Genomic DNA, 57,671 nt, shown 5'->3' on the forward strand with positions numbered 1-57,671 from the left:
GACATAAATGCATGCCGCCCATGACAAAGTTTCGATTGTGACGGTTCTTTGGCTGATGCCTAATCACTCAACCGGCACTCGACCGGAATGTACGGCCGCGCGATCCGCGGCCGCCAATCCGCCGCCGGATGGAGATAGGGAGAAGCCTTATGCAGAGCGCTACGCAAGCCCGCTCGAAATTGCCTGACGTTGGCACGACAATCTTCACAGTGATCGGTCAACTGGCCGCACAACACGATGCGCTGAACCTGTCGCAAGGCGCGCCGAACTTCGCGCCGGACGCGAAGCTGGTCGACGGCGTCGCGCAGGCTATGCGCGCCGGCCATAACCAGTACGCGCCGATGGCCGGCATCGCGGCGCTGCGCGAAGCGCTCGCCGACAAAGTGCAAACCCTCTACGGCGTGCGCTACGACCCGGCGAGCGAAGTAACGGTGATCGCGAGCGCGAGCGAAGGCCTTTATTCGACGATCAGTGCGCTGGTGCACCCAGGCGACGAAGTGATTTACTTCGAGCCTTCGTTCGACAGCTATGGGCCGATCGTTCGGCTGCAAGGCGCGACGCCCGTGCCGATCAAGTTGTCGCTGAGCGATTTTCGTGTGAACTGGGACGAGGTCGCCGCCGCGATCACGCCGAACACTCGCATGATCATCATCAACACGCCGCACAATCCGACTGCGACCGTATTCAGCGAGGCCGACGTCGCGCGATTGAAAGCGATTACGCGCAACACGGACATTGTGATTCTCGCCGACGAGGTCTACGAACACGTGGTGTTCGACGGCGCGAAACATCAGAGCATGGCGTGCCATAGCGAACTGGCGGAACGCAGCGTCATCGTGTCGTCGTTTGGCAAGTCGTATCACGTCACCGGCTGGCGCGTCGGCTATTGCCTCGCCCCCGCTGAGCTGATGAACGAGATCCGCAAAGTGCATCAGTTCATGGTGTTTTCCGCCGATACACCGATGCAGTACGCGTTCGTCGACGCATTGTCCAATCGCGAAAGTTACCTCGGCCTGTCCGCGTTCTATCAGCAAAAGCGCGATCTGCTCGCGCATGCGCTTTCCGAATCGCGCTTCGAACTGTTGCCGAGCGAGGGCAGCTTCTTTATGCTTGCGCGTTTTCGTGGATTTTCCGACGAGAGCGATAGCGATTTCGTGTTACGCCTGATTCGCGATGCGCGCGTCGCGACGATTCCGCTGTCCGCGTTTTACAGCGACGGCACCGATTCGGGCCTGATTCGCCTGAGTTTTTCGAAGGACGACGCAACGCTGATTGAAGGCGCGCGCCGTTTATGCGAGATCTGATAATTGACTGCACGTCGGCGCGACGGCGGTGTATTTTGAACGCAGTATGATCGTCGCGCGGTTTCACATCCACACTATGCGTGCTCGCACTACAACGAAACCGAAGAGAAGGGACCTGCTATGAAATTGCTCAAGCCTCTATTGGCGCTGGCCTGCGCATTCGCATCGGTGGCGGCCTCGTCTGCTGCCGTTGCCGCCGATACATCGACGCTGCGTTTCGGGCTCGAAGCGCAGTATCCGCCGTTCGAATCCAAGGGTCCTAACGGCGAATTGCAAGGTCTCGACATCGACGTCGGCAATGCTGTGTGCGTCGCCGCGCATATGACGTGCAAGTGGGTCGAGACGTCGTTCGACGGTTTGATACCTGCGCTGCAAGGCCGCAAATTCGACGCGATCAATTCGGCCATGAACGCAACGGAACAGCGCCGCCAGACGATCGACTTCACCACGGTTGTCTATCGCGTGCCGACGCAACTGATCGCAAAGCGCGACAGCGGACTGCTGCCGACGCCCGAATTGTTGAAAGGCAAACGGGTGGGGGTATTGCAGGCGTCGATTCAGGAGACGTTCGCGAAGACGCATTGGGAACCGGCTGGCGTCACCGTCGTGCCGTATCAGGATCAGAACCAGGTGTACACGGACCTCGTCGCGGGGCGTCTCGACGCAACGCTCGTGCTGGCGCCGGCGGGACAAACCGGTTTTCTTTCGAAGCCCAATGGCAAGGACTACGCGTTCGTCGGACAGCCTGTGCGTGACGACAAGATTCTGGGCAGCGGTATCGCATACGGCATCCGCAAAGGCGACACGGCGCTGCGCGAGCGGCTGAACGCAGCGATTGCAAAGGTGCAGGCCGACGGCACCGTGAAAACGCTCGCGGCGAAGTACCTGGGCAATATCGACATTTCGGCGAAGTAACGCTTTCGGCTCACGGGAAACGTTCTCAATCGGCGCGGTCACAGGTGGACGCAGTTTTACGTGAATCCCCACGCGCGCAAATGGACCGGCGCGCGTGCAGTTGTCCTGATGAATCCGGACGATGTTCACGCGTGAAACGCGAGCCCGGCCCATTTGACGATGCTGATGAGATTGGGGGAAATGCACTAGCAGTTCATGCAGACCCAGGCCGATCAGCAGAAGCAACAATGTGCAGCCGACGGTCGTGCCGCTGACGTGACACAGGCTCGCGGCGAAGCCGTGCTGTGCGCCGGCGATCTTTCTGCCGTCTACATCCCGGCGTTTTCGACAACGCGGCCTTCCGCGCGCCAACGCAGCATGCCGCCCGCGAGATTCGCAACGTCGTTGAATCCCGCTTGCCGCAGTATCACCGTGGCTTGCGCCGAACGGCCGCCCGCGCGGCACACCGCGACGATCGGGCGCTCTTTCCCGAGCTCAGTCGCACGTGCGGCCAGATCGCCGAGTGAAATAAGCCGGGCCGCGGGAATGCGGCCAAGTGGTCCATTGAATTCATCCGGCTCGCGCACGTCGACGATTTGCACAGCGCGCAGATTGTCCTCGAGCCATTGCGGGCTGATTTCCCAGATGCCTGCAAAGGTGTACGCGAGCGGCGCCCAATCCGGTTCGGCAGCCTGCGTCGGGTCGCTCGCGGCGACGCCGCACTTGAGGTTCGCCGGCACCGCGATGTCGATCTGCTTCGGATGCGGCAGACGCAGGTTCGTCACGTATCCGACAAAATCGTCTTCGCATAGCTCACCGCCCAGGCGCGGATTGAAACGCCGCTCTTCGCCGACACTCGTGACAGTTAAGCCGCGATAGTCGTGGGCCGGGTAAAGCAGGCATGTTTCCGGCTGACTGAATATCTGGTTCTGGACTGCGCGGAACATCGCGCGCGCGTCGCCGTGCTGGAAATCGGTGCGGCCCGTGCCTCTTATCAGCAGGCAATCGCCGGTGAACATCATGCTGCCGTCGTCGAGGGCGAGGCTGATGCAGCCGTCTGTGTGGCCGGGCGTCGCGCGAACTTCGAGGTGGCGTGAGCCGAACGCGCAGTGCTCTCCGTGGCTCAGATAGCGGTCGGCGCCTTGGGCGCCGCTCGCAGCCGATATCGCAATCTGGCTACCTGTGCGGCGTTTGAGCATCCACGCACCGGTTACATGATCGGCGTGCACGTGCGTGTCGATCGTATATAGCAGGCGCAGCCCGAGTTCCTCGATGAGCGCGGTATCGCGGCGCACCTGCTCGAAAACCGGATCGATGAGAATCGCCTCCTGCGTTGCGCTATCGGCGAGAAGATAGGTGTACGTCGACGATTGCTGGTCGAATAGCTGCCGGAAGATCAACACGATTTTGCTCCGTGGCCCGCATCGTCGAAAAAACCGGGCGCATGCAATGCGCCCGGTTCACTGCACCGCAAAATTACTGCGGCTGTGTGACGAACCGCAGATAAGGCTTCACGGTCTTGAATCCTTCGGGGTATTTCTTCATCGCGTCATCGTTCGAAACGGATGTCGGAATGATGACATCGTCACCGGGCTTCCAGTTCACGGGCGTCGCCACCGTATGCTTTGCGTTTAGCTGCAGCGAATCGAGCAGACGCAGTACTTCGTCGAAGTTGCGCCCTGCGCTCATTGGATACACCAGCATCGCCTTGACCTTCTTGTCCGGCCCGATGATGAACACCGAGCGTACCGTTGCGTTGTCGGCCGCGGTGCGCGTGCCGCCGCTCGCGTTCGGATGGATCATGTCGTAGAGCTTCGCCACATTCAGGTCCGCATCGCCGATGAGCGGGTAGTTGACCGCGTGGCCCTGCGTCTCTTCGATATCCTTCACCCAGTTCTGGTGATCGCTGACGGGGTCGACGCTCAGGCCGATGATCTTCGTATTGCGCTTGTCGAATTCCGGCTTGAGCCCGGCCATATAGCCAAGCTCAGTGGTGCATACAGGCGTGAAATCTTTCGGATGCGAAAATAGAATCACCCAATGGTCGCCGATCCATTCGTGGAAATGAATCGCGCCTTCGGTGGTTTCGGCAGTGAAATCGGGGGCTTCTTCTCCAAGTCGAATAGACATCGTCATCCTCCATGAGAGTGCGCCGGGCACTGACGCCGCTTGTCGAAGAGGCGGTCCCCGGGCTGCCTGACCGTTCGATCAGGCGATTGCTTGACTCACGATCAGCCTCCTGCCGGTTGGACTGTATTTGCGCGGGAGGACCATGCGAACGCAGCGAATGCAGAACTTTTCGCTGGATGCTGTGAAGCCGAAAATACCGATGCGCTACGCGTCGCGCTTAAAGCGTAGGACAAAAATGCGCATTGCTCTAGTCAGCTTGCAGGGCAAATCCGCCGTTCAGTACGGACCTACGTCTCGCTCCACATGCGCAGCAGGTTGTGATAGCAGCCGACGAGCGTGCGACGCGCGGCATCGTCCGCGTTCGACGCATTCAGACGCTGGATTGCGCCGTCCATGTCGAACAGCATCGCACGCTGTGTATCGTCGCGCACGAGGCTTTGCACCCAGAAGAAACTCGACACGCGCGCACCGCGCGTTACGGGTCGCACCTGGTGCAGACTGGTGCCGGGGTAAACGATTGCATGGCCGGCGGGCAGCTTCACTTCCTGTACGCCGAAGGTATCTTCTATCAGCAGTTCGCCGCCGTCGTATTCGTCGGGAGGCGTGAGGAAGAGTGTGACCGATACGTCCGTGCGCACGCGCGCGCCGCTGCCGGGCACGAGACGAATGGCGCCGTCCACATGGCTGCCGAAATGCATGCCGCCTTCATAGCGGTTGAACAGCGGCGGATAAACCTTGTTGGGCAGCACCGCGCTGATAAAGAGCGGATGCCGCTCGAGCGCCGCGATGATCCGGTCGCCCAATTCCAGCGCAATCGGCGAACCTTCCGCGATCTGCTGGTTACGCTTGACTGGCGCGCCCTGATAGCCGGCCGTCGCGCGGCCGTCCACCCACGCGTCCGTCGACGCTTCGAGATGCGCGCGCATTGCGGCGGCGTCGGCGGGGCTGAATACGTCGGGAATCGAGACAATCATGGTTGGACTTTCCTGCGAAACCGCGCGCTTTTCCGCTGCGTGACAGAGCGGGCATCAGCAAAGCGCGCGGCGTGCGTGACGTTGGTCGCCGGTTCCGGCGATCAGAAGAACCGGTAGTTTAACGTCGCGAGGAACGTGCGGCCGTTGCCTGGCACCGCGCGTCCGCCGTCCGACGGAATCAGCGCGTCGTAGTAGTTCTTGTCCGTCATGTTCAGCACGTTGAACTGGACGTCGTACTTTTTCGCGTGATACGCGGCCATTGCATCCCACCGCGTGTAGCCGCCGACCTTCACGAAATTGTTGTTCGCGGCATAACGCGACGATGTGTAGATCGGGCCGCCGCCAATTTCCCAATGCGGCGTGAACGCATACGTCGTCCACAGTGTCAGCATGTTGCGCGGCGTGTTCGCTGGCGTCTTGCCGGTCGTGCCGTCCAGCGCCTTCAGGATTGTCGCGTCCGTGTACGTGTAGCCGCCGAACACTTGCCACTTGTCGGTGATGTGGCCCGCGAGGCCAAGCTGATAGCCACGTACGCGGACGTCGCCGTTGAGCGTGTAACTGCCGTCCGCATTCAGCGTGCGCGCGTTCGTCTTCTCGATGTTGAAGAGCGATTGGGTGACGGACAGGCCGCCGCCCAGCAGATCCCACTTTGCGCCCACCTCATACGACTTGTTGTGCTCGGGCGGCAGGCTCTGCGTGTTGTTCGTGAGTGTGAGCGCTTCGAGCGACGGATTGAACGACGTACCGTACGACACGTAGTAAGACTGCCAGTCGGCTGGCTGCCAGATCACGCCGCCGCGAACGCTCGTGAAGTAGTTGGTTTGGGTGGCGTACGAAGGCAAATTGATCGAGTTATGAATCGACGCTTCGTAGCGGTCCCAGCGAAGGCCGCCCACGATCTTCCAATGTTCGCCGACCGAAACGGTGTCGTTCGCGTAGATGCCGACGCCGTTCGCACTCGACTCCGCAAGGTTCGTCGCGACGGTTTTCGCATTCGAAGGGCGCGTCGTATAAGTCGGATCGACGAGCGGCACGATGGCGATCGTGTTCGACGGCAGGCCCGGCGTCGTGGTGGCGAAACTCTGGTTACTGTACGTCTCGTGGCTCAGATCGACGCCCGCGACGACATCGTGCTTGATGAAGCCGGTGTTGAACTTTGCCTCGACGTCCGTCGAGTTGTAGACCGAGTGGTCGTTGATGTTGCGGTCCTTGCCCTGCAGCTTCACGAACAGTCGCGACGGATCGATAGTCGTGTAGTTGCCGTTGGTCAATGCCGTGGACGTCGGCAGCGGACCTGTGAGCACCGACGCCGCGTTCGTCGCGCGCGCCTCCGTGCTGTAGTGGCTGAACTGGGTCTGGTTGCGCAGCTTGAGGTTGTCGTTGAAGCGGTGTTCGATGCGGGCGTTCAGCGTCTGCACGTCCTGAATCGTGCGGTCGTCGGTGAAGCCGTAGAACGTGCCGCGATTCACCGGCGCGGGATGGCCGTTGAGCGCAGGAATGCCGTAGTCGGGCTGATCGCGGTTGTGCTGGATCAGCGCGGACAGCGTGATTTCCGTCGGCGTGCCGATGCCGAATTTCACTTCGGGTGCGACGCCGTAGTCCTTGCTCTTCATCACGTCGCGCGACGAGCCCAGGCTTTGGCCGAACGCGTTGATCCGGAATGCGGAGGTCGAGGTGATCGGCGTGTCCACGTCGAGCGTCGTGCGGTAGCGGTCGTGCGTGCCGGCCTGCACGGAGACATCGGCGCGGGGTTTGAGCGTCGGTTGCTTGCTGACCTGATTGATGACGCCGCCCGTGGAGCCTCGGCCGAAGTAGAGGGACGACGGGCCGTACAGCACGTCGATCGATTCGAGGTTGAACGTGTCGCGATAGTACTGGCCACGATCGCGGAAACTGTCGAGGTAGATGTCGGTGCGCGCCGAGAAGCCGCGCAGGTTGATGTTGTTGCCGATCTGCCCGCCTTCGGCGGCACCGATCGTGATGCCCGGCACGTTGCGCAGCGCGTCGGTGAAGGAACTCGCGGCCTGCGATTGCAGCACGGCCTTCGGCACCACCACTGCGGCTTGCGGAATGTCGCGCAGCGCGGTCGGCACTTTTGCGCCGACGCTCGACACGTCAGGCGCGAAATCCGCGGACGGGCTGTTTTGACCCGTCACCTTGACGGTGGGCAATGTGGCGCTTTCCGCGCTCGCGCTCGAAGCGGAGGCGGGTGACGTCGGCTGGGCGCCGGTCGCGGGCGTTGCGGTCGATTGAGCGTAGAGCGGCGTCGCGAACGCGACCAGAACGGCCGCCGCGAGAGGCGTGTTTCGGAACATCGATAACCCTGTCGTTGTCGCTATTTTTCTGATTCGACGGATGCCAACGCCCATTGCGGCACCGACAGGCGGACTGTCTGCCTCACGAGGTTACGGACCCATCGTCTTATTCTCAAATGAGAATCAGTATCATTACACGGATGATAATTGTTCGCAATAATCCGTTACGCATGCGAAATTTTTGTGCGAGCGAATCGGGGTTGCGGTTTCGGGGCGACGGTGGGCGGCGGGGGCGTGGGTTGGAGAGCTGGTGCTTTTCCGGAGCTCTAGAGAGAGTGAAGAGGCGCTACTGCCTGCCCCGGGCGCGCATCAGCAAACGAAAAAGGCCGGTTAGCTTTCGCTAACCGGCCTTTCAAATTCTTTGGTGGGGCGTGAGTGACTCGAACACTCGACCTACGGATTAAGAGTCCGCTGCTCTACCAACTGAGCTAACGCCCCAACAGAAGCGAAATTATGCAGCATGTTCGAACCATTGCCAAGCCCCCTTTAGCAGATTTCTTAAAAATACGGTGTCGTTCCGGTAGAGCCATCGCTCGCCAAAACGGGCGCCCGCGAGAACGCGCCGCCTTGACGTCCCGGTATCATGTCGCGGACACTCGCCGCTCATGCGTCGCGCGGCATTCAACTGGGAATTGCCATGGATGACAAAGAGATCACCGAATTGCTCGACCGCGTCCTCGCGCCCTGGGTCCGAGCGCTGACGCTGACCCCCGTGAAGGTCGACGCCGACAGCGCGACGCTTCGCCTGCCTTTTTCGGGCGAACTGCGCCATTCAGGTGGCGTCATCTGCGGACAGGTGTTCATGGCGGCGGCCGACACCGCGATGATCGTCGCCATTTCGGCCGCGCTCGGCGGCTTCAAGCCGATGACAACCGTGTCGCTCAACATCAGCTTCATGCGCGCTGTGCGCAACGGCGATGTGCTGATCACCGCCCGCGTGCTGCGGCTCGGCCGCAATCTCGTGTTCGGCGAAGTCGAGTTGCTGGACGAGACCGGCAACATGGCGGTTCACGCAACCACTACTTACGCGTTGCTCGCATAAAACCGCTCGCCAGACAGCATTAGAGGATATCGAGATGTTCGACCAGGTTGTGTTCGCGGGCGGCGGCAATCGCTGCTGGTGGCAGGCGGGTTTCTGGGACGTCGTGCAACCGGAGTTGCGCATCCGCCCGCGCGTGATCGCCGGCATTTCGGCCGGCGCCGCGACCGCGTGCATGCTTTACACGCGCGATTCACAATGGGTCATGCGCTATTACGAAGAGGCGCTACGTCACAATTCACGCAACGCCTATTGGGGCAATCTGCTCCGCGGCGAGTCGGTGTTTCCGCACTACCGCATCTATCGTCAGGCGCTGCTCGACATTTACGGTGAGAAGTTTTCGTCACTCGCCGAAGCGCCGGAAATTCGCATCGGCGTTTCGCATCTGCCGCGCTGGTTGGGCGCGCGCAGCGCGGTGGCGGCCGGCCTGATCGCGTACAACATCGAAAAATACGTGCGTAAGACGCTGCACCCTACGTTGGGTCAGACGCTCGGCTTTCATCCGGAATTCGTGCGTGCGCAAGATTGCGCGACCGTCGAAGATCTTGCGGACCTGATCCTCCAGTCGTCGAGCACGCCGCCTTTCACGCCGGTCTTGCGGCGCAACGGCCGCCCGGTGCTCGACGGCGGAATGGTCGACAACGTGCCCGTCGGTGCGCTCGACGCCGACGCGCCCGGTAACGTGCTCGTGATGGTCACGCGCCTCTATCCGCGGCCGCAGATGTTCGTCGTGCCGCGCGGCGTGCAGCAACGGCTTTACGTGCAGCCGTCGCGCAAAGTGCCGATTTCGAGCTGGGACTACACGAGTCCTTCGCAGATGGTGCATGCATACAACCTCGGCCGCGCTGACGGCGAGGCGTTTCTCGAACGCATGCCCGATCTGCTAGAAATCGCCGCTTAACGTCGGCGTCCGCCCTGCAATGCTTCGGGATTTGCCACGCTGGCGGTGTCGCCGGCGTCGAAAGCCAGGATGTTCCGGAACGCCGCGCTGAAGTAGAGCTCGTAGCTCTCGCGCTCGACATAGCCGATGTGCGGCGTGCAAATCACGTTCTCCATGCGCAGCAGGCTGTAGCCTTGCAGAATCGGCTCGCTTTCATATACGTCGATCGCGACCATGCCCGGACGGTTGTGCGAGAGCGCATTGACCAGCGCGTTTTCGTCGAGCAGTTCGGCGCGGCTCGTGTTCACGAGCAACGCGGTCGGCTTCATCCGCATCAGGGCTTCCTGCTTGACGATGCCGCGCGTGTCGTCATGCAAACGAAGATGCAGCGACAGCACGTCGCTCTGCTCGAACAGCGCTTCGCGGCTCTCGGCCACGCCGTAACCATCCTCGCGAGCGGCTTCGCGCGAATGCTCGCGGCCCCAGATCAGCACGTTCATGCCGAACGCCTTGCCATAGCCGGCAACGAGCCGCCCAATCTTGCCGTAGCCCCAGATGCCGAGCGTCTGACCGCGCAACACCTGGCCCAAACCAAAATTCGGCGGCAGTGCTGAGGTCTTCAGACCCGACTGCTGCCAGGCGCCCTGCTTAAGGTTTGCTACGTATTGCGGAATGCGCCGCTGCGCCGCCATGATGAGAGCCCACGTGAGTTCGGCGGGCGCGATCGGTGAGCCGCTACCTTCCAGCACGGCGATACCGCGCTCGGTACAAGCGGCCAGATCGATGTGATTGGACACCTTGCCCGTCTGGCTGATCATGCGCAAACGAGGCAGTTTATCGAGGAGTTGCGAGCTGATGCGAGTGCGTTCCCGAATCAGGACAAGCGCGTCGACCTCCGAGAGACGGCTTGCCAGTTGGCCGAGTCCGCGGACGGTGTTGTTGAAAACTTTGACTTCATGGTCGGCCAGCAATTGAAAGCAGTCGAGCTTGCGAACGGCGTCCTGATAATCGTCGAGGATGGCAATCTTCATGGTATGTGTCTTGCGCCGCACCATGGTGGTGCGGAACGGAATGTTATGCTGACTGTCCCATCATGTGACCCAGGTCACATGGCGGTCTGGCTGATTGACTTACCGTAGAAGCTGCCGCAGAGAACGACAGCCTGACGGCAACGCCGATTGACATCGTTTTTAACAGTTTGTTGCGTGTTGAGGCAAGCCGCTTTACAGACGGTTGCAACGCCTGTCCAGCGCGTATCGGCCCAACAGACTGTGTTGAAGCCCGTGATGACCTGCGCAATTGCGCGTCGGTTTGTAGAACTGGCGCAACCAATTAAATGCCTCTCGCATGCAGCATCGCCGGGCTTGTACCGTTTTCCTATTCCCCACAAACGGAGACAAGTCGATGAATCATCCATCATTCGAAGGACAACCCACAGTCAAAGCGTCAGTAGAAGCGCCCCCGTGGGTTAAACATCGAAAACTGATCGACTGGGTCCAGCGCGTTGCCGCTATGACCAAGCCGGACAACATCGTCTGGTGCGACGGCTCGCAGGAAGAGTATGACCGGCTGTGCGCGCAGATGGTCGAAGCCGGCACGCTCAGAAAGCTCAATCCCGCCAAACGTCCGAACTCGTATCTCGCATGGTCCGATCCGTCCGACGTCGCGCGTGTCGAGGATCGCACGTTCATTTGTGCGCAACGCCCGGAAGACGCCGGCCCGACCAACAACTGGGTCGCGCCGCAAGAAATGCGCGAAACGCTCGACGGACTGTTCGACGGCGCGATGCGTGGCCGCACCATGTACGTTGTCCCGTTCTCCATGGGCCCGCTCGGTTCGCCGATCGCGCATATCGGCGTCGAACTGAGCGACAGCCCGTATGTAGTCACCAACATGCGCATCATGACGCGCATGGGCCGCAAGGTGTACGACGTGCTCGGCGAAGACGGCGAGTTCGTGCCATGCGTGCATTCGGTGGGCGCGCCGCTCGAGGCAGGCGCGAAAGACGTGCCTTGGCCGTGCAACCCGACCAAGTACATCGTTCATTTTCCTGAGACGCGCGAAATCTGGAGCTATGGCTCCGGCTACGGCGGCAACGCGTTGCTCGGCAAGAAGTGCTTCGCGCTGCGCATTGCATCGACGATGGGTCGCGACGAAGGCTGGCTTGCCGAGCATATGCTGATTCTCGGCGTGACCTCACCCGAGGGACGCAAACATCATGTGGCGGCGGCGTTTCCGTCGGCGTGCGGCAAAACCAACTTCGCGATGCTGATTCCGCCAGAAGGGTTGAACGGCTGGAAAATTTCCACCATCGGCGACGATATTGCATGGATCAAACCGGGCACGGACGGTCGCCTGTACGCGATCAATCCGGAGGCGGGCTACTTCGGCGTGGCCCCCGGCACGAGTGAAAAGACCAACTTCAACGCAATGGCCACGTTGAAGGAAAACGTGATTTTCACCAACGTGGCGCTCACCGACGAAGGCGACGTCTGGTGGGAAGGCATGACCGACGAACCGCCCGCGCACCTGATCGACTGGCAGGGCAAAGACTGGACACCGGCGAGCGCGAAGGAGAGCGGGCGCAAGGCGGCGCATCCGAATGCGCGCTTCACGGCGCCGGCGTCGCAATGTCCGTCTATCGATGCGGACTGGGAAAACCCCGCGGGCGTGCCGATCGACGCGTTCATCTTCGGTGGCCGCCGTTCGACGACCGTGCCGCTCGTCACGGAGGCGCGCAACTGGGTCGAGGGCGTCTATATGGCGGCGACCATGGGCTCTGAGACGACCGCCGCGGCCGCCGGCCAGCAGGGCGTGGTGCGGCGCGATCCGTTCGCGATGCTGCCGTTCTGCGGCTACAACATGAGCGAGTACTTCGGCCATTGGCTGAAAACCGGGGAGCGCTTGCAGCAGTTAAGCGCGAAGCTGCCGAAAATTTTCTGCGTCAACTGGTTCCGCAAGGGCGCCGACGGCAAGTTCGTCTGGCCGGGCTTCGGCGAAAACATGCGTGTGCTCGGCTGGATGGTCGGCCGCATCGAAGGCACCGCGCAGGGCGAAGAGCATGCATTTGGCATGTCGCCGCGGTACGAGGACGTCGACTGGAGCGGTTTGGATTTTAGCCGCGAGCAATTCAAGCAAGTCATTTCCGTCGACGACGCAGCCTGGCGCGCTGAGCTCGCGCTACACGCGGAACTCTTTGACACGTTGCAGCAAGGCTTGCCGCCCGCGCTGACCCAAGCAAAGAGCCAGCTGGAAAGCAAACTGGCCGCTTAGCCATGTGAGTGTTCACTCCGGATGTGGAAGCCGCCTTCTGGCGGCTTTTTGCTCTTCAGCCGCGTTGGGCGCGAGGCGCTCGCCCCCAGACGGCCCCAAAGCGGCCCGAAGCCGACCCGGTGTCTATTCGGGCAACGGCCTGTCCCAAGCTGCACCGCAGCACATTGTTTCTATTCGCGGAACAATCGACCGTCGCGCCCCACACTAGGGCGCACAGTCGCACGAAAACTGACGAAATTTCCGTTTTTGCGGGCAACTTCTGCACGATTGCGCGAGTCGTAGGAGAATCCCTAGTTCGCTTCCACTGGTTATCACCAATTGTCAGGAAGCCGTAACACGGCAGGAGTTGTCATATGGACCATTTGCAGTCGATGCGAGTTTTCGTCAAGGTGGCGGATCTCGGCAGTTTTGCCCGCGCCGCGAGCGCGATGGATATTTCCAACGCAGTTGCCACCCGTCACGTTGCCGACCTAGAGGGGCGTCTAGGCACGCGGCTGCTCAACAGAACAACTCGCAGCTTGTCCCTGACCGAGTCCGGTCAGGTTTATCTCGAGCGAGCGCGTCAGATTCTCGACGAACTCGAAGACGTCGAGCAGATGGTGGTCGCGCGAAATCACGAGCCCGTCGGCACTTTACGAATCGTCGCGCCGGTCGTGTTCGGCCTGCACAACCTGGCTCCGGTGCTGCAGACGTACGCGGAGCGCTATCCGAAAGTCATTCCCGACGTGACGCTGGTCGACCGTCAGGTCGATCTGGTCGAAGAAGGCTTCGACGTAGGTGTCGTCATTGCTCGGCAAATGCGCAGCGCGAGCATCGTCACGCGGCGTTTGACCACGGGTTGCATGACCGTATGCGCAACGCCCGCATATCTGGAGAAGCACGGCACGCCCACGCGTCCCGAGCATCTGGTGCAACATCCGTGCCTGAGCCTGCCATCCGAATATTGGGGCGATGAGCGCGTCTTTACGGGCCCGGAAGGCGAAGTGCGTGTGCGTCCGTCGAACGTGATCGTGGCAAACAATACGGAGATGCTGCGTCAGTTTGCGCTGCTCGGCATGGGCATCGCGATTCTGCCGAGTTATCTGATCGGCCGCGACATGACGCGCGGCAGACTGGTGCGCTTGCTCGGCGATTACCGTTTGCCGCAAGTCGAGATCAATATCGCGTATCCAAGCCGCCGTCACTTGCCCGCGAAGGTGCGCACGTTCATCGATCATCTGGTCGAGCATTTCAGCCAGACGCCGAACAGCCTGCTCGGTGAACAGTGGATCAAAGACGGCGTCGGGCGGCCGGCGTCGCAGGCGTCGTTTGAAGCGGCGGATTCGTCGATGCCGCCAGAAGCTTTTGACGGCGCCGAGCCGCTATCGCGACTGCTGGACAGCGAGCTGTCGCCGGTGCCGAAGACGTTGGCGAAGACTTCGAACCGCACGCGGCTCTCGGCGTTGACGCCACTGTAAAAGGCGTTGTTCCAGAGTGCAGGTCGCGCAGTACAAGCGCGTTCCGCAAGGCATAAAAAAAGCGCGGTCACCTTGGGTGATCGCGCTTTTTTTCATCAACTTCAGATCGGGCAGGCAGCGGCGCAGAGGCCGTACACGCCTGCCTCGCCGCTCGATCACGAGCCCGTCTTACGAGCCGCCGTCTTTTTGGCTGGCGCCTTCTTTGCCGCAGCGGTTTTGGTCGCCGGCGCCTTCTTTGCCGCGGCCTTTTTCGCGGCCGGGGCGGCCTTCACCGCGACCGCCGCTTCGTCTTCGTCCGACTCGAACTCTGCTCCCGCCTTTGCAGCTGACTTTGCCGCGGCGGTCTTCGCCGCCGTCTTGGCCGAGGGCTCTTTCTTCTCGAATTCGAAGCCGATCTTGCCGTCGTTCTGCTTGACGAGGAATGCCTTGAAGTTACGGCCGGTGCGCGACGACTTGAAGTTTGTCAGCAGGTCGGTGCGGCCTTCTTCGAGCAGCTTTGCCATCTGCTCACGCGTGATTTCCTGCTGCAGGATCACCTTGCCGGAGCGGAAGTCGCAAGTCTTCGGGCTCGCGACCGAGTTCTCGCAGACGTAGCTCATGCCGTGTTCGAACACGCGGCCCTTGCACTTCGGACATGCGCCCACCGGTTCCTGGTCGGAGAAGTCAGGCGGTTCGCCGTCTTCACCGCCCGCGTCCTGACCGAAGTCGAACTCGAGCTTGTAGTTCTTGATTTCGTCGTCGAGCGAAAGCTTGAGGATCGCCGAGAACGGACGGCCCATCTTGCTGCGAAAACCCGACAGCGGACCGATCGTCTTGTTCTTCAGCAGTTCCTCGACTTCCTCGATCTCGAACTGGCGGCCGCCAGGAATCTTCGAAATCGAGAACTCGCACTTCGAACACGCGAAGCGGCGGTAATTCTCTTTCACCTGACTGCCGCAGTTCGGACACGGCGTTTGCAACGTTGTGTAATCGCCGGGGATCGTATCCGAATCGTATTCTTTCGCGCGCTTGACGATGGTCTGCGTCATGCGGGCAATTTCCTGCATGAACGCGTCGCGCGGCAGGTTGCCGCGTTCCATTTGCGACAGCTTGTATTCCCACTCGCCCGTGAGCTCCGGCGCGGTCAATTCCTTTACACCGAGCCCGCGCAGCAATGTCATCAACTGAAAAGCCTTCGCAGTCGGAATCAGATCGCGGCCTTCGCGAATCAGATACTTCTCACCGAGCAGACCTTCGATGATCGCGGCGCGCGTGGCCGGCGTACCCAGCCCCTTTGCGGCCATCGCCTCGCGCAACTCGTCGTCTTCCACAAGCTTGCCCGCGCCTTCCATTGCGGACAGCAACGTGGCTTCGTTGTAGCGCGCAGGCGGCTTCGTCACGAGTTGCTGGGCGGCGATCTTGTCGGTCTTGACCTTCTCGTCCTTCTGCACCGGCACGAGGTTGGCATCTTCGCCGCTGATTTCGCGACCGTACACCTGCAACCAGCCCGGCTCGACCAGCACCTTGCCTTCGGTCTTGAAGTGATGACCGACCACTTCGGTAATGCGGGTGGTCACTTTGAATTCCGCTGCCGGGAAGAACACCGACAGGAAGCGCTTCACCACCAGATCGTAAAGCTTCTGTTCCGGCTCTGACAGATTCTTCGGCGCCTGCAGCGTGGGGATGATTGCGAAGTGGTCGCTGATCTTCGAGTTATCGAAGATGCGCTTGTTCGGCTTCACCCAGCCCTTATCGAGCACCTGCTTGGCAAACGGCAGATAGTTGTTGCTCTCCTTGAGCATGCCGAGCGTTTGCTTGACCGTATCCATATAGTCTTCGGGCAGCGCGCGCGCGTCGGTCCGCGGATAGGTCAGCACCTTGTGCTTTTCGTACAGCGCCTGCGCGAGGCCCAACGTGTTCTTGGCCGAGAAGCCGAAGCGGCCATTCGCTTCGCGCTGCAAGCTGGTCAGGTCGAAGAGCGCCGGTGACAGTTGCGTGGACGGCTTCGATTCCTCGCTCACCGTACCGATCTGGCCGCGACATGCGGCGACGATCGTCTCGGCCGCGGGCAGCGCCCACAGACGCGAGTCGCGCTTCTCCGGATCGAATTCGTCGCGCTTGAACTTCGGGTCGAACCAGCGGCCCTCGTAGAAACCGGCGGCACACACGAACTCCGCTTTCACTTCCCAGTAGTCACGCGGCACGAAGCGGCGAATTTTCTCTTCGCGTTCGACGACGATAGACAGCGTTGGCGTTTGCACTCGCCCGACCGTGGTCAGGAAGAAGCCGCCGCCCTTGCTGTTGAACGCGGTCATCGCACGGGTGCCGTTGATGCCGACGAGCCAGTCCGCTTCCGAGCGGCAGCGTGCGGCGTCGGCGAGCGGCTGCATTTCCTCGTCGCTGCGCAGGCGCGCGAAGCCGTCGCGGATTGCGGCCGGCGTCATGGATTGCAGCCACAGACGCTGGACTGGCTGCTTCGCTTTGGCGTGCTGCGCGATGAGGCGGAAAATCAGTTCGCCCTCGCGCCCCGCGTCGCATGCGTTGATGAGGCGGTCGATATCCTTGCGCTTGAGCAGCTTGGTCAGCACCTTGAGGCGCGACTCGCTCTTGGCGATCGGATTCAGATCGAAATGCGGCGGAATGACGGGCAGGTTGGCGAAACTCCACTTGCCGCGTTTGACCTCGTACTCGTCGGGCGCGGCGATTTCCAGCAGGTGACCCACTGCCGAAGAGAGCACGTACTCGTCGCTCTCGTAGTATTCGTCATGCTTGGCAAAACCGCCCAAAGCGCGCGCGATGTCGTTCGCGACGGAAGGCTTTTCTGCGATGATCAGTGCTTTGGACATGACTCGATGTGAGGTTGGTATATCCGGGTTGGTGGCCTTGAGCGCGCCCATCTGGCGCGACCCTCGTTTGCGACCTTGCGACCCATTAACGACCGCTTTATAGCACACGGCGCGAACGCGGCGTGTCAAGCGCCATAAAAGCGCGCGATCCAGATTGCGCGCCTGGCAACTGACCAAGCCGCGCCAAACAAGCTATGCGCCGGCCGCAACGCCCCTGCCGTAACGGCCCGTGCAGGCGGCCGATCGCTCTCAGGCGGCCGTCAGCGCGGGCCGCAATTTCGGCGCGCCGCTCACGCCGGGCAAAGCGGTCAGATCTAACAACATCCGCTCCACGATCGCTGCCTGCGGCAAAACGGTGCCGAAGAATCGTGTCGTTACCGAGTCTTCGATCAGGATGGTGGGAAAATTCTCGACATCGAGATCGTCGAAGCGATCAGCATGGGTTTCGATGTCGATCCATGCGAAACAGATTTCCGGATGCCGCTCGGCCAGCTTGTCGAACGCCTCCTGATACTCGCGACAGGTCCCGCACCATTGCGCACACAGGCAGGCAACGAACAGCGTGTCGGGTTCGTTGACGCGCTCGGCGATCCGGTCTTGGTCGGTGTCGAGATTCAGCGCGGGCATGGTGGTTCCTCAGGTACTTTGTCGGATGCTTTGGCGCGAATGTAGCATGGCCGATCCCGGAGAGTGGTCAAGCTGGGTCAAAGCAGTTCGCGGCGGCCCGACCGTGGCTCGCACGGGTGTAGCGCCCACCGGGCAGCGCGCTGATCTCACCCGCGAGTTCCAGCTGGAGCAGCGTCGTTTGCAGAAGCGCATGATCCATCTCGGTGCGCGTGGCCAATATTTCAAGGGGCGTTGGGGCGTAGCCGAGGGCGGCGAGCAGTCGCTGGGCGTCCCGGTTCGAAGAGCCGGTCATGTTCGATGCCCGCACTTGCGCGACTGTCTGCGCCGACTCTTCACCCGGCGCGCGTGCCATTACCGCCCGGTCGGCTGCAGCGGAGCAAACCGCCTGCGTCGCCGACTTTTCCCGCCGGGCGCTTGCCGACACGGGCGCGGTTTTCGCGAAGCCCAGTTCCTCCAGCACCTCGTCGGGCGTCTCCACGAGCTTCGCGCCCTGCTTGATCATGCGATGGCATCCGCGCGACAGCGGCGCGTGGATCGAGCCGGGCAACGCGAAGATATCGCGGCCCATCTCGTTCGCGAGGCGCGCCGTGATGAGCGAGCCAGAACGCATGGCCGCCTCCACGATCAGCACACCGCTGACTAGCCCGGCAATCAGCCGGTTGCGCTGCGGAAAGTTAGCGGCGCGCGCGGGCGTGCCGAGCGGCCATTCCGAGAGAATCGCGCCTTGCATCGCGATTTGCCGCGCCAAAGCGTGGTGCGCAGCCGGATAGACGAGATCGGCGCCGGTGCCGATCGCGGCGACTGTGCTGCCGACGCCCTCGAGCCCGCCCCGATGAGCCGCGCCGTCAATGCCCTGCGCGAGCCCCGACACGACGGTGACGCCTGCCGCCGAGAACGTCCGCGCAAACCGTTCGGCGTCATCCATGCCTTGCGGCGTCGCGCTGCGGCTGCCCACCAGCGCGACGGCTCGTGTATGCAGCAGCTCCAGCCGGCCCTTTATATATAGCATTGGCGGCGGATCGGGCATGGTGAGGAGCGCCGGCGGATAGGCCGGGTCGTCGAGCGTCACCAGATGATTGCCCGGCAGTTCGCGCCATGCGATTACCGCGTCGAGCTGAGCATCGAATTCAGGACCGGTGGGAGTGAGGGCTGCGCGTGCCGCAGCCTCGCCGGCAATCGCGGCAAGCGTTTCATGGTCCTGCTGGAGGATCGCTTCGGGCAGCCCGAAAGCGGTCAGCAGCAGGCGCAGCGCCGCGGGTTTGAGCCCCGTGGCGAGAGAAAGCCGCAGCCACGCGGCGAGTTCGATATGGGTTGCAGGCAAGGTGTGCATTGCGGGGCGATCCTCGTGCAGGGCCAGCGGGCAGGCGGGCGCCATGCTAAAATTTTCATCATCCGAAATAACTGCAGCGCCGCGCCCACCCGCGCGGGCTCGTCGTTTGGCGCATCTGGCGCGTTGAATCGAACCGGTTCGACCCCATCTATCGTGTGCGTATTGCGACGGGCCGACAACCTGGCCAAATGGCCAACGTGAGCCCTCCCACGGTGAGCGGCGCCGAAAATCACACTCGAAATCATGGCTTTACTGAACATCCTGAATTACCCGGACAAACGGCTGCACAAGGTCGCAAAGCCGGTCGAACAGGTCAACGACCGCATCCGCCGTCTCGTCGCGGACATGGCCGAGACCATGTATGCCGCGCCGGGCGTTGGCCTTGCGGCCACCCAGGTGGACGTCCACGAGCGCGTGATCGTGATCGACGTGTCGGACGCGCACGATGAACTGCTCGCCTTCATCAATCCGGAAATCGTCTGGTCCAGCAACGAGAAAAAGCTGTCGGAAGAAGGCTGCCTGTCCGTGCCGGGCATTTATGACAACGTCGAGCGCGCCGAGAAAGTGCGCGTGCGGGCACTGAACGAAAAGGGCGAAACCTTCGAAATGGATTGCGAGGGTTTGCTCGCCGTGTGCATCCAGCACGAAATGGATCACCTGATGGGCCGCGTGTTCGTCGAGTATCTGTCGCCGCTGAAGCAGACGCGCATCAAGAGCAAGATGAAGAAGCTCGCCCACGCAATGTAATGCGCGTCCGTTCCGCTCCCTGCTTCCGCCCCTGCTCATGAGCCATTCGTTGCGCGTTGTCTTTGCCGGTACGCCGGAATTTGCGGCGGCCGCGCTGGCCGCGATCCACGATGCCGGTTTTCCGGTGCCGCTCGTGCTGACGCAGCCCGACCGCCCGGCCGGGCGCGGCATGAAACTCCAGGCGAGCCCGGTCAAGCGGTACGCCGAAGAGCATGGGCTTTCCGTCGCGCAGCCGCCTTCGCTGCGCCGGGCGGGGAAGTACCCGGTCGAGGCCGAGGCCGCCATAAACCTCCTGCGCGCTACGCAGCACGACGTGATGGTGGTTGCAGCCTACGGTCTGATCCTGCCGCAGGAAGTGCTCGATATCGCGCCGCTCGGCTGCATCAATATTCACGCGTCGCTGTTGCCGCGTTGGCGGGGCGCGGCGCCGATCCACCGCGCGATCGAAGCGGGCGACGCTCAAACCGGCATCACGCTGATGCAAATGGATGCCGGTCTAGACACCGGCGCGATGATCTCCGAGGTACGCACGCCGATTTCCGCGGACGACACCACGGCCACGCTGCATGACCGCCTCGCCAATGAAGGCGCGAAGCTGATAGTTGAGGCGCTCGTCGAACTCGAGCGCAACGGCAAGCTGGCCTCGACTCCGCAACCCGCCGCGGGCGTCACTTACGCCGAAAAGATCGGCAAGCACGAGGCCGCGCTCGACTGGCGCCGCCCGGCTGCGGTGCTCGCCCGCCAGGTGCGCGCGTTCGATCCCTTTCCGGGCAGTGTGGCTACGCTCGAAGACGGCACGTCGATCAAGATCTGGGCGGCGGCGCCCGAACCCGCGCAAGGCGGGGATGCGCCCGGCACGATCACCAGCATTTCGCCCGAAGGGGTCGTCGTGACCTGCGGCGAAGGCGCGCTGCGTCTTACGCAATTGCAGAAACCCGGCGGCAAACGTCTGCCGGTACGCGAATTCCTGGCCGGCTTTGCGCTGGCGACGGGTCAGCGTTTCCAGCTTCCTGAAGCAAAGTAGCACTAGTCGGCGGCGCCTGAACATCGTCCGTTTGGCCGATGCTCAACGGCCCCGCCTGACCGTCGCCGCGCGTTAAAATCCTCCATGCACACGCTCATGTTCCGAGGATTCTCATGTTCGGCATCACCCATTTCGAGTTTTTCGTCGTCGCAGTTTTTTTGCTGAACGTGACGCCCGGGCCGGATACGGCTTATATCGTCGGGCGTAGCGTCGCGCAGGGCCGCGGCGCGGGGCTTATGTCCGCACTCGGAATTTCGGCCGGGTGCTGCGTTCATTCGCTAGCTTGCGCATTCGGCTTGACCGCGCTGCTCGCCGCGTCGGCCACGGCGTTCACCGTCATCAAGTTTGTCGGCGCGATTTATCTGATCTATCTCGGGGTGCGCCTTCTCTTCGCGAAACCTGCCGAAGACCAGGCCCGCGGCGAAGCGCGCGGGGCGGGTGCTCCCAAGTCGCTGCGTCAGCTGTTCCTGCAAGGCTTCTGGACAAACGTACTGAACCCCAAGGTCGTGCTTTTCTTCGTCTCGTTCTTTCCGCAGTTCGTTACCGCCGGCACGGATCACAAGGCGCTCGCTTTTCTCACGCTCGGCGCGGTGTTCGTGGTGATGAGCATGCTGTGGAACAGCTTTGTCGCGTGGATCGCCGGCAGTGTGACGCGGCGTTTCTCCGGCAAGCCGTCAGTGAAGAAGTGGCTGGACCGCGGCGTCGGCAGCGCCTTTGTCGGGCTGGGAATCAAGCTCGCCACCGCGTCGAGATGATTGAATTTCCCGCGTGCGCCCATATCTAACATTTAGCTTACAATCAGGCACCGCGACGATGCGGCATGGAAATGAACCCCGAGTTAGGGCAAGGAGTTGCAGACATGTTCAATTGGGTCAAAACCGCGATGTTGATGGCCGCGATCACGGCCCTTTTCATCGTGATCGGCGGAGTGATAGGCGGCTCGCGCGGCATGACGATCGCGTTCGTCATTGCTCTCGGCATGAATTTCTTTTCGTACTGGTTCTCGGACAAGATGGTGCTGCGCATGTACAACGCGCAGGAGGTCGACGAAACCAGCGCGCCGCAGTTCTACCGCATGGTGCGCGAACTCTCCACGCGCGCCGGCTTGCCGATGCCGCGCGTGTATCTGATCAACGAAGACGCGCCGAACGCGTTCGCCACCGGCCGCAATCCGGAGCATGCAGCCGTTGCCGCGACCACGGGCATTCTGCGCGTGCTGTCCGAGCGCGAAATGCGCGGCGTGATGGCGCACGAACTGGCGCACGTGAAGCACCGCGACATTCTGATTTCGACGATCTCGGCCACCATGGCCGGCGCGATTTCCGCGCTCGCGAACTTCGCTATGTTCTTCGGCGGCCGCGACGAAAACGGGCGTCCCACGAACCCGATCGCCGGCATTGCGGTCGCGCTGCTAGCGCCTATCGCCGGTGCGCTGATCCAGATGGCGATTTCGCGTGCGCGCGAATTCGAAGCGGATCGTGGCGGCGCGCAGATTTCCGGCGACCCGCAAGCGCTCGCTACGGCGCTCGACAAGATTCATCGTTATGCGAGCGGCATTCCGTTTCCGGCAGCCGAGCAGCATCCGGCCACAGCGCAGATGATGATCATGAATCCGCTGGCGAGCGGCGGCATCGCGAATCTGTTTTCAACGCACCCGTCCACCGAAGAACGCATCGCGCGTTTGATGGAAATGGCCCGAACCGGACGCTTCGAATAACGGCGATGCGCAGTGCATGACCAAAGGCGAGTCTTCTGACTCGCCTTTTTTATTTGGTGACAGCGCGCACTCTCGCTGCCGTCTCCGGTGCGGGGCCCGTTAGCCGCGCCACGCTACAATGTGTGTTCATTGTGTCGCGCGTACCGCGCGGCCTGCCTTTGCCTTCCCATGATCCCAAAGCCTTCTTCGCGTTCTGCTTCTTCGTCGGCGCGTCCGCGCGAATCTCGCTTGTCCGTGTTGCATCTCGCGCCGGAATCGCTCGGCTTTGCGCTCGACTGTGCAGCGCAAGCGGTCGGCGCTGTCCGCCTTGGGGCGGCTTTGCCGGCCGCGCTGCAATCCGTTTTCGTGTCTGCGCCAGAGGGGAGTGCGGCTGCTGCGCGCGGCGCGGTACAGGACATCGCCTATCGCACGATGCGGCGTCTCGGGACTGTCGAATGGTTGATCGCAAGGCTCGTCAAAAAGGCGCCGCCGCCGCACGTCGGTCATGTGCTTGCGTGCTCGCTCGCGCTCCTGATCGACGACGAAGCCAGCGCCGCCTACACGCCGTTCACGGTAGTCGATCAGGCGGTCAGCGCGATCTCGGCGCGTCGCGAATTCTCGTTCGCGAAGGGGCTTGTCAACGCCGTGTTGCGCAGCTTTCTGCGCGAACGCGAGGCGTTGCTCGAAGCGGCGCAGGCCGATGAAGTCGCGCGCTGGAACTACCCGGCGTGGTGGATCGACGCGGTAAGACGCGCATGGCCCGACGCGTGGCAAAACGTGCTCGCGGCCGGCAACACGCAAGGTCCGTTGACGCTGCGTGTGAACGTCCGACATTCGACGGTCGATGCGTATCTGCAGCTTCTCGAGCAGCATCACATCGCCGCGAGCAAAGCTGGCGAGTTCGCGGTGAAGCTCGCTACGCCCATGCCTGTCGATCGCATTCCCGGCTTTAGCGAAGGCGTGGTCTCGGTGCAGGACGCAGGCGCTCAGCTGGCCGCGCAACTGCTCGGTGTGCGTGACGGCATGCGCGTGCTCGACGCGTGCGCGGCGCCCGGCGGCAAGACCGGGCATCTGCTGGAACTGGCGAACCTGCAACTGGTTGCGCTCGAAAGCGATGCGACGCGCGCGCGGCGCATCGGCGAAAACTTGCAGCGCCTGAAGCTCCAGGCGGAAGTGCGTATCGGCGACGCGGGCACGCCGTCCAAGTGGCACGACGACATCGATCAGCCGTTCGACCGCATTCTCGCCGACGTGCCGTGCTCGGCGTCGGGCATCGTGCGACGTCATCCGGATATTCGCTGGTTGCGCCGCGCGTCCGATATTCCCGCGCTCGTCGACGAACAGCGGCGCATTCTCGACGCGCTCTGGCCGCTCGTGAAGCCAGGCGGCGAATTGCTCTACGTTACGTGCTCGATCTTTCCCGAAGAAGGCGAGTTGCAGGCGCAGTGGTTTGGAAACAAGCACCAGGATGCGGTACGATTGGACGCGCCGGGGCAACTTTTACCTTCGGTCGCCCGCGCGCCCGCCGACACATCGGCCGGTTCCCATGCCGGAGAATTCGCTGACCTCAGCGCCGGCGCGAACTCAGACCACGACGGATTTTTCTACGCGCGCTTTCAGAAACGGTGACCATCAAACGCTTCTTCCCGCTTCGGCTCGCTGCCGTGCTTTGGGTCGCGCTGGCCGTCTGGCTCGTCGCGCCCGGCGCGGCGTACGCCGACTCGATCGCCGTGCAGCGCGCTTCGCTGCAAGCCGACAATACCGGTTGGAGCCTCGACGCGCGTTTCGACTTCGAGTTGAACAGCAATCTCGAAGACGCCGTGAATAAAGGCATTCCGCTGTACTTCACAACCGACTTCGAGTTGAGCCGGCCGCGCTGGTACTGGTTCGACGAGCAGCCGGTGAACGTGTCGCAAAGCCTTCGCCTGTCGTTTCAGCCGCTCACGCGCGAATATCGCGTGTCCAGCGTGTCGTCCGGCGGTTTGCAACTCGGCTTTTCGACGCTTAAAGATGCGCTCGCGGTCATCAAGCACGTGACGTCGTGGCATGTGATCGACCGCAACGAAGTGCATGCCGGCGAGACGTACAACGCGTCAGTGCGCATGCAACTCGACATAGCGTTGATGCCCAAGCCGTTCCAGATCGACGCGGTCAACAACCGCGACTGGAACCTCGCTTCCGAATGGAAGCGCTTTACTTTCACGGTGACCGAACGTGCTAAATAAAGTGCGCTCCGCCACCAGTGTCAGCAGCATCGTCGTGCGCGTGCTGGTTTCCACGGTCGCCGTGACCGCCGTGTTGCTGCTCGTGCTGCTCGCCGCGGCAAGCGCGAACACCGAATTCTTCGACCGCTATTACCAGTGGCTCTACGCCGCGAATCTCGTGGTCGCGATGATCTTTCTGCTGGTGGTGGCGACGCTCGTCATCATCATCATTGCGCGTTTGCGAAAGGGTAAGTTCGGCACGCGGCTTCTCGCAAAGCTCGCGTTCTTCATGGCGCTGGTCGGCGTGGTGCCGGGCGGCATCATTTACGTCGTCTCGTATCAGTTCGTGTCGCGCAGTATCGAGTCGTGGTTCGACGTGAATGTCGAAACCGCGCTCACGTCGGGTCTGAACCTCGGGCGCGGCATGCTCGACGCGTCGCTGTCCGATCTGCAGACCAAGGGCCGCCTGATGTCCGAGCAGCTCGCGAGCGCGGACGCCGCCGGCACGACGCTCACGCTGCTGCGTCTGCGTGACCAGTTCGGCGTGCAGGACGCGACGATCCTCGAGCCCACGCGCAGCATGTCCGGCGCAACACCCGACATGCACGTGGTTGCGCAGGCATCGAGCAATTACGCGTCGCTCGTGCCGAACGACCTGCCTACGCCGCTGATGCTCGACCAGGCGCGCGGGCGCGGCTACGCGGCAATAGAAGGCGAAGTCGACGGCGATCCTCGCGCGCACGGCAGCAAGGGCGCGCTGCGGCTGCGTGTCGTGCAGCGCATTCCCGACACGAACGCGGCGCTGTTGCAGCCCACTGAGCGCTTCCTGCAACTCACGCAGCCAGTGTCGCAATCGCTCGCCCGCAACGCCGACGCTGTGCAGCGCGCGTATCGTGAGTATCAGGAGAAAGCGCTCGGACGTACCGGCTTGCGCAAGATGTATATCGGCACGCTGACGCTCGCGCTCTTTCTCGCCACCTTCATCGCGATGATGCTCGCGCTCGCGCTCGGCAACCAGCTCGCGCGGCCGCTGTTCCTGCTCGCGCAGGGCACGAAGGAAATCACGGAGGGTGACTACACGCCGAAGCGCGAGATCAAATCGCGCGACGAACTCGGCTTTCTCACGCAGTCGTTCAATGCAATGACGCGGCAGTTATCCGAGGCACGCGCGGCCGTCGAGAACAATCGCATCGCACTCGAGCATTCGAAGGCGTATCTGGAAAGTATTCTTGCGAACCTCACGGCCGGCGTGTTCGTGTTCGACCGCCAGTTCCGGCTCACTACCGCGAATCGCGGCGCCGAGCGTATCTTCCGTCAGCAGTTTCAGGAGGTGCTGGGCTCGGCGCTCGAACAGATCGGCGTGCTGAGCGAATTCGGCGGCATGGTGCGCAAGGCGTTTGCCGATCGCGAAGCGGCAAGCGGCGACGGCCACGACGACGGCGGCCACTGGCAGCAGCAGTTCTCGGTTCAGGTGGCGGGCGAAAGCGAGCCGCTCACTTTACTCGTGCGCGGTGCGCGCCTCGTGTCGGCGACCGATCGCGACGCTCAGGACATGCAGACGTCGGGCTATGTCGTGGTGTTCGACGACATCTCGGACGTCATTTCCGCGCAGCGTTCGATCGCATGGGGCGAGGTCGCGCGGCGGCTCGCGCATGAGATCAAGAATCCGCTCACGCCGATCCAGCTCTCGGCCGAACGTCTGCAGATGAAGCTCTCCGACAAGCTGTCGCCGTCGGACGCCGATGTGCTCAAGCGCGGAGCGACCACAATCGTGAACCAGGTCGCCGCGATGAAGCAGATGGTCGACAATTTCCGCGACTACGCGCGCACGCCTCCCGCCGTGCTCGCGCACTTGCAATTGAACGATCTCGTGAGCGAAGTGCTGACGCTTTATGGCATCGAGGAAGGCAAGGGCGCGATTCATGTCGAACTCTCCGAGCTGCCCGCGATTCGTGGCGACGCAACGCAATTGCGCCAGGTGATTCACAACCTGCTGCAGAATGCGCAGGACGCGGTGGCCGAAGTCGAGCGCCCGCGTGTGGTGCTCGAGACGAGGACAGTAGAATACGGAGACCCCGACGCGGAAGGCAAGGCCCGCGTCGCGGTACGTCTGACAGTGTCGGATAACGGACCGGGTTTCCCAACGCGTATCCTCACCCGTGCATTCGAGCCGTACGTTACGACCAAGGCGAAAGGCACGGGCCTGGGTCTTGCGATGGTCAAGAAGATCGTCGACGAACATGGCGCGCGCATCGACATTCGAAACCGCATGAAAGCGGGCGATGTCGTCGAAGGCGCGCAAATTTCGATTCTCTTCCTTCAACTGGCAGACGACGCCGCGGCTCCCGAAGCGGGACCGCGTCCTGCGCACGGCGGTACGTCGCAGGGAAAGACAAAAGCAACAGTGCAGACAAAGGCAGCGTAAATGGCAACCATCCTGGTGGTAGATGATGAAATGGGCATCCGGGAATTGCTCTCGGAGATCCTGAGCGACGAGGGGCATGTCGTGGAGGCGGCGGAAAACGCGCAGCAGGCGCGCGAATTCCGTTTGCGTCAGGCGCCGGACCTGGTGCTGCTCGACATCTGGATGCCCGATACCGACGGCGTGACACTGCTCAAGGAATGGGCTGCGCAAGGGCAGCTCACGATGCCGGTGATCATGATGTCAGGTCACGCGACGATCGACACCGCAGTTGAAGCGACGAAGATCGGCGCGCTGAATTTTCTTGAAAAACCGATCGCGCTACAGAAGCTGCTAAAGGCTGTGGAGCAAGGCCTCGCGCGCGGCACTGCGGCGGTCGCGCCGGGCGGCGCGGCGGCGAAATCGGCGTCGCCAATGAATTCTTCAGCTGTGGCTTCGGCGGCGGCATTGCCCATGCTGTCCTCAGCCGACGGCTTGGGCAGCGGCGTGCTCGCTGCGCAAACGGCATCCATTTCGTTCGACATTCCGCTGCGCGATGCGCGCGATGCATTCGAGCGCGCGTACTTCGAGTATCACCTCGCGCGCGAGAACGGCAGCATGACGCGTGTCGCGGAAAAGACTGGCCTGGAGCGCACGCACTTGTATCGCAAGCTCAAACAGCTCGGCGTCGATCTCGGGAAGAACAAAGGCGAGTGAGCACCGCGTTCCTCGGGCGGATTTCACCGCCACAGATTTTTTCGGGAAGGGGCTTGCCCAGCGAATGACCCTTTGATATCATTTCGTTCTTCGTTGGCCCGGTAGCTCAGTTGGTAGAGCAGCGGATTGAAAATCCGCGTGTCGATGGTTCGATTCCGTCCCAGGCCACCAGGATTCAGCCCCAGGAAATCGCAAGATTCCTGGGGCTTTTCCTTTTGCAGTGGGCTTTCGTTGTTTGGTGCTCGCCAGTAGTACGTCGGGGCGCGCTGGGCGAGGTTTGGCATCGCGTGATAAAATCGCGCCAGTTCAAGCACTTGCATGCGAGTGCGTCGCCCGTCGAATTCGTTCAAGGGCTCGCGGCCGAGCCGCAATCCGCACCGAACCCCTCGCTCGACGATCAGCGGTATAAGCGCCCAGCGACCTGGCAGGCCGAAGACGCGGCCTATACTGCTTTGGGCCGGCAGCAGTGCCGGCTCGCGTCGCGCCGCGTTGCTTGCATGGCGCACCTCGCGCAGCGCGACGCGGCACTCATCATTCACGGAGTTTCACGGTGATCCGCAAAGACGCTAAACGTAGCGCTCTGGTGCTGTTTTCCGGCGGCCAGGATTCCGCCACGTGCCTCGCATGGGCACTTGAACGTTATGAAACGGTTGAGACGCTCGGCTTCGATTATGGTCAGCGGCACCGCGTCGAACTCGAATGCCGTGAAGGCTTTCGCAATGCAGTAGTGCGTACGTTCCCGGCGTGGGGCGAGCGCCTCGGCGACGATCACATGATCGATCTGTCCGTGCTCGGCGCGATCAGCGAAACGGCCATGACGCGCGAGATCGAAATCGAGGCCACAGCCAACGGATTGCCGAATACGTTCGTGCCGGGCCGCAATCTGATGTTCATGACGATCGCGGCGGCCATCGCTTATCGGCGTGGTTTGCAGGTGTTGGTCGGCGGAATGTGCGAGACGGATTTTTCGGGCTATCCCGATTGTCGCGACGACACCATGAAGGCTTTGCAGGTCGCGCTGAATCTCGGCATGGACTCGCGCTTCCTGCTCGAAACTCCGCTGATGTGGCTCGACAAGGCGGACACTTGGCGCCTCGCGCATGAGTTAGGCGGCGACGCACTAGTGGAACTGGTGCGCATAGAGACGCATACCTGCTATGTCGGTGAACGCGCGGAATTGCACGCATGGGGCTTCGGCTGTGGCGAATGCCCGGCCTGCCGCTTGCGCAAGCGAGGTTACGAAGCCTATCTCGCCGGTGAAAAGGTAACCGAGCCGGTTTAAGAGGGCCGCGCAACAGCGGGGCTCGGGCAGTCGTTTGTAGGTACACAAGCACAAATCTAGGCAGAAGGCAGCATGACGTACGCGGTCAAGGAAATCTTCTACACGTTGCAAGGCGAGGGCGCGAATGCCGGACGCCCGGCTGTGTTTTGCCGCTTCGCCGGCTGCAATCTGTGGTCGGGCCGCGAGGAAGACCGCGCCGAAGCCGTATGCCGGTTCTGCGACACGGACTTTGTAGGCATGGACGGCGAGAACGGCGGCAAATACCGCACAGCCGAAGACCTCGTGCAAATGATCGAGTCGCAATGGCCCGAAGGCGAGGGCCAACGCTTTGTCGTGTGCACGGGCGGCGAGCCGATGTTGCAAATCGACCAACCGCTGGTCGACGCGCTGCATGCGGCCGGCTTTGAAATTGCGATTGAAACCAACGGCTCGTTGCCGGTGCTCGAGACTATCGACTGGATTTGTGTGAGCCCGAAGGCCGACGCGCCTCTCGTCGTCACGAAGGGCAACGAACTGAAGGTCGTGATCCCGCAGGACAACCAGCGCCTGTCCGACTATGCGAAGCTCGACTTCGAGTATTTCCTCGTCCAGCCAATGGACGGCCCGTCGCGCGACATCAACACCAAGCTCGCAATCGACTGGTGCAAACACCATCCGCAATGGCGCCTGTCGATGCAGACCCACAAGTATCTGAATATTCCCTGATTTGCCGTGCTGACGATTACACGAAAACTCGAATTCGACGCGGGTCACCGCATTCCCGATCACCGCAGCCAGTGCCGGAATCTGCACGGCCATCGCTATGTGATCGAAATCACGCTGCAAGGCGATCTGGTCGACACGGAGGGCGCGCCCGACCGCGGCATGGTGATGGACTTCGCCGACGTCAAGTCGCTCGCCGTCGAACATCTCGTCGACAAGTGGGATCACGCGTTCCTCGTCTACGAAGGCGACACGCAAGTGCGCGGCTTCCTCGAGACAATGGCGGGCCACAAGACCGTGGTGCTCGACCGCATCCCGACCGTGGAAAACCTCGCGGCGGTAGCGTTCGACATTCTCGCGAACGTTTATGACGCGCACTATGGCGTGAATCTGCGCCTCCACAAGCTGCGTCTGTACGAGACGCCGAATTGTTGGGCCGACGTGGTTCGCGACTAATCCTCACACGCGTTACGCGGGCCAACCGCCGCGTTATTGTCACGGTATGATCGCTCCGATAACCACACGGAGCGAGACATGCCGGTCACCGCAATGCGTCGCAGCAGCCAAACGGGCCATCCGCGTTCGAGCCTGGCTCGTTGCCGGGCTCGCCTCACGAGCACGCGTCCAACCACGCTTCCCCTCGTGTCAGGCAATGAAGTCGGTCATCGTCAGGAAGTGTGGCGATGAGCACCTTCACCAATCCCCTGAAGCAACGTCTTAAAGAAGCCGATCCGCTGTTCGGCCTATGGTTGTCGCTCGGCAGCGATACCGCCGCCGAGGCGCTCGCTCACGCCGGCTTCGACTGGCTGCTGATCGACATGGAGCACGCGCCCAACGATAGCGGCGACGTGACCTCGCAATTGCGTGCGATTGCCGCCGCGCATCTGCCGAGCGAACCGGTGGTGCGCGTGCCGGCGAGCGAGGGCTGGCTCGTCAAGCGCGTGATGGACGCGGGCGCACGCACGTTGATGTTCCCCAATATCGAGTCCGCCGAAGAAGCTGCGCATGCGGTGCGCCTCACTCAATATCCGAGCGCCGAGGCGCTCGATGGCCTGCGCGGCGTCGCTGGCGTCGTGCGGGCCGCGGCCTACGGCATGCGGCGCGACTACGTGCAAACGGCCAACGCGCAAATCGCGACCATCGTGCAGATCGAGTCGGCGCGCGCCCTCGACGAAGTCGACAAGATCGCAGCGACGCCGGGCGTCGATTGCCTGTTCGTCGGACCCGCGGATCTCGCCGCGAGCCTCGGTCATCTCGGCGATTCGAAGCACGCCGACGTGCAAGCGGCCATGGCGCGCATCGTCAGCGCCGCGGACAAGGCGGGCATTGCCGCCGGCATTTTTTCGATGGACGTCGCGAGCGCAAGGCAGTATCGCGATGCCGGTTTTCGTTTTATCGCTCTGGCCGCCGACGTCATGTGGATGTTGCGCGCAACCCGCCAGGCGCTGCAGGAGGTGAGGTCATGAAGTGGATGGTGCAACGCGTTGTCGCGCGCATGATGGTTACGGCGGCGTTGACCACGGGCGTCGCAGCGCATGCGCAGGATCGTCTCGCGAAGCCGAACGATCCGGAGACGCAAACCGCGGTCGCCGACTACAACGCCGGCAATTTCGGTGCGGCGCTTGCAGAATTCCGCAAGGCCGCCGAGCGCGGCAGCCGGCTTGCGCAGTTCAATTACGCGATGATGGTGCTCAACGGTGAAGGCACCGCGGTGAACGTCGACGAAGGCAAGAAGTGGCTGCGCAAGGCCGCCGACGCGAACATGTCGCACGCGCAATATGTGTACGGCAAGATGTATGACGATGGCGAGTTCGTCGGCCGCGACCCGGCCGAAGCGCACCGCTGGTTTCTGAAAGCCGCGCAGCAAGGGCACGTGCAGGCCGAGCTTGCGCTCGCTAATCAGTTCCTCGATGGCCGAGGCACCGATCGGGACAACAAGCAGGCGTTCGTCTGGTACAAGAAGGCCGCGGAGGGCGGCGATATGACCGCACAGTACGTGACAGGCTCCTTCTATGAACGCGGCGGCGATGGCGTCGACAAGAACCTGAACGTGGCGCGGGCTTATTACGCGGCTGCGGCCGCGCAGGGCGATCCGGCGGCGCGCTTGAAGTATCAGCAACTGAGCGCACAGCTGAGGGATCATAAGGAAGTGAAACCGCAATAAACAGAAGGGGCGCATCTGGCGATGCGCCCCTTCTGTTTTACGGCTTGCGGTGCAGCGTGCTTGCAGCCAGCTTCACAGCCGATTCACAGCATGTCTCGCTGCCAACAAAGCTGCATTCTTCATCAGCCCACCTGCTTAGCTCTGCATCAACCGCTTCTGTCGCGCGACGCTCATGATCAGGCCGATTGCCACGCCAAGCGTGGTCAGCGCGGTGCCGCCATAACTCATGAATGGCAGCGGCACGCCGACCACCGGCAAGATGCCGCTCACCATACCGATATTGACGAACGCGTAGGTGAAGAACGCCATCGTCAGAGATCCGGCCAACAGGCGTCCGAATAGCGTCGCGCCGTTGGCGGCGACATACAACCCGCGCGCGATTAGCAACATGTAAAGCGTGAGCAGCACGACGCCGCCCGCGAGCCCGAATTCCTCCGAGAACACTGCGAAGATGAAGTCAGTGTGTTTCTCGGGGATGAACTCCAGATGCGCCTGTGTGCCCTTCAGCCAACCCTTGCCGAGCGGGCCGCCGGAGCCGATCGCGATCACCGCCTGAATGGTGTGGAAGCCCTTGCCGAGCGGATCGGAAGTCGGGTCGAGCAGCGTGCAGATGCGGTGCTTCTGATAGTCGTGCATGAGCGGCCACTGCACTTCCGGCTGGCAGATCTTGTCCTGAAACGCCGCAATCGAGCCAACCGCGATCACTCCGGCAATCAGCACCGGCACGATCAGTTTGAAGCTCAAACCCGCAAAGTAAATGACGAAGAAGCCAGCTGCGAAAACCAGCACGGCGGTGCCCAGGTCGGGCTGTTTGGCGATCAGTCCCACGGGCACGGCAAGAATCACCAGCCCGACCAGAAAGTCGTACCAGCGCATCACGCCTTCGCGCCGCTGATAGTACCAGGCGAGCATCAACGGCGTCGCGATCTTCATGATCTCCGACGGTTGAATCACCACGCCCACGTTGATCCAGCGCTTTGCGCCCTTGCGCGTCAGGCCGAAGAGCGCCACCGCAACGAGTAGCGCGATCCCGAATGTATAAAGCGGGACCGCGAAGCGCATCAGCGTGGTGGGCGGAACATTCGCGAGCGCCCACATCAGCACGAACGTCAGCATGATGTTGCGCAACTGGTCTTCCACGCGGCCGGGTACATCGAGACTCGCGCTGTACAAGGTGACGATGCCCACGCACAGCAGCAGAAACACCACCAGTGCGAGCGGGCGGTCGAAGCCTGCGAACATCCGCTTGATGCGGTCGATCCAGGCGCGCTTGTCGAATTGCATGCCTTTCTCCTTACTCGTCGATGCCGCCGGTAACCGGCTGGCGTGGCGAGGTGGCTTGAGTGCCGTTATCGCGCGATGGATCGCGCAGCGCGTTGGTTCCGGAGCGCGCGGCGGCTGGCGCCGGCTCGCTCGCCGGTCGCGGTTGGCGCGGGGTGCCTGATTTGCGCGGCGCCGGGTTCTTTGCTGCTGACGCGGGTGTGGCCGCAGTCGCCGCAGTGGCCGAGGCCGGCAGCTTTGACGTCGTCCCTGCGCCCCCCGCCGATGCGGACGACTTCGAACTCGCCACAGGGGCAGACGCCGCAGCCGCTCCAGACGCGGCACCTGCGCCCGACGCCCCGTTCGCCGCAGACGCCGCGGCAGCGGTCGACGCCGCAGCAGCAGCGGTCGCCGCTCCCGGCATCGGCAGTGCGGTGAAGCCCGCAGCGATCTTGACCGGCTGCCCGGTTTCCTGCGGCGCCGGCGCACCGCCGACTTCCGGCGCGGATGCGTCCTCGGTCGCCGACGCCGCTGCCGCAACTGCCGCTGCCTCCGCGCCCGGCTTGTTCTTGCCGACGAGGTAGTAGTCGAGCACCTTGCGCGCGATCGGGCCGGCCGATTCGGCGCCCCAGCCGCCGTTCTCCACGATCAGCGCGAGCGCGATCTTCGGTTGCTCCGCCGGTGCGAAAGCGATGAAAAGCGCGTGATCGCGCAAGTGCTCCGCGATCGCATGGCCCTTGTAGTTCGCGCCTTGCAGTGAGTACACCTGCGCCGTGCCCGTCTTGCCCGCGGCCACATACGGCGCGCCAATGAACAGCTTCGACGCCGTGCCGTTCGTTATGACGCCTTCCATCGCGCGCTTGATGATGTCGATGTCGGACTGTTTCACCGCGATCTTGTCGCTCGGATCGCGCACGACCGGACGCGTGTCTTTGGTGATCGGATTTTCGATGTCGCGCACGAGGTGCGGCTTCATCACCACGCCGTTGTTGGCGAGCGTGGCCGTGGCGTGCGCGAGTTGCAGGATCGTGAACGAGTTGTAGCCCTGGCCGATGCCGAGACTGATCGTTTCGCCTTCGTACCAGCGCTGCTGCTCGGGCTTGCGGTAGGCCTTGCGCTTCCATTCCGTGGAAGGCAGGATGCCGCGCGCTTCGCCGGAAATATCAATACCCGTGATCTGGCCGAAACCCCACGGTTTCATGAAACCGGCAATGGCGTTCACGCCCAGATCGTGCGCGAGCACGTAGAAGTACGTGTCGTTCGACACGACGATGGCGCGGTTCATGTCGACCCAACCCTGACCCGAGCGCACGTCGTTGCGGAACGTGTGACCGCCGAAAGTGTAGGAGCCGGGGTCCTGAAAGCCCCAACCCGGCGTGCGCTTGTGCAGCGATAGCGCGGCGAGCGCCATGAACGGCTTATACGTCGAACCTGGCGGATAAGTGCCGTGCAGCGGCCGGTTCAGGAGCGGATGGTCGGGCGAGTTGTTGAGTTCGTCCCAGGTCTGCTGGTCAATACCGTCGACGAACGAATTCGGGTCGAAGCTCGGCGCGGAGACGAATGCCAGCACGTCGCCGGTGGCCGGCTCGATAGCGACGAGCGCGCCGCGGCGGCCCGCGAACGCCTGCTCGGCAACCTGCTGCAAGCCGATGTCGAGCGACAGCACGAGGTTGTTGCCCGGCGTTGCCTGCGTGCGCGACATCGTCCGCACGGGCCGGCCGCCGGCGGTGACTTCGACTTCCTCGAAACCGGTCTGGCCGTGCAACTCCGTCTCGTAGCTTTGCTCGACACCGATCTTGCCGATGTAGTCGGTGCCCTTGTAGTTATTTGCGTCCAGACGCGGATCGTAGTGTTCCGGATCGCTGTCGTTCTGATCGCTGGCGTCGTCGATACGATCCTGGTCGCGCTGCGAAATGCGGCCAATGTAGCCGATCACGTGTGCCGCCGTCGGCCCGAGCGGGTATTGGCGGAACAGGCGGGCGCGCACTTCCACGCCCGGAAAACGGAAGCGCTGCGCGGTAAAGCGCGCGACTTCGTCGTCGGTGAGACGGGTGCGGATGGGCAGGCTCTCGAAGTTTTTCGAGTCTTCCTGCAGCTTCTTGAAGCGGCGACGGTCGCGTGCGTCGATTGACACCACCGAGGCGAGATCGTCGATCACTGTTTCGAGCGGCGCGCCTAGCTTGGACGGCGTGATTTCGAGCGTGTAGGCCGAGTAGTTCTTGGCCAGCACCACGCCGTTACGGTCAGTGATGATGCCGCGGTTCGGCACGATCGGCGCGACGGAAATGCGGTTTTCGTCGGCCTGCAGCGAGTATTTGCTGTAGTGCCACACCTGCAGGAACAGGAAACGAAAGCCGATCAGCCCGAAGCAGACGAACACGAACAGGCCCGCCGCCGCGACCCGCAGGCGGAACTTCGAGAGCTGTTGCTGAGTGTCCTTGAATTCGGTCATGCGATTCTGCAAAAGGCCGGGCGACGGCCATCATGAGTGTGCGCCTGATCCGGCCTGAACCGGAAGGCATGAACAGCGATGGGCGTTGAGCGGGCAGAAAAGGTGAGTTCCATGAGGACCGCCTGCGCGCTCGACGCCTCGTTAAATCGGCCGCGTGTCGTCGGGGTCGGCCGGCCGGCGTTGCGGCATCAACAGCAGCAGGCTGGCGACCGGCCACAGCGCAGCTTCGACGAACCCGTCGATCAAATAACCCCATCCGGGAAAGGCCGCGCCCGTCAGCAGACGGATGACGAACGGCACCAGTTGGGCGATCACCAGCAGCGGCATGACGGCGAAAGTCTGCACGCCAAGCGACATCCACAGGACGCGGCGATGGATCGTGATCGCGCCATACGACAGCAGCGTGTACGCGAGCGCGTGCTCGCCGAGCAGGCTGGCGTTGTGCACGTCCATTAGCAGACCGAGGAAAAACGCGATGCCCATGCCGACCTTGCGCGGCTGATGCACGTTCCAGAACAGCAGCACGAGCGCGACGAAGTCAGGCACGCCGATCAGGCGCCCCCACGGCATCAGGTTCAGCAGAAACGCCGCAGCGAGACTGAACGCGATGAAGTACGGATTGACCGGCTGCAGGATGTATTGCGGACGGTTCATGGCTTTGCCCCCGGCGCGGCTTGTGGCTTGGCTTTTTCGACGGTGGCAGGTTTCTTCGGCGCAGCGGGCTTCTGGTCGGCGGCGGCCGCTTTACCGGCCGGGCCGCCTTGGCCAGGCGCGCTTGCCGAGGACTTGGGCGCGGCGTTCTTGTCGGCGGTCGGTTTTTCCGCTGGCTTGGCGGATTTGTCGGCGGCGGCCTTGCTGTCGGCGGCTTTCGCGCCCTTCTTGCCCTTCGCGTCTTTGGCGGACGGTTCCGGCTCTTCGGCCGGCCGCGGCAGCACGTCGGCCACGTAGTGGAGCACTAGCAACTGACGCGCGCCGCGTACCGGCGCGATCGGCAGGCAGATCACACGCGCAAATGCCGTGTCCGCCTGTCTGTCGACGCGAACCACCTTGGCGACCGGCAGCCCCGGCGGATAGACGCCGTCGAGCCCGCTCGTGACGAGTTCGTCGCCCGTCTGGACGTCGCCGCTGATCGGCACGAAGCGCAGATCGAGCGTGTCGCCCTTCGGCGTACCGTAGATCACGCTGCGCAAGCCAGTGCGAACGATCTGCACGGGCACAGCCTGGTCCTTGTCGGTGAGCAGCGTCACTTCGGCTTGTAGCGGCAACACGCGGGTAACCTGGCCGATCACGCCGTCTTCGTTGACAACCGGCGAACCGTTCTGGATGCCTTGCTGCGCGCCACGGTTGATGACGACCTTCTGCGTGAACGGATCGCGCGTGTCGTACTGGATTTCCGCAGGCAGCGATTGCGTGGTCGCACGCTGCGACAGTTGCAGCAACGCGCGCAAATGGGCGTTTTCCGCCGATAGCTCAGCGGCCGTATTCGCCTGCTGTGCGAGCTGGAGGTTCCTGGTGTGCAGCTTTTCGTTGTCGCTGCGCAGCGTGGCGCTGGTCACGGCCAGATCGGCAGCGCCCATGAAGACGTCGCGCGGCACGAGCGCCGCGCGTTGCAACGGATAAAGACCCGCGCCGAGCACGCCGCGAACGATTTCGAGCGTTTTGAAGCGTGCGTCGGAGATCAGCAGGGCCAGCGCGAGCACGACGAAAAACAGCAGTCGGGCGAGAGCGGATGGGCCTTGCTTGAACAGGGGCGGCGGACTGTATTCCATGGTCGGCGCCGGGGGCGTAAGCGGTTGGGTGAGGCGGCGGCGCGCTGGAAACGCGGGGGTTCAGCGTACGGAGGCTGGTTGGCCCAGCCAACGGCAAACCGGCCCGCAGGGGGCCGTTTGCCAGTTCCGCGCTACTGACATCGATCTCGCTCGCTTACTCGTACGAGAAGATGCTGCCGAGCTTGTCCATGCGCTCGAGCGCCATGCCCGAACCGCGCACGACGCACGTCAGCGGGTCTTCAGCGACGAGCACCGGCAGACCGGTTTCTTCGGCGAGCAGGCGGTCCAGATCGCGCAGAAGCGCACCACCGCCCGTCAGCATCATGCCGCGCTCGGCGATGTCAGCGCCCAGTTCCGGCGGCGTTTGTTCGAGCGCGATCTTCACCGACGAGACGATCTGGTTGAGCGGATCGGTCAGTGCTTCGAGAATTTCGTTGCTGGAGATGGTGAAGCTGCGCGGAATGCCTTCCGACAGATTGCGGCCCTTCACTTCCATTTCCTTCACTTCGGAACCCGGGAAGGCCGAGCCGATTTCCTTCTTGATGGCTTCGGCGGTTTGCTCGCCGATCAGCATGCCGTAGTTGCGGCGGATGTAGTTGACGATAGCTTCGTCGAACTTGTCGCCGCCCACGCGCACCGAGCCTTTGTACACGATGCCGCCAAGCGAGATCACGCCGACTTCCGTCGTGCCGCCGCCGATGTCCACAACCATCGAGCCGGTCGCTTCCGACACGGGCAGGCCGGCGCCGATTGCGGCGGCCATGGGTTCTTCGATGAGATATACCTGCGAGGCGCCCGCGCCGTGAGCAGCTTCCTTGATGGCGCGGCGCTCGACCTGGGTCGAACCGCACGGCACGCAAATGATGATGCGCGGCGACGGCGAGAACATGCGCGACTCGTGAGCAGTTTTGATGAACTGCTTGATCATCTGCTCGGTCACCGTGAAGTCGGCAATCACGCCGTCTTTCATGGGGCGGATCGCCTCGATATTGCCGGGCACCTTGCCAAGCATCTGCTTGGCTTCCTTGCCGACCGCCTGAATGGTTTTCTTGCCGTTGGGACCGCCTTCCTGGCGGATCGAAACCACCGACGGTTCATCAAGAACGATGCCCTTGCCACGCATGTAGATGAGCGTGTTGGCGGTGCCTAGATCAATCGCCAGATCGTTGGAGAAGTAGCTGCGCAAAAAACCGAACATTCAAAATCCTGTCTCGCTTGGGGCCGGCCCTCGCAACGATGCGCAGGGCGGCAGCGGAAAAAAATAACAGCTTCAACCGGGCGAAGCGGCGCCACCGGAACTTGAAGCTGCGAGGGAGTCTACCGGAGGCCGATGCAAGGCCAAGTCAGAAATATCCGAACTATCTTTACGAATTGTCCAGAAAGGCCTTGGTAAGTCGGTCCGGGTTTGGGTCGAACGCGTAATGATACCTTATAATTTTGGATGTTTTGAAGGAAACGGACGGCACTTTTTGCCGCCGCTGGCCCCTTTTTCGAGGTCATCCTCCCGCGTCGTAACTCGCTGTCGCAGCGCTCTTTTCCCGCTGCGGCGGTCTGCCACTTTTTCCGGTGACTGCATGGCTTTGACCCTGACCGATGTTAAGCGCATCGCGCATCTCGCGCGGCTCGAACTGGCCGACGCCGACGCCGAGCACACGCTTGCCCAGCTCAACGACTTTTTCGGACTCGTCGAGCAGATGCAGGCGGTCGATACCACGGGCATCGCACCGCTTGCCCATCCGATCGAACAGATCGAAGACGTCGCGCTGCGCCTGCGCGACGACGCGGTGACCGAAACGATCGAACGCGAAGCTTTTCAGCGTCCCGCGCCGGCCGTGCAGGACGGTCTGTATCTCGTGCCGAAGGTGATCGAGTAAGACCGCATAGCGAGCCCCGCGCGGCCCGCGGGCAGCGAGCCGTGAAACGGCATGCCGTTTCACGACCGGCGCTCGTGCCGTTGCCTGTTGCCGATACCCCCGGCTGGGCTCGCCGGCGCGCAATCGAACGCCTCCACGGCAGCGTGATCCGCGCTGCCGCGCTTTCCAGGACAAAACGCAATGCATGAAAAAAGTCTGACCGAACTGCGCGCCGCACTGGCGGCCAAGGAATGCTCCGCCGTCGAACTGGCGCAGCTTTATCTCAAGCGCATCGACGCGGCCAATAGCCTGAACGCTTTCATCCAGGTCGACGCCGACCTGACGCTCGCGCAGGCGAAAGCCGCGGACGCGCTGCTTCACGCGGGCCACGGCGGTCCGCTGACCGGCCTGCCGATCGCGCACAAGGACGTGTTCGTCACCAAGGGCTGGCGTTCCACTGCCGGCTCGAAAATGTTGTCGAATTACGAAAGCCCGTTCGACGCCACGGTGGTCGAGCGTCTGCAGAAGGCCGGCATGGTTTGCGTGGGCAAGACCAACATGGACGAGTTCGCCATGGGCTCGTCCAACGAAAATTCGTACTTTGGTCCGGTGCAGAACCCGTGGGATCGTCAGGCCGTGCCGGGCGGTTCGTCGGGCGGTTCCGCGGCGGCGGTCGCCGCGCGCCTCGCGCCCGCCGCGACCGGCACCGACACCGGCGGCTCGATCCGTCAGCCGGCGTCGTTCTCGGGCATCACCGGCATCAAGCCTACGTACGGCCGCGTATCGCGCTACGGCATGATCGCGTTTGCGTCGTCGCTGGATCAGGGCGGCCCGATGGCGCAAAGCGCCGCCGATTGCGCCACGCTGCTCAACGCCATGGCCGGCTTCGACGAGCGCGATTCGACGAGCCTCGTGCGCGACGACGAAGACTACACGCGCTATCTCGGCCAGCCGTGGAAACAGGACGGCGCGGGCAAGCCGCTCGCCGGCCTGCGCATCGGCCTGCCGAAAGAGTATTTCGGCGCGGGTCTCGCCGACGACGTGCGTGCTTCCATCGACGCCGCGCTGAAGCAATACGAAGCACTCGGCGCAACGCTCGTCGAAGTGTCGCTGCCTAAAACCGAGCTGTCGATCCCGGTCTACTACGTGATCGCGCCGGCGGAGGCGTCGTCGAACCTGTCGCGTTTCGACGGCGTGCGCTTTGGCCATCGCGCCGCGGAATATCGCGATCTGCTCGACATGTACAAGAAGTCGCGGGCCGAAGGTTTTGGTCCGGAAGTGAAGCGTCGCATCATGGTCGGCGCTTACGTGCTGTCGCACGGGTATTACGACGCGTACTACCTGCAGGCGCAGAAGATCCGCCGCATCATCGCGCAGGACTTCCAGGAAGCGTTCAAGCAGTGCGACGTGATCATGGGACCGGTCGCGCCGTCGGTGGCGTGGGATCTGGGCGCGAAGGGCGACGACCCGGTGCAGATGTATCTCGCCGACGTCTACACGCTGTCGGTGAGCCTCGCCGGTTTGCCCGGCATGAGCGTGCCGTGCGGCTTCGGCGCGGGCGCGAACGCGCAGCGACCTGTGGGATTGCAGATCATCGGCAACTATTTCAATGAAGCCCGGATGCTGCAGGTGGCCGACGCGTTCCAGCGCGCGACCGACTGGCACCGTAAAGCGCCGGCAGGAGTGTGAGCACCATGACCAAGCAATGGGAAGTCGTGATCGGTCTGGAGACCCACGCGCAGCTGTCCACGCAATCGAAGATTTTCTCGGGCTCCCCGACGCAATTCGGCGCCGAGCCCAACACGCAGGCGAGCCCCGTCGACCTGGCCTTGCCGGGCACGTTGCCGGTGATGAACCGCGGCGCTGTGGAACGCGCAATCCAGTTCGGTCTCGCAATCGGTGCAACGGTCGCGCCGCGCAGCATCTTCGCGCGCAAGAATTATTTCTATCCTGATCTGCCGAAGGGCTATCAGATCAGCCAGTACGAAATTCCCGTCGTGCAGGGCGGCCAGGTGACAATTCAGGTGCCGGCCAACGAGAAAGCGGGCAAGGAAGCGTATTCAAAAGTCGTCAACCTCACCCGGGCGCACCTGGAGGAAGACGCAGGCAAGTCGCTGCACGAAGACTTCGCGGGCATGACGGGCATCGACCTGAACCGCGCGGGCACGCCGCTGCTCGAAATCGTCACCGAGCCTGAAATGCGCAGCGCGGCGGAAGCCGTCGCTTACGCAAAAACGCTGCATACGCTCGTGACCTGGCTCGGCATTTGCGACGGCAACATGCAGGAAGGCTCGTTCCGTTGCGACGCGAACGTGTCGGTGCGTCCGGTCGGTCAGGCGGAGTTCGGCACGCGCGCCGAGATCAAGAACCTGAACTCGTTCCGCTTTCTCGAGGAAGCGATCCAGTACGAGGTGCGCCGTCAGATCGAACTGATCGAAGACGGCGGGACGGTGGTGCAGGAAACGCGTCTTTACGATCCGGATAAGCGTGAAACGCGTTCCATGCGCAGCAAGGAAGACGCGCACGATTACCGCTATTTCCCCGATCCCGATCTCATGCCGCTCGTGGTCGACGCTGCGTGGGTCGCGCGGGTGAAGAGCGAAATGCCGGAGTTGCCCGAAGCGATCCAGCAGCGCTTCGTGTCGCAATACGGCTTGACGCCTTACGACGCCAACGTGCTCACGTCGAGCAAGGCGATGGCCGCGTACTACGAAGCGGTGGTCGTGAAGCTCGGCGCGGGCAACGCCAAGGTCGCGGCGAACTGGCTGATGGGCGAGGTGTCGTCGCAACTGAATCGCGAGGGTCTCGATATGGCCGAATGCCCCGTGTCGTCCGCGCAACTCGCGTTGCTGCTGCAGCGTATTGCCGACGGCACGATCTCCAACAAGATCGCAAAGGAAATTTTCCTTGCGATCTGGGAAGAGAAGGCCACCGACGAAGCCGCGGCAGACCGCATCATCGAAGCGAAAGGCTTGAAGCAGATTTCCGACACGGGCGCGCTTGAGGCAATCATCGACGAAGTGCTCGCAGCGAACCAGAAGTCGGTTGAAGAGTTCCGCGCGGGCAAGGAGAAGGCGTTCAACGCGCTGATCGGGCAGGCAATGAAAGCGACGAAGGGCAAGGCAAATCCGGCGCAGGTCAACGAACTGCTGAAGAAAAAGCTGTCGTGAGCTGGAACCTGGCTGACGCTGAGCCGAAGTGCGGTTAAAGAGAAAATACGGAGACAATACGGCTGAAGCGCTCGCGCTTTGACGACAGCGGGCTGTTGCCAGAAACGAAAGTTGGGGGCAACGGCCCGTTTCATTTCGCGGCCGCGCTTTTGCGAGCCGCTGAACGCAGATCACGGAGTGTGTGGATGGCGAAGCAACCCGAGCTCGACGATTTCCGCGTGCCTTATTTCGAGAGCAAGAAGAACGGCAAGTTTTCGCTCGACGATTTCGATCCCGCTGCAAAGCCTTTTTCGACGGGATCGAAAGACGCCGACCGCGCGCGTCTGTCAGAAATTGGCGCGAAGCTCGACAGCTTGCAGGAATGCCTGCACGCGCAGCAGAAGCGACGCGTGTTGCTGGTCCTTCAAGGCATGGACACGAGCGGCAAAGACGGCACGATTCGCGCGGTGTTTCACGAAGTCGATCCGCTCGGTTTGCGCATTGTGCCGTTCAAGGCGCCGACGCCCACGGAACTCGCGCATGATTTCCTCTGGCGCGTGCATTCGCAGGCGCCTGCGGCCGGCGAGCTAACCATCTTCAACCGTAGCCACTACGAAGATCTGCTGGTGCCAACCGTCCTCGGCGCGCTCGACGAAGACGCCTTCGACGTGCGTTGCCGACACATTCGCCACTTCGAGGAGTTGCTCGCCGACAGTTGCACGACAATCATCAAGTGCATGCTGCATATTTCGAAAGACGAACAGCGCACGCGCCTGCAAGCGCGGATCGACGACCCGACCAAGCACTGGAAATTCGACGTCTCCGATCTCGACGCGCGCAAACAGTGGGACCAATACCAGGTCGCGTATCGCGACGCGCTCGCCGCGACTTCCACCGAATACGCGCCGTGGTACGTCATTCCCGCAGACTCGAAAACGCATCGCAACCTGATGGTCGCCGAATTGCTGTTGCGCACTTTTGAGGCGCTGAAGCTCGAATATCCGCCCGCGAAAGAATCGCTAAAGGGCATTGTGGTCGAGTGACTTTCGTCGTTCGCCCTGAACGAATCTCACAAACGAATTGAAGATAAAGGAACGACATGTTGCGTGTGATTACCGCCAACCTGAACGGCATCCGTTCAGCGGCGAAGAAAGGCTTTTTCGACTGGTTCCGCGACCAGAACGCCGACGTGCTCTGCGTGCAGGAAATCAAATGTTCGCAGGACGACATGACGCCGGAATTCCTCGCGCCGCACGATTTCACCGGCTATTTCCAGCACGCAGTGAAGAAGGGCTATAGCGGCGCCGGTGTCTATACGCGTCATGAGCCGGACGAAGTAGTGATTGGGTTCGGCAGCGAAGAGTTCGATCCGGAAGGGCGCTACGTCGAACTGCGTTTCGGCAAGCTTTCCATCGTGTCGGTGTATGTACCGTCAGGGTCGAGCGGTGACGAGCGCCAGCAGGCCAAATATCGTTTCATGGACGAGTTCATGCCGCATCTCACGGAACTTGCCCGCGAGCGCGAAGTGATCGTGTGCGGCGACGTGAACATCGTCCACAAGGAAATCGACATCAAGAACTGGAAGAGCAACCAGAAGAATTCGGGTTGCCTGCCGGAAGAGCGCGCGTGGCTCACCAAGCTGTTCGACGAAGTCGGTTACGTCGACGTATTCCGCACGCTCGACCAGCGGCCAGAGCAATACACATGGTGGAGCAATCGCGGCCAGGCGTATGCGAAGAACGTGGGGTGGCGGATCGACTACCAGATCGCGACGCCGGGCATCGCGAGCAAGGCGAAGCGCACGGACGTGTTTCGCGACATCAAGTTCAGCGACCACGCGCCGCTGACGGTCGACTACGACCACGACGTGAAGAAGTGAGCTTTGCGTTTGTCGTCAGGCGGCTTGGACAAGGGTAGCCGATCCTGAGCAACCTCTGACGAGACGCGCGCGAAGTTGTTCGAGCCGTCTTAATCGCGCGCGAGCTTGCGGCGCGGGCGGCCAATGCCGGCGTAGTCCGGGAGCGCATCCACGGTCTTGCCGATGGCCTTCGCATAGAGCGGCAGCATATCGGGCAAGCGCTTGATGATGTCCTCGCGGCGCGCCGGCGTGTACGGGTGCACGTAGATGAAGCCCTGCTCCCGATTGCTGCGCGTGGCCTGAGCGAGTTTGTCCCAAAGCGTGACAGCCGCGCGCGGATCGAAGCCCGCGCGCGAGGCGATGTCGCTGCCGATCACGTCCGCTTCCGTCTCATCAGTGTTCTCGTACTTCATTTCGAGCAGGCGCGAGCCGATGCCGAGCGGCGCCATGCCCAGATCCGCAAGACCGAATAGCTGTGGAATCGTGCCGGACGAATTGAGCTGGCTCGCCTGCAACTGACCGAGCCGCTCGCGCGCGTGTTCACGCAGCGCATGCGCGATCTCGTGGCCGATCAGCATGCCGAGTTCGTTGTCGTTCAGATGCGCGCGGTCGAGCAGCCCGCCGTACACGACAATCTTGCCGCCCGGCAGGCAGTACATACGAACGTCGGACGAGCGCACCACGGCTACATCCCACTTCCAGCCCTTCGCCCGCTCGTTCCATTTGAGCGAGTACGGCACCATCTTGTCGACAATCGAGCGCACATGTGTCACGTGCGCGTCGGTGTCGCCGTACAGGCGGTTTGCATGCTCCGCGCCGTACGCAATCTGGCTGAACTCGTCTGCGGCTTGCGCCTCGAGTACCGGCGACGGGACCAGGTTGCGGAACAAGAGGTAGCCGCCAAAGCGCAACTGGTTGTTCGGGCTGTACGGTGCCGGCACGGGCACGCCCGCTGGGGGTTTTGCCACGCCAGTGGGCGACGATGTTGCCGCCGGGGTTCGCGCCATAGCGGGCGATTGCGCCGATGCACCGGGCGGCGTGCCTGCGGCCTGCCCGCTCCCGGAGCCTGTTGCGTTGGCGGCACTGCTCGCGGCGGGTGTGGCGGAGGTGGCGCTTTCCGTACCGGCGGCTGCCGCTGCGGGTTTTGCGACCGGTGCCGGCGATGTCGCCGTCGTTGCATTAGCGGTCGTGCCGGCGGTGGCACTGTTACCGGCAGCCGGGGCCGCAGCCGCCGCCGCATAGGCGCCGGAGGACGCGCCGGCACTCATCAGGCTCAGACAGCCAAGGCTTAACGCGGCATGCAACGCGCAGCGGCCGGCCTTGCGCCACGCAGCGCGCGGGACCGGCGACAACAACCGCTTCGGCAGACGCACCTTCACGACCTGACTCTCCATGGCGCAATGCGCAACAGAAGCAGCATGCCCGGCACGGCCAGCGCCGTGCAGACAATGAAGTAGTCGAACCAGCCGATCTTTGCCACCACGTAGCCGCTCGCCGCCGATGCCAGCGTGCGCGGCACCGAAGCGAGGCTCGTGAAGAGCGCGAACTGGGTGGCCGTGTAACGCGGGTCCGTGGTGCTGGCGATGTACGCAGTGAAAGCCGCCATCGTCAGACCAGTGGAGAAGGTTTCGAAACCGTAGACGAGCGCCAGCGCGACCGAGCGCGGCTCGAGTTGCACCGACCAGTCGATGCCGATCGCGGCGAGCAGCCTCGTCGTGCCTTCGCTTATCCACACGGCGATGTCATAAACCGCCGTCAAACCGGGCGAAGCGGGCCCGAGATGCGCGAGCCATGCGAAGCCGAGCGTCGACACCATCTGCAGGATGCCGAAGATCCACAAGCCTCGTCCGATGCCGATTTTCATCAGCCAGATACCGCCGACGATTCCGCCCGCGAGACTCGCGCCGAACGCCGTGGTCTTCGCGATCACGCCGATCTGCGTGCGCGAGAAGCCGATGTCGAGGAAGAACGACGTGGACAACGTCGTTGCCATCGTGTCGCCGAGCTTGTAGAGAAAGATGAAGCCGAGCACGAACAGCGCGCCGCGCCAGCCGTCACGCTCGAGGAATTCGCGGAACGGCTGCACGATCGCTTCGCGCAGATTCTTGGGCGGCGTGCCGTGCACTTCGGGTTCGTGCACGACGAGTGTCATCACCATACCGGGCACCATGAACGCAGCGGTCACCATGAACACGGTAGTCCACGGCAAATGATCTGACAGAATCAGCGCGAGAGACCCGGGTACTAGTGCGGCGATCTTGTAGGCGTTCACGTGCACCGCGTTGCCAAGGCCTTGTTGTGTGTCGCTTAGCAACTCACGCCGGTATGCATCGATCGAGATGTCCTGGCTTGCGCCGAAGAATGCGACCAGCGCCGTCAATGCCGCGACCGTCCAGATCGAGTCGCGCGGCGAAACGAAGCCCAGCATTGCGATGGCGCCCGCGACCAGAATCTGCGTGACGAGCATCCACCCGCGCCGTCTGCCGGGACGCCAGCCCGGAAAGCGCGGGACGTAGCGGTCCATCAACGGAGCCCAGATGAATTTCCAGGTATACGGAAACTGGATCAGCGCAAAGAGGCCGATTTCCTTCAGATTGACGCCTTCGGAGCGTAACCACGCCTGCACCAGATAGACGAGCGTGAACAGCGGCAATCCCGACGTAAAGCCGAGAAAGACGCAGATCAGCATGCGCGTATTAAAAAACGCGCGCCAGCCGGGATGTTCTTCGTGAGCGGTAAGTGCAGGCGCCTCGTGCGGCGGGTTCGACATGTGGATAACTTGCGTTAGCTTTTCTTGACGCGATAGACCGCAAGACTACCACGCCAGTTCACCCCCCATCGCACGGTCTGACCGTCATGCAGCACCACACGGTCGAGAATTTCGATGCCGACTTCGGGCGCGAGCGCCTCGAAATCCTTGATGGTCAGCACCCGCACGTTCGGCGTGTTGTGCCATTGATAAGGCAGCGACTTCGACACCGGCATGCGTCCCTGCAGCACGGAAAGACGGTGCGCCCAGTAGCCGAAGTTCGGGAACGACACGATACATTCCTGGCCGACCCGCACGGTCTCGCGCAAAATCGCTGCGGTCTGGTGAATGGTTTGCAGTGTCTGCGACAGAACCGCGAAGTCGAAGCTGCCGTCTTCGAAAAGGCGCAGGCCGTCTTCCAGATTCTGCTGGATCACGTTGACGCCGTTTTGCGTCGCGGCCAGCACGCCGGCGTCGTTGATCTCGATGCCGTAGCCTTGCACGTCCAGTTCCTCGGTGAGCAGCGACAACAGCGAGCCGTCGCCGCAACCGAGATCCAGCACGGTGGCACGCGGTTCGACCCAGCGGGCGATCGCGCGAAAGTCCGGGCGCAGCGCCAGATAGTCCAGGGCTCGCTGGTTCATGCGTTCACCTCGTTCGCAATGCGTTCGTAGTAGGCGCGCATCAGGTTGTGATAGCGCGCGTCGTCGAGCAGGAAGGCGTCGTGACCGTGCGGCGCGTCGATTTCCGCGTAGGTGACGGTGCGCTTGTGGTCGAGCAGCGCCTTCACGAGTTCGCGCGAACGGGCCGGTGCGAAACGCCAGTCGGTTGTGAAACTCGCGATCAGATACTTCGCCGTTGTGTGCGCGACGGCCGCTGTCAGATCTCCTTCGAAGGCTTTGGCCGGATCGAAGTAATCGAGCGCGCGCGTGATCAGTAGATAGGTGTTGGCGTCGAAGTAATCGGCGAACTTGTCGCCCTGATAGCGCAGATACGACTCCACCTCGAACTCCACGTCGAAGTTGAAGTTGTATGCGTCGAGCGCGCCCTCTGCGCGACGCAGCGACCGGCCGAATTTCTCGGCCATGTCGTCGTCCGACAGATACGTGATGTGGCCGATCATCCGTGCGACACGCAAGCCGCGCTTCGGCTTCACGTTATGCGCGTAGTAGTTGCCGCCGTGGAAGTCGGGGTCCGACAGAATCGCCGAGCGCGCCACCTCGTTGAAGGCGATGTTTTGCGCCGACAACTTGGGCGTCGACGCCACCACGATGCAATGCGCGACGCGCTCCGGATACATCATGCTCCACGCGAGCGCCTGCATGCCGCCGAGGCTGCCGCCCATGACAGCGGCAAAGCGTGTAATGCCGAATTGATCCGCGACGCGCGCCTGGGCGTTGACCCAATCTTCTACCGTGACCACGGGGAAGGTCGCGCCGTACGGATTGCCGGTGGCAGGATCGATGCTCATCGGGCCGGTAGAGCCGAAGCACGAGCCCAGGTTGTTCACGCCGATCACGAAAAACTTGTTGGTGTCGAGCGGCTTGCCGGGGCCGACCATGTTGTCCCACCAGCCGATGTCCTTCGGATTGTCCGCATAAACACCTGCGACGTGATGCGACGCGTTCAGCGCGTGACACACGAGTACCGCATTGCTGCGCGTGGCGTTGAGCGTGCCGTAGGTCTCGACCATCAGGTCGTAGTCGGCAAGCGAGCTGCCGTTCTGCAGACGCAACGGCTCGGTGAAATGCATTTTTTGTGGAGCGACGATACCGATCGATTCCATTCATTCCGCCATTTGACAAAGACAGGGCGGCTAGACGGCGTCGGCAAAGCACGGAGGAACGACTTGTGCGCGGCTGACGACCTCTTTAGCCGCATTTATAGTGAACCGCGGAAATCTTCCACTGGTTCGCGCGCCCGCAATCGAGTCAGCAAATCGGCGCGTACTAAGGTTTCACAACAGGAATTCGCACACGTATTCAGACGTGTTCTGAAGCGCGGCATTAGAAGCTGGGAAGCTGTTTCCGAAGACATTCAGGGCCGCAGTCAGGCGCAAAGTATAGCGGAAAATTCCGCGCGGCAGCGTCTGACGACCCGCTGGGGCGCCTTCTCCGGCGGACTACTGAAGGATCACCCGCAATTGGGAATCCGCGTCGGCAGCCGGCATGCGCACGAAGCCGCTGCGAACGAACCGATGCCAGCGGCCGATGATATAGCTGAGCAGCAGGCTTGCCCTCACGGCCGGATCGTAGTCGGCCGGAACGGGCACCGGCGACGGCGCGTCTTGAGCGGATGTATCGGCGTTCGTTGCGGCTAAGCGCAGACATTGCTTCAGCGAAGCTTCCACGCGCTCGAGCATCTGGTTGACGCGCACAGTCAGCCGCTCATGCTCGCCGACCAGCGCCTCGCATGTCAGTACGCGCGTCATGCCAGGATTTTTCGCGGAGAAATTCAGCAGCATCAATGCGATTGCGCGCGCTTGCAGCACGCCGCTCTCCTCCTTGTCGACGATCTGGTTGATCAACCCGAAGATGGTCTGCTCGATGAACTCGATTAGTCCTTCGAACATTTGCGCCTTGCTTGCAAAGTGCCGATAGAGCGCGGCTTCCGACACGCCGAGCCGCGCCGCAAGCGCAGCCGTGGTGATTTTTTCGCTCTTCGGCGCTTCAAGCATGGAGGCGAGCGTCTGGAGAATGTGCACGCGGCGCTCGCCCGGCTTCAGGCGCTGCGCGCGCGGTGCAGCCGGCGCGGCGGGATCGTGTTCGGCTAGGGCTTCGTCAGGCTTGTCGATCGGCTGCATGGCTGTCGTCCCGTCTACTGGCGCTTCACTCGAACCGAGCGGGTGCTCAGTCGTAGCGATTTTAACGAACGAATGCTGCGATCGACATAGTGCGGCCGGCCTGTACCCGGAAGCCGCGTGGGCACGCCGTCCGCATGAGGCTTGCGCGGCAGATGGCCGGTGATCCATACCGTGCGGATGCCGAGGCGCCGGTAGTTCTTCAGGTGCGAGCGCGTGTCTTCGACGAGGATCACGTCTCTCAGCGAGACATGAGCGTCGCGCATGGCCTTGCGCAGCATTGCGTGGTCGGGCTTCGCGCGCCAGCGGCGCCGGTCGCGCATATGCTCGATGGCGATGACCTGCTCGAACAGACGCTCGATGCGAAGTTGCGCCAGCACCGCGCGCGCATACGCTTCGGGTGCATTGGTCAGCACGATCTTGCGGCCGGGCAGCGCCGCGACGAGACGCGCGAGTCCGCGCTCGTGACGGACCATAGAGCCGAGATCGGGGAACGTGTGCACGACCTTGAGGAAGTCGCTTGCGTCGAGCGGATGGTGGCGCGTCAGACCCAGCAGCGCAGCGCCGTAGCGCTGGGTGTAGCCGGTGCGCAGACGGTTGGCTTCGTCTTGCTCCACTTGCAGCGCGTCGATGATGTACTGCGTCATCGCCTGATTGATCGCGGGGAAGATCGCGTGCGACGCGTGGTGCAGCGTGTTGTCGAGATCGAACAGCCAGACCGGACGGCCGCCTGCGATGTGCGGACGGCGGCGTCGGGAAGTTGGAGTGCGCATGGTCAAGAAGGCCGTTCAGGCCGGAGCGATGGCTGCGCGCGGCGAACGTAGGCGTTCACGATACGGGCGGCGGATGTGCGGGGAAAAAGGAGAACCGGCTGGAGCGCCGTGGCGGCGCGAAGGCGCCGCGTTCTGCCGTATATGCCGTGGACGACATACGTTGCTGCAGTCTCGCCACAGTGTACATAAGGCGCGCCGGTTTGGCGTGCCTTATGTGCCGGGCGGGAGACAGCAATCAATGCGAGCGGATCATTGTGCCGAACGGCTGCTCGGTGAGAATTTCCAGCAGCACCGAATGCTCGATACGGCCGTCGATGATATGGACCGAGCGCACGCCGCTCTTGGCCGCGTCCAGCGCCGACGAAATTTTCGGCAGCATGCCGCCGGAGATCGTGCCATCGGCAAACAGGCCGTCGATTTCGCGCGCGGACAGGTCCGTGAGCAGATTGCCTTCCTTGTCCATCACGCCGGGGATGTTCGTCATCATCACGAGCTTTTCGGCGTTCAGAACGACCGCCAGTTTGCCTGCGACGAGGTCCGCGTTGATGTTGTACGACAGGCCGTCTTCGCCGAAACCGATTGGCGAGATCACCGGAATGAATGCGTCGTCCTGCAGCGCCTTCACAACCGCCGGATTGATGGCTTCGACTTCGCCCACCTGGCCTATGTCGACGTACTGACCGGGATTGTCGCGGTCGGGCATCAGCATCTTGCGCGCGTGGATCAGGCCGCCGTCCTTGCCGGTCAGACCGACCGCGTGACCGCCGAAGTGATTGATCAGCGTGACGATGTCCTGCTGCACTTCGCCGCCGAGCACCCATTCGACGACTTCCATCGTTTCTTCGTCGGTTACGCGCATGCCTTGAATGAACGTGCCCTGCTTGCCGACCTTCTTCAGCGCCTGGTCGATTTGCGGACCGCCGCCGTGCACGATGACCGGATTGATGCCGACCAGCTTCAGCAAAATGACGTCGCGCGCGAATCCCTGCTTCAGCCGCTCCTCCGTCATGGCGTTGCCGCCGTATTTGATGACCACGGTCTTACCGTGATACTGGCGAATGTAAGGCAGCGCCTCGGCCAGGATTTCAGCCTTCAGGGTGGGCGCAATCTGCGAAAGGTCGGGAAGCTCGGACATGGCGGCAGGCTCGGGCACGGAACAGTTAAAACACGGCGAATTGTACAGGACTGGCGCGCTGCAACAGGGTTTTCGACACGCGCGCCGGCGGCTCGGGGCCGTGGTTTGCGCGCTGCGCAAGCGGCGTTTGCAGCGCCAGCCGAAGACCGAGCGTACCGCGCTTGCCGCACGCCTGTGAACTAGCCGAACGGACGACTCACGGTAGGACGCTAGGCGTGGCATCATTTCCTCGTCGATGCTTCACGAGGCCATCTGCCTGCCATGAAACCGTCCGCTTCCCGCCCGCAAGGCAGCGCGCGCTGCCCGCGCTGCGGCAACGCATTCGATTGCGCGATGCATGCAAAGCCTTTCGACTGCTGGTGCCGCGAAATGCCCGTACTGCCGCGCGACCGGCTGGACCCGGCCGGCCGTTGCCTTTGCCCTGAATGTCTCGTTGCGGAAATTGCGAGAGCGGCTCAAGCCGGGCCTGGCGCGAATTTGCCGTGACCGCCGCAGGCTGTGGTGAAGCCGCGGCCGCGTCGGTGCCCGGTCAGGCTGCGCGGTGCCGGGCAGCGAGCGCATTGAGATCGCGGGCCACCGCCTCTAGCGCCGGGTCCCATTCGCCGAATTTTTCCTGGCGGTACAGCGTCGCGCCCGGATACCACGGGCTGTCGCGGCGACCGGTCAGCCAGACCCAGTGTGGATTGACGTCGAGCAGCATCCACGTGCGCTGTCCGAGCGCGCCGCTCAGGTGCGCGGCCGACGTGCACACGGTAACAACAAGATCGAGCGCGCTGATAAAGGCGGCTGTATCGTCGAAGGTCGAAAACTCGGCGGTGTAGTCGGTGAGCGGCAGGCCTGCGGCGTTGGCCGAGCCAACATCGGCATGCGCACCGGGTTGCAGCGAATAGAACGCCACGTTCCGAATGCCGCCGAAGTGCTTCGCATAGCGTTCCCAGCCCACTCGGCGGAACGGATTACGTTGATGACCATGGCTGCCGGTCCATGTGAGTCCGACCCTGAGCCTTGACTCGCCCACAAGCCGTTGCTGCCAGCGCTGCACGGCTGCAGAGTCCGCGTGCAGGTACGGCGTGGTAGCGGGAATGGTCGCCTCGCGCGTGCCGAAGATCAGCGGCAGGCTCAGCAATGGAATCTCGAAGTCGAAAGGCGGCAGCGATTCGACCCCGCCGCCCGCCGAGTAGTGGTCGACATGACCGCCGAGACTGCGGGCGAGCAACGCGCCCATTTGCGGGAACGAATTCCATGCGAGGCGGCCGCCCTCGCGATGCACACGCTCGGCCAGCATTGGAATGTAGCGGCTGAACTGCAACACATCGCCCATGCCTTGCTCACCCCACACGAGCAACGTTTTGCCGGCGAGCGGCTCGCCGCGCCAGGTAGGTGCGGGCATGACGGGACGATTGCCGCGCAACTCGGACGAGCCGCTCCAGCGCGCCTCATGCGACAGCCAGCCGTTCACATAATCGCCGCTCATGAGTTGCAGCATCGCGAGGTTCGAACGCATGCTGGCGTCAGCGGGCGCGAGCATGCAAGCGGTTTGCGCGGCGTGCGCCGCTTCGGCCCAGCGTTGCGCTTCACGTAGTGCCAGCGCATAGTTGTTGTGGGCGTGCGGACTGAGCGGTGCGCACTGGACCGCTCGCGCGCCTGCTTCCAGCGCGCCAGGGATATCCATATTGTTGCGATAAACGTTCGACAGGTTGGTCCAGCTGTTGCCATCGTCGGGTTGATCCCGGACCGCATGTTCGAGAAGCTCAATCTGTTCGCTCAGCTCGCCGTGGGTGAGCGCGAGCGCGCCGGCGAGATTGCGGCGGAGCGACGGCAAGGCGGGGCGGAGTGCGAGTGCGCTGCGATATGGAGCGATGGCTTCGCCGTGCCGGTTCGCCATTTGCAGCGCGTAGCCGAGACGAAAATGCGCCTCGGCGTTGCTCGGGTCGAGTTGCGCAATAATGGCGGCCAGTTCGATTGCCTCGCCGTGGCGTTGCTGGTCGATGAAAGCGTGGACGAGCGAGGCGAGCGACTCATTCTCGATAGGATGGAGTTGCGCCGCGACATGAAGCAATTGCGCTTCGGATTCCGCAGCGCCGTTCTGCCGCGCCGCGGCGGCATGTCGGATAAAGTTAAGGAAAGCTGACGACATGTCAGAGGTGGCCATGGATAATTGCTGCCGAACGACCGGCGCGCGCTAGGAAGGAAACCTATGGTATCGCCGTGCATAGGCGAGATGATTCGGAAGCGTCCGAACGGGTAAACTGAAGTCATGCATCGTATAACCAACACGGGCCGGGTCAATCTGGGCCATTTGTTCTGGCTGCGCAGCCTCGCGATCATCGGTCAGTTACTGACAATCGCGTTCGTGCAGATCTTTATCGGCGTGCATTTGCCGTTGCCGGCCATGCTGCTCGTCATCTCGCTCGAGGTGCTCTTCAACGGACTCACGTGGTGGCGCGTCGCGCAGCAGCGGCCCGAATCGAACATGGAGCTGTTCGGTCAGATCTGGGTCGATCTCGGCGCGTTGTCTGCGTTGCTGTTTCTGTCCGGCGGCACGACGAATCCGTTTGTTTCGCTGTACCTGCCATCGCTCGCCATTGCCGCCGCCGTTCTGCCGTGGCAACTGATGGCGTGGCTCGCCGCATTCGCCGTGGCCTGCTACGCAGTGCTCGGCTTCGACTCGGTGCCGTTGAATCTCGACAATCCCGCTAACCTGTTCGACTACTATCGCGCCGGCATGTGGGTCAACTTCATGGTGAGCGTCGGTCTGATTGCATGGTTCGTCGCGCGCATGTCACGAGCCCTGCGGCTACGTGACGCAGCGCTCGGAGACGCGCAGCAGCGCTTGCTTCACGACGAACGCGCGGTCGCGCTTGGCGTGCAAGCCGCTACCGTCGCTCACGAAATCGGCACGCCTCTGTCTACAATTGCGATGCTGTCCGAAGAACTGCGCGACGCGGCGCGAACCGATAAAGGGCTCGCGCCGTATAAGGCCGATCTCGAATTGCTCGAACAACAAATGGGCTTGTGCACGTCAGCGCTTGCCAGGTTGCGCAGCCGCGCAACGACCACGACCAACCGTCAGCTTGTCGACGAGTGGCTCGAGTCGTTTGCCGAGCAGTGGCGCTTGCGTCATCCGCATGTGAAGTTCGAGCGTATCGGCGCGCCGCCGGCCGATGTCAGTCTTGACGACACGGTTGCCGTCAGCCAGATTCTGACGATTTTGCTCGACAACGCCGCGCGAGCGAGCCGCGATCACGTCACGTTGTCGTGCAAGTTGACAGCGCGCGGCGATCAGGTCGAATTCGAAGTATGCGACGCCGGCCCCGGCATTCCAGCCTCGCTGCGCGGCTCGCTCGGCGCGATGCCGGTCGAGAGCACGCAAGGCGGCCACGGCGTCGGCTTGTATCTGGCTTTTTCGGCGGCGGCGCGCCTCAAAGGTTCGATCGAATTGGCCGACGTCAGCTCGATCAAGCCGCGTGGCACGCGCGCAGTTTTACGGTTGCCGCTCACCGAGCGAAAAATTTCCGGCACGGGCCGTCAAGGCGCCGCACCATCCAACACGGAGAAACAGGCATGAGCGAAATGAATTTTCTGGTGATCGACGACGACGAGGTGTTCTCCGGCATCCTCGCACGCGGACTCACGCGGCGCGGGTACACGGTGAGCGAAGCGCACAACGCGGACGAGGCGATCAAGCTGGCAAACCAGCAGAAATTCAGCCAGATCACGGTGGATCTACACCTTGGCAACGACTCCGGCCTTACGCTCGTCGCACCGCTACGCGATTTGCAGCCCGACGCTCGCATGCTGGTGCTGACCGGCTATGCGAGCATCGCCACCGCGGTGCAAGCCGTGAAAGACGGCGCGGACAACTATCTGGCAAAGCCTGCCAACGTCGAAACGATTTTGTCGGCGCTGCAAAGCGAGGCGAGCGCACTGCAGGCGGAAGAGGCGATCGAGCATCCCACGCCGCTGTCTGTCGCGCGGCTCGAGTGGGAGCATATTCAACGCGTGCTTGCCGAACACGGCGGCAACATCTCGGCAACCGCGCGGGCGTTGAACATGCATCGCCGGACCTTGCAGCGCAAACTCGCGAAGCGGCCAGTCAAGCAGTAGGCGCGGCTCTATCGCTGAATACTGCGCACAAGAAAACGGGCTGCCTTTCTTCAGGCAGCCCGTTTTTTTGCGTTTGTTTAACGCTTTACGTCACTACGTCACAGCACGTAACGCGACAGGTCTTCGTCTTCGGCTACTTCGTTCAGCGCGCGGTCCACATACGCCGCGTCGATCTGCACCGTGCTGCCGGAGTGATTGCCGGCGGAAAACGACACTTCTTCAAGCAGCTTTTCGATCACCGTATATAGACGGCGCGCGCCAATATTCTCGGTCTTTTCGTTCACCGAATAAGCGATCTCGGCGAGGCGGCGAATGCCGTCGTCGGCGAATTCCAGATGCACGTCTTCTGTTGCGAGCAGTGCCTGGTATTGTTTGACGAGGCTCGCGTCCGTCGACACGAGGATCGACTCGAAGTCCTTCACCGACAACGAATCCAGTTCGACGCGGATCGGAAAGCGCCCTTGCAGTTCCGGAATCAGATCGCTCGGCTTGGCCAGATGGAACGCGCCGCTCGCGATGAACAGTATGTGGTCCGTCTTCACCATGCCGTACTTGGTGTTGATGGTGGTGCCTTCCACGAGCGGCAGCAGATCGCGCTGCACGCCTTGCCGGGACACTTCGCCGCCGCCTGCCTCATTGCGCGACGCGATCTTGTCGATTTCGTCGAGGAACACAATGCCGTTCTGCTCGACGTTCTGCACAGCCTTGGTTTTCACCTCTTCGTCGTTGAGCATCTTGCCGGCTTCTTCGTCGGTGAGAACCTTCAGCGCTTCTTTCACCTTCATCTTGCGGCGTGTTTTCTTGCCGCCGCCGATGTTCGCGAACATCGAACGGATCTGCTCGGTCATGTCTTCCATGCCCGGCGGCCCCATGATGTCCATGCCGACTTGCGGCTGTTCGACGTCGAGTTCGATCTCCTTGTCGTCGAGCAGGCCTTCTCGCAGACGCTTGCGGAACGTCTGACGAGTGGCGCCGCCTTCGTCGGCGGTATCGGCGGCGCTCGAACTGGAGCCGAACCCAACTGGACGCGCGCTCGGCAGAAGGATGTCGAGAATGCGGTCTTCGGCCTGGTCTTCCGCCTTGGTTCGCACTTTGCGCATTTCCGATTCACGCGTCTGCTTGACCGATATCTCGATCAGATCGCGCACGATGCTGTCGACGTCGCGGCCCACGTAGCCCACTTCGGTGAATTTGGTGGCTTCGATCTTGATGAACGGCGCGTCCGCGAGCTTGGCCAGCCGTCGCGCGATCTCAGTCTTGCCGACGCCGGTCGGCCCGATCATCAGAATGTTTTTCGGCGTGATTTCCTGACGCAGCGGGTCTTCTACCTGCTGACGGCGCCACCGGTTGCGCAGCGCTACGGCCACCGCTTTCTTCGCGCGGCCTTGGCCGATGATATGTTTGTCGAGTTCCGAGACGATCTCGGCAGGGGTCATGGTGCTCATCGTGGGTCCTTACTCGATCGTCTCGATGACGCGGTTATGGTTCGTGTAGATGCACATGTCGCCGGCTATCTCCAGCGACTTTTCCACGATCTCGCGAGGCGACAACTCGGTGTTGTCGGCGAGGGCTTTCGCGGCGGCTTGCGCATACGCGCCGCCCGAACCGATCGCGCAAATGCCGCCTTCGGGGTCAAGCACGTCGCCGTTACCGGTGATGACGAGCGTGGTGGTCGCGTCCGCAGCAATCAGCATGGCTTCGAGACGACGCAACATGCGGTCCGTGCGCCAGTCTTTCGCGAGTTCCACCGCGGCTCGCGTGAGGTTGCCCTGATGCTTTTC

At 62.5% G+C, this 57,671-nt stretch carries 50 protein-coding genes, 2 tRNA genes and 2 pseudogenes (1 of these 54 running past the window's edge); 29 read left to right on the plus strand and 25 right to left on the minus strand.

The window, feature by feature from the left end; translation table 11 throughout:
• Window positions 1–149 precede the first annotated feature (149 nt).
• The 3 genes and pseudogenes from RW095_RS35320 to RW095_RS41600 form a co-directional block, all read left to right on the plus strand.
• On the plus strand, window positions 150–1,304 hold the full coding sequence (locus RW095_RS35320) for a pyridoxal phosphate-dependent aminotransferase (RefSeq protein WP_317020399.1): 1,155 nt from the start codon (window positions 150–152) through the stop codon (window positions 1,302–1,304).
• A gap of 120 nt (window positions 1,305–1,424) precedes the next feature.
• Complete coding sequence (locus RW095_RS35325) at window positions 1,425–2,219, plus strand: ABC transporter substrate-binding protein (protein WP_317020400.1); 795 nt, start codon at window positions 1,425–1,427, stop codon at window positions 2,217–2,219.
• A gap of 10 nt (window positions 2,220–2,229) precedes the next feature.
• Window positions 2,230–2,351, plus strand: a pseudogene (locus tag RW095_RS41600) (AraC family transcriptional regulator); the annotation flags it as partial.
• Window positions 2,352–2,353: 2 nt separating this feature from the next.
• Here the strand turns inward: RW095_RS41600 and RW095_RS35330 are convergent.
• From RW095_RS35330 to RW095_RS35355, 6 genes and pseudogenes are all read right to left on the minus strand, one after another.
• Window positions 2,354–2,513 (minus strand): annotated as a pseudogene (locus RW095_RS35330) (LysE family transporter); the annotation flags it as partial.
• 14 nt (window positions 2,514–2,527) lie between these two features.
• Entirely contained in the window at window positions 2,528–3,598 is a 1,071-nt protein-coding gene (locus RW095_RS35335; protein ID WP_317022787.1) for a rhodanese-like domain-containing protein, read from the minus strand.
• 76 nt (window positions 3,599–3,674) lie between these two features.
• Window positions 3,675–4,328, minus strand: a complete 654-nt coding sequence (locus tag RW095_RS35340) for a peroxiredoxin (RefSeq protein WP_317020401.1) — start codon at window positions 4,326–4,328, stop codon at window positions 3,675–3,677.
• 287 nt (window positions 4,329–4,615) lie between these two features.
• Window positions 4,616–5,302: a Fe2+-dependent dioxygenase gene (locus RW095_RS35345; RefSeq protein ID WP_317020402.1), complete on the minus strand. Its 687-nt coding sequence runs from the start codon at window positions 5,300–5,302 to the stop codon at window positions 4,616–4,618.
• A gap of 101 nt (window positions 5,303–5,403) precedes the next feature.
• On the minus strand, window positions 5,404–7,617 hold the full coding sequence (locus RW095_RS35350) for a TonB-dependent receptor (RefSeq protein ID WP_317020403.1): 2,214 nt from the start codon (window positions 7,615–7,617) through the stop codon (window positions 5,404–5,406).
• Window positions 7,618–7,979: 362 nt separating this feature from the next.
• Window positions 7,980–8,055, minus strand: a tRNA-Lys gene (locus RW095_RS35355).
• 199 nt (window positions 8,056–8,254) lie between these two features.
• Between RW095_RS35355 and RW095_RS35360 the strand changes: the two genes are divergently transcribed.
• A complete protein-coding gene (locus tag RW095_RS35360; RefSeq protein WP_317020404.1) occupies window positions 8,255–8,659 on the plus strand; it encodes a PaaI family thioesterase in 405 nt (134 codons plus the stop codon).
• 34 nt (window positions 8,660–8,693) lie between these two features.
• Window positions 8,694–9,557: a patatin-like phospholipase family protein gene (locus RW095_RS35365; protein ID WP_317020405.1), complete on the plus strand. Its 864-nt coding sequence runs from the start codon at window positions 8,694–8,696 to the stop codon at window positions 9,555–9,557.
• On the opposite strand, the gene RW095_RS35370 is transcribed toward RW095_RS35365, so the two are convergent.
• A complete protein-coding gene (locus tag RW095_RS35370; RefSeq protein WP_317020406.1) occupies window positions 9,554–10,567 on the minus strand; it encodes a D-2-hydroxyacid dehydrogenase family protein in 1,014 nt (337 codons plus the stop codon). The genes RW095_RS35365 and RW095_RS35370 overlap by 4 nt on opposite strands.
• A 373-nt stretch (window positions 10,568–10,940) precedes the next feature.
• Here RW095_RS35370 and RW095_RS35375 point away from each other — a divergent pair, with 373 nt between their 5' ends.
• Both RW095_RS35375 and RW095_RS35380 read left to right on the plus strand, forming a co-directional pair.
• Window positions 10,941–12,809 (plus strand): phosphoenolpyruvate carboxykinase (GTP), encoded by a 1,869-nt coding sequence (locus RW095_RS35375; RefSeq protein ID WP_317020407.1) that lies wholly within the window; start codon window positions 10,941–10,943, stop codon window positions 12,807–12,809.
• A gap of 353 nt (window positions 12,810–13,162) precedes the next feature.
• On the plus strand, window positions 13,163–14,266 hold the full coding sequence (locus RW095_RS35380; protein WP_317020408.1) for a LysR family transcriptional regulator: 1,104 nt from the start codon (window positions 13,163–13,165) through the stop codon (window positions 14,264–14,266).
• 155 nt (window positions 14,267–14,421) lie between these two features.
• Here the strand turns inward: RW095_RS35380 and RW095_RS35385 are convergent, their stop codons facing one another.
• From RW095_RS35385 to dprA, 3 genes are all read right to left on the minus strand, one after another.
• A complete protein-coding gene (locus RW095_RS35385) occupies window positions 14,422–17,091 on the minus strand; it encodes a DNA topoisomerase III (RefSeq protein WP_317020409.1) in 2,670 nt (889 codons plus the stop codon).
• A gap of 249 nt (window positions 17,092–17,340) precedes the next feature.
• The gene (locus tag RW095_RS35390; RefSeq protein WP_128584214.1) at window positions 17,341–17,718 is read right to left on the minus strand and encodes a thioredoxin family protein; all 378 of its coding nucleotides are present in this window, start codon (window positions 17,716–17,718) and stop codon (window positions 17,341–17,343) included.
• Between the two features lie 67 nt (window positions 17,719–17,785).
• A complete protein-coding gene (gene dprA, locus RW095_RS35395) occupies window positions 17,786–19,048 on the minus strand; it encodes a DNA-processing protein DprA (protein WP_317020410.1) in 1,263 nt (420 codons plus the stop codon).
• Between the two features lie 243 nt (window positions 19,049–19,291).
• Between dprA and def the strand changes: the two genes are divergently transcribed.
• From def to RW095_RS35465, 14 genes are all read left to right on the plus strand, one after another.
• Window positions 19,292–19,795 carry a peptide deformylase gene (gene def / locus RW095_RS35400; RefSeq protein ID WP_317020411.1) on the plus strand — a complete coding sequence of 168 codons (504 nt, stop codon included), beginning with the start codon at window positions 19,292–19,294 and terminating at the stop codon, window positions 19,793–19,795.
• Window positions 19,796–19,832: 37 nt separating this feature from the next.
• A complete protein-coding gene (fmt, locus tag RW095_RS35405; RefSeq protein ID WP_317020412.1) occupies window positions 19,833–20,819 on the plus strand; it encodes a methionyl-tRNA formyltransferase in 987 nt (328 codons plus the stop codon).
• A 113-nt stretch (window positions 20,820–20,932) separates the two neighbouring features.
• Window positions 20,933–21,574: a LysE family translocator gene (locus RW095_RS35410; protein WP_317020413.1), complete on the plus strand. Its 642-nt coding sequence runs from the start codon at window positions 20,933–20,935 to the stop codon at window positions 21,572–21,574.
• 104 nt (window positions 21,575–21,678) lie between these two features.
• A complete protein-coding gene (gene htpX, locus RW095_RS35415; protein WP_317020414.1) occupies window positions 21,679–22,536 on the plus strand; it encodes a zinc metalloprotease HtpX in 858 nt (285 codons plus the stop codon).
• 168 nt (window positions 22,537–22,704) lie between these two features.
• Window positions 22,705–24,144: a 16S rRNA (cytosine(967)-C(5))-methyltransferase RsmB gene (rsmB, locus tag RW095_RS35420; RefSeq protein ID WP_317020415.1), complete on the plus strand. Its 1,440-nt coding sequence runs from the start codon at window positions 22,705–22,707 to the stop codon at window positions 24,142–24,144.
• Complete coding sequence (locus RW095_RS35425) at window positions 24,141–24,740, plus strand: DUF4390 domain-containing protein (protein ID WP_317020416.1); 600 nt, start codon at window positions 24,141–24,143, stop codon at window positions 24,738–24,740. Before rsmB ends, RW095_RS35425 begins: the two co-directional genes overlap by 4 nt.
• The gene (locus RW095_RS35430; RefSeq protein WP_317020417.1) at window positions 24,730–27,144 is read left to right on the plus strand and encodes a sensor histidine kinase; all 2,415 of its coding nucleotides are present in this window, start codon (window positions 24,730–24,732) and stop codon (window positions 27,142–27,144) included. The genes RW095_RS35425 and RW095_RS35430 overlap by 11 nt, the downstream gene beginning before the upstream one ends.
• Window positions 27,145–27,837, plus strand: a complete 693-nt coding sequence (esaR, locus tag RW095_RS35435; RefSeq protein ID WP_317020418.1) for a response regulator transcription factor EsaR — start codon at window positions 27,145–27,147, stop codon at window positions 27,835–27,837.
• Window positions 27,838–27,932: 95 nt separating this feature from the next.
• Window positions 27,933–28,008: transfer RNA gene (locus RW095_RS35440), tRNA-Phe, on the plus strand.
• Window positions 28,009–28,387: 379 nt separating this feature from the next.
• Window positions 28,388–29,119 carry a 7-cyano-7-deazaguanine synthase QueC gene (gene queC / locus RW095_RS35445; RefSeq protein WP_128594039.1) on the plus strand — a complete coding sequence of 244 codons (732 nt, stop codon included), beginning with the start codon at window positions 28,388–28,390 and terminating at the stop codon, window positions 29,117–29,119.
• Window positions 29,120–29,191: 72 nt separating this feature from the next.
• Window positions 29,192–29,824, plus strand: coding sequence for a 7-carboxy-7-deazaguanine synthase (queE, locus tag RW095_RS35450; protein WP_317020419.1), 633 nt, complete (start codon window positions 29,192–29,194; stop codon window positions 29,822–29,824).
• Between the two features lie 9 nt (window positions 29,825–29,833).
• Window positions 29,834–30,277: a 6-carboxytetrahydropterin synthase QueD gene (gene queD / locus RW095_RS35455; RefSeq protein ID WP_027776811.1), complete on the plus strand. Its 444-nt coding sequence runs from the start codon at window positions 29,834–29,836 to the stop codon at window positions 30,275–30,277.
• Window positions 30,278–30,504: 227 nt separating this feature from the next.
• Entirely contained in the window at window positions 30,505–31,287 is a 783-nt protein-coding gene (locus RW095_RS35460) for an HpcH/HpaI aldolase family protein (protein ID WP_317020420.1), read from the plus strand.
• Window positions 31,284–31,985, plus strand: coding sequence for a tetratricopeptide repeat protein (locus RW095_RS35465; protein WP_317020421.1), 702 nt, complete (start codon window positions 31,284–31,286; stop codon window positions 31,983–31,985). Before RW095_RS35460 ends, RW095_RS35465 begins: the two co-directional genes overlap by 4 nt.
• Window positions 31,986–32,120: 135 nt before the next feature.
• Here RW095_RS35465 and rodA read toward each other — a convergent pair whose 3' ends face one another.
• The 5 genes from rodA to RW095_RS35490 form a co-directional block, all read right to left on the minus strand.
• Complete coding sequence (gene rodA, locus RW095_RS35470) at window positions 32,121–33,269, minus strand: rod shape-determining protein RodA (RefSeq protein WP_317020422.1); 1,149 nt, start codon at window positions 33,267–33,269, stop codon at window positions 32,121–32,123.
• A 10-nt stretch (window positions 33,270–33,279) separates the two neighbouring features.
• Complete coding sequence (mrdA, locus tag RW095_RS35475) at window positions 33,280–35,697, minus strand: penicillin-binding protein 2 (RefSeq protein WP_317020423.1); 2,418 nt, start codon at window positions 35,695–35,697, stop codon at window positions 33,280–33,282.
• Window positions 35,698–35,838: 141 nt separating this feature from the next.
• Window positions 35,839–36,351 carry a rod shape-determining protein MreD gene (gene mreD / locus RW095_RS35480; protein ID WP_020067261.1) on the minus strand — a complete coding sequence of 171 codons (513 nt, stop codon included), beginning with the start codon at window positions 36,349–36,351 and terminating at the stop codon, window positions 35,839–35,841.
• The gene (gene mreC, locus RW095_RS35485; RefSeq protein WP_317020424.1) at window positions 36,348–37,466 is read right to left on the minus strand and encodes a rod shape-determining protein MreC; all 1,119 of its coding nucleotides are present in this window, start codon (window positions 37,464–37,466) and stop codon (window positions 36,348–36,350) included. The genes mreD and mreC overlap by 4 nt, the downstream gene beginning before the upstream one ends.
• A gap of 154 nt (window positions 37,467–37,620) precedes the next feature.
• Window positions 37,621–38,664, minus strand: coding sequence for a rod shape-determining protein (locus RW095_RS35490; protein ID WP_004189550.1), 1,044 nt, complete (start codon window positions 38,662–38,664; stop codon window positions 37,621–37,623).
• A 376-nt stretch (window positions 38,665–39,040) separates the two neighbouring features.
• Between RW095_RS35490 and gatC the strand changes: the two genes are divergently transcribed.
• The 5 genes from gatC (at window position 39,041) to RW095_RS35515 (ending at window position 44,347) form a co-directional block, all read left to right on the plus strand.
• Window positions 39,041–39,340, plus strand: a complete 300-nt coding sequence (gene gatC / locus RW095_RS35495) for an Asp-tRNA(Asn)/Glu-tRNA(Gln) amidotransferase subunit GatC (RefSeq protein WP_027776807.1) — start codon at window positions 39,041–39,043, stop codon at window positions 39,338–39,340.
• Window positions 39,341–39,520: 180 nt separating this feature from the next.
• A complete protein-coding gene (gatA, locus tag RW095_RS35500; protein WP_317020425.1) occupies window positions 39,521–41,008 on the plus strand; it encodes an Asp-tRNA(Asn)/Glu-tRNA(Gln) amidotransferase subunit GatA in 1,488 nt (495 codons plus the stop codon).
• A 5-nt stretch (window positions 41,009–41,013) separates the two neighbouring features.
• A complete protein-coding gene (gene gatB, locus RW095_RS35505; protein ID WP_317020426.1) occupies window positions 41,014–42,489 on the plus strand; it encodes an Asp-tRNA(Asn)/Glu-tRNA(Gln) amidotransferase subunit GatB in 1,476 nt (491 codons plus the stop codon).
• A 185-nt stretch (window positions 42,490–42,674) separates the two neighbouring features.
• A complete protein-coding gene (locus RW095_RS35510; RefSeq protein ID WP_317020427.1) occupies window positions 42,675–43,511 on the plus strand; it encodes a PPK2 family polyphosphate kinase in 837 nt (278 codons plus the stop codon).
• 56 nt (window positions 43,512–43,567) lie between these two features.
• Complete coding sequence (locus tag RW095_RS35515; protein ID WP_317020428.1) at window positions 43,568–44,347, plus strand: exodeoxyribonuclease III; 780 nt, start codon at window positions 43,568–43,570, stop codon at window positions 44,345–44,347.
• An 89-nt stretch (window positions 44,348–44,436) separates the two neighbouring features.
• Here RW095_RS35515 and RW095_RS35520 read toward each other — a convergent pair whose 3' ends face one another.
• The 7 genes from RW095_RS35520 to argB form a co-directional block, all read right to left on the minus strand.
• On the minus strand, window positions 44,437–45,720 hold the full coding sequence (locus tag RW095_RS35520; protein WP_317020429.1) for a M48 family metallopeptidase: 1,284 nt from the start codon (window positions 45,718–45,720) through the stop codon (window positions 44,437–44,439).
• Window positions 45,702–47,096 carry an AmpG family muropeptide MFS transporter gene (locus tag RW095_RS35525; RefSeq protein WP_317020430.1) on the minus strand — a complete coding sequence of 465 codons (1,395 nt, stop codon included), beginning with the start codon at window positions 47,094–47,096 and terminating at the stop codon, window positions 45,702–45,704. Before RW095_RS35525 ends, RW095_RS35520 begins: the two co-directional genes overlap by 19 nt.
• Before the next feature lie 14 nt (window positions 47,097–47,110).
• A complete protein-coding gene (gene metW, locus RW095_RS35530) occupies window positions 47,111–47,719 on the minus strand; it encodes a methionine biosynthesis protein MetW (protein WP_317020431.1) in 609 nt (202 codons plus the stop codon).
• The gene (metX, locus tag RW095_RS35535) at window positions 47,716–48,861 is read right to left on the minus strand and encodes a homoserine O-succinyltransferase MetX (RefSeq protein WP_317020432.1); all 1,146 of its coding nucleotides are present in this window, start codon (window positions 48,859–48,861) and stop codon (window positions 47,716–47,718) included. The genes metW and metX overlap by 4 nt, the downstream gene beginning before the upstream one ends.
• Window positions 48,862–49,197: 336 nt before the next feature.
• Complete coding sequence (gene slmA, locus RW095_RS35540; RefSeq protein WP_128594050.1) at window positions 49,198–49,878, minus strand: nucleoid occlusion factor SlmA; 681 nt, start codon at window positions 49,876–49,878, stop codon at window positions 49,198–49,200.
• Between the two features lie 14 nt (window positions 49,879–49,892).
• Entirely contained in the window at window positions 49,893–50,648 is a 756-nt protein-coding gene (locus RW095_RS35545) for a pyrimidine 5'-nucleotidase (protein ID WP_317020433.1), read from the minus strand.
• Window positions 50,649–50,883: 235 nt separating this feature from the next.
• A complete protein-coding gene (argB, locus tag RW095_RS35550) occupies window positions 50,884–51,783 on the minus strand; it encodes an acetylglutamate kinase (RefSeq protein WP_013337747.1) in 900 nt (299 codons plus the stop codon).
• Between the two features lie 261 nt (window positions 51,784–52,044).
• Here argB and RW095_RS35555 point away from each other — a divergent pair, with 261 nt between their 5' ends.
• A complete protein-coding gene (locus RW095_RS35555) occupies window positions 52,045–52,269 on the plus strand; it encodes a cysteine-rich CWC family protein (protein ID WP_317020434.1) in 225 nt (74 codons plus the stop codon).
• 43 nt (window positions 52,270–52,312) lie between these two features.
• Here the strand turns inward: RW095_RS35555 and RW095_RS35560 are convergent, their stop codons facing one another.
• Window positions 52,313–53,935 carry a tetratricopeptide repeat protein gene (locus RW095_RS35560; protein WP_317020435.1) on the minus strand — a complete coding sequence of 541 codons (1,623 nt, stop codon included), beginning with the start codon at window positions 53,933–53,935 and terminating at the stop codon, window positions 52,313–52,315.
• Between the two features lie 105 nt (window positions 53,936–54,040).
• Here RW095_RS35560 and RW095_RS35565 point away from each other — a divergent pair, with 105 nt between their 5' ends.
• Window positions 54,041–55,351, plus strand: a complete 1,311-nt coding sequence (locus RW095_RS35565; RefSeq protein ID WP_317020436.1) for an ATP-binding protein — start codon at window positions 54,041–54,043, stop codon at window positions 55,349–55,351.
• The gene (locus tag RW095_RS35570; RefSeq protein WP_007179684.1) at window positions 55,348–55,890 is read left to right on the plus strand and encodes a response regulator transcription factor; all 543 of its coding nucleotides are present in this window, start codon (window positions 55,348–55,350) and stop codon (window positions 55,888–55,890) included. Before RW095_RS35565 ends, RW095_RS35570 begins: the two co-directional genes overlap by 4 nt.
• A 98-nt stretch (window positions 55,891–55,988) precedes the next feature.
• Here the strand turns inward: RW095_RS35570 and hslU are convergent, their stop codons facing one another.
• Both hslU and hslV read right to left on the minus strand, forming a co-directional pair.
• On the minus strand, window positions 55,989–57,335 hold the full coding sequence (gene hslU, locus RW095_RS35575) for an ATP-dependent protease ATPase subunit HslU (RefSeq protein WP_201702323.1): 1,347 nt from the start codon (window positions 57,333–57,335) through the stop codon (window positions 55,989–55,991).
• Window positions 57,336–57,344: 9 nt separating this feature from the next.
• On the minus strand, window positions 57,345–57,671 hold the 3' portion of the coding sequence (gene hslV, locus RW095_RS35580) for an ATP-dependent protease subunit HslV (RefSeq protein ID WP_006050517.1). 210 nt of this gene lie beyond the right edge of the window; 327 of the gene's 537 nt are visible here — the last part of the coding sequence; its start codon lies beyond the right edge, outside the window; the stop codon is at window positions 57,345–57,347.

The organism is Paraburkholderia kirstenboschensis (genome assembly GCF_032806925.1).
Classification (GTDB): Bacteria; Pseudomonadota; Gammaproteobacteria; order Burkholderiales; family Burkholderiaceae; genus Paraburkholderia; species Paraburkholderia kirstenboschensis.

Coding starts and splice junctions, on each gene's coding strand:
- RW095_RS35520 (WP_317020429.1), bottom strand. CDS start 45,720: ATGGAGAGTCAGGTCGTGAAGGTGCGTCTGCCGAAGCGGTTGTTGTCG.
- RW095_RS35320 (WP_317020399.1), top strand. CDS start 150: ATGCAGAGCGCTACGCAAGCCCGCTCGAAATTGCCTGACGTTGGCACG.
- gatA (WP_317020425.1), top strand. CDS start 39,521: ATGCATGAAAAAAGTCTGACCGAACTGCGCGCCGCACTGGCGGCCAAG.
- gatC (WP_027776807.1), top strand. CDS start 39,041: ATGGCTTTGACCCTGACCGATGTTAAGCGCATCGCGCATCTCGCGCGG.
- RW095_RS35525 (WP_317020430.1), bottom strand. CDS start 47,096: ATGTCGAACCCGCCGCACGAGGCGCCTGCACTTACCGCTCACGAAGAA.
- RW095_RS35345 (WP_317020402.1), bottom strand. CDS start 5,302: ATGATTGTCTCGATTCCCGACGTATTCAGCCCCGCCGACGCCGCCGCA.
- def (WP_317020411.1), top strand. CDS start 19,292: ATGGCTTTACTGAACATCCTGAATTACCCGGACAAACGGCTGCACAAG.
- RW095_RS35380 (WP_317020408.1), top strand. CDS start 13,163: ATGGACCATTTGCAGTCGATGCGAGTTTTCGTCAAGGTGGCGGATCTC.
- RW095_RS35570 (WP_007179684.1), top strand. CDS start 55,348: ATGAGCGAAATGAATTTTCTGGTGATCGACGACGACGAGGTGTTCTCC.
- RW095_RS35490 (WP_004189550.1), bottom strand. CDS start 38,664: ATGTTCGGTTTTTTGCGCAGCTACTTCTCCAACGATCTGGCGATTGAT.
- metX (WP_317020432.1), bottom strand. CDS start 48,861: ATGGAATCGATCGGTATCGTCGCTCCACAAAAAATGCATTTCACCGAG.
- RW095_RS35360 (WP_317020404.1), top strand. CDS start 8,255: ATGGATGACAAAGAGATCACCGAATTGCTCGACCGCGTCCTCGCGCCC.
- rodA (WP_317020422.1), bottom strand. CDS start 33,269: ATGCAATTCGACAAGCGCGCCTGGATCGACCGCATCAAGCGGATGTTC.
- RW095_RS35565 (WP_317020436.1), top strand. CDS start 54,041: ATGCATCGTATAACCAACACGGGCCGGGTCAATCTGGGCCATTTGTTC.
- RW095_RS35460 (WP_317020420.1), top strand. CDS start 30,505: ATGAGCACCTTCACCAATCCCCTGAAGCAACGTCTTAAAGAAGCCGAT.
- gatB (WP_317020426.1), top strand. CDS start 41,014: ATGACCAAGCAATGGGAAGTCGTGATCGGTCTGGAGACCCACGCGCAG.
- mreD (WP_020067261.1), bottom strand. CDS start 36,351: ATGAACCGTCCGCAATACATCCTGCAGCCGGTCAATCCGTACTTCATC.
- RW095_RS35325 (WP_317020400.1), top strand. CDS start 1,425: ATGAAATTGCTCAAGCCTCTATTGGCGCTGGCCTGCGCATTCGCATCG.
- esaR (WP_317020418.1), top strand. CDS start 27,145: ATGGCAACCATCCTGGTGGTAGATGATGAAATGGGCATCCGGGAATTG.
- RW095_RS35365 (WP_317020405.1), top strand. CDS start 8,694: ATGTTCGACCAGGTTGTGTTCGCGGGCGGCGGCAATCGCTGCTGGTGG.
- rsmB (WP_317020415.1), top strand. CDS start 22,705: ATGATCCCAAAGCCTTCTTCGCGTTCTGCTTCTTCGTCGGCGCGTCCG.
- RW095_RS35465 (WP_317020421.1), top strand. CDS start 31,284: ATGAAGTGGATGGTGCAACGCGTTGTCGCGCGCATGATGGTTACGGCG.
- RW095_RS35390 (WP_128584214.1), bottom strand. CDS start 17,718: ATGCCCGCGCTGAATCTCGACACCGACCAAGACCGGATCGCCGAGCGC.
- RW095_RS35560 (WP_317020435.1), bottom strand. CDS start 53,935: ATGGCCACCTCTGACATGTCGTCAGCTTTCCTTAACTTTATCCGACAT.
- RW095_RS35385 (WP_317020409.1), bottom strand. CDS start 17,091: ATGTCCAAAGCACTGATCATCGCAGAAAAGCCTTCCGTCGCGAACGAC.
- RW095_RS35515 (WP_317020428.1), top strand. CDS start 43,568: ATGTTGCGTGTGATTACCGCCAACCTGAACGGCATCCGTTCAGCGGCG.
- queE (WP_317020419.1), top strand. CDS start 29,192: ATGACGTACGCGGTCAAGGAAATCTTCTACACGTTGCAAGGCGAGGGC.
- metW (WP_317020431.1), bottom strand. CDS start 47,719: ATGAACCAGCGAGCCCTGGACTATCTGGCGCTGCGCCCGGACTTTCGC.
- RW095_RS35340 (WP_317020401.1), bottom strand. CDS start 4,328: ATGTCTATTCGACTTGGAGAAGAAGCCCCCGATTTCACTGCCGAAACC.
- htpX (WP_317020414.1), top strand. CDS start 21,679: ATGTTCAATTGGGTCAAAACCGCGATGTTGATGGCCGCGATCACGGCC.
- fmt (WP_317020412.1), top strand. CDS start 19,833: ATGAGCCATTCGTTGCGCGTTGTCTTTGCCGGTACGCCGGAATTTGCG.
- mreC (WP_317020424.1), bottom strand. CDS start 37,466: ATGGAATACAGTCCGCCGCCCCTGTTCAAGCAAGGCCCATCCGCTCTC.
- dprA (WP_317020410.1), bottom strand. CDS start 19,048: ATGCACACCTTGCCTGCAACCCATATCGAACTCGCCGCGTGGCTGCGG.
- slmA (WP_128594050.1), bottom strand. CDS start 49,878: ATGCAGCCGATCGACAAGCCTGACGAAGCCCTAGCCGAACACGATCCC.
- RW095_RS35370 (WP_317020406.1), bottom strand. CDS start 10,567: ATGAAGATTGCCATCCTCGACGATTATCAGGACGCCGTTCGCAAGCTC.
- RW095_RS35350 (WP_317020403.1), bottom strand. CDS start 7,617: ATGTTCCGAAACACGCCTCTCGCGGCGGCCGTTCTGGTCGCGTTCGCG.
- RW095_RS35555 (WP_317020434.1), top strand. CDS start 52,045: ATGAAACCGTCCGCTTCCCGCCCGCAAGGCAGCGCGCGCTGCCCGCGC.
- mrdA (WP_317020423.1), bottom strand. CDS start 35,697: ATGACCGAATTCAAGGACACTCAGCAACAGCTCTCGAAGTTCCGCCTG.
- RW095_RS35510 (WP_317020427.1), top strand. CDS start 42,675: ATGGCGAAGCAACCCGAGCTCGACGATTTCCGCGTGCCTTATTTCGAG.
- argB (WP_013337747.1), bottom strand. CDS start 51,783: ATGTCCGAGCTTCCCGACCTTTCGCAGATTGCGCCCACCCTGAAGGCT.
- RW095_RS35410 (WP_317020413.1), top strand. CDS start 20,933: ATGTTCGGCATCACCCATTTCGAGTTTTTCGTCGTCGCAGTTTTTTTG.
- RW095_RS35545 (WP_317020433.1), bottom strand. CDS start 50,648: ATGCGCACTCCAACTTCCCGACGCCGCCGTCCGCACATCGCAGGCGGC.
- hslU (WP_201702323.1), bottom strand. CDS start 57,335: ATGAGCACCATGACCCCTGCCGAGATCGTCTCGGAACTCGACAAACAT.
- RW095_RS35375 (WP_317020407.1), top strand. CDS start 10,941: ATGAATCATCCATCATTCGAAGGACAACCCACAGTCAAAGCGTCAGTA.